Annotated in this window: 44 protein-coding genes, 3 pseudogenes and 1 other annotated feature (2 of these 48 running past the window's edge); of the genes and pseudogenes, 3 read left to right on the top strand and 44 right to left on the bottom strand. The window is 27.1% G+C overall.

The features are described from left to right. Window positions 1-1,450 carry the 5' portion of a glutamate--tRNA ligase gene (gltX, locus tag E5347_RS08530; RefSeq protein ID WP_136006383.1) on the bottom strand. 212 nt of this gene lie to the left of the window's left edge, so 1,450 of the gene's 1,662 nt are visible here — the first part of the coding sequence; its start codon is at window positions 1,448-1,450; its stop codon lies beyond the left edge, outside the window. Window positions 1,451-1,659: 209 nt separating this feature from the next. Beyond that, window positions 1,660-1,989: a binding site (T-box leader), on the bottom strand. Between the two features lie 156 nt (window positions 1,990-2,145). On the opposite strand from gltX, the gene E5347_RS08525 reads away from it, so the two are divergent. Then, a complete protein-coding gene (locus E5347_RS08525) occupies window positions 2,146-3,327 on the top strand; it encodes a glycoside hydrolase family 3 protein (protein WP_136006381.1) in 1,182 nt (393 codons plus the stop codon). A gap of 201 nt (window positions 3,328-3,528) precedes the next feature. Here the strand turns inward: E5347_RS08525 and E5347_RS08520 are convergent, their stop codons facing one another. From E5347_RS08520 to E5347_RS08485, 8 genes are all read right to left on the bottom strand, one after another. After that, window positions 3,529-3,903, bottom strand: a complete 375-nt coding sequence (locus E5347_RS08520) for a hypothetical protein (RefSeq protein ID WP_136006379.1) — start codon at window positions 3,901-3,903, stop codon at window positions 3,529-3,531. 281 nt (window positions 3,904-4,184) lie between these two features. After that, entirely contained in the window at window positions 4,185-6,035 is a 1,851-nt protein-coding gene (locus E5347_RS08515) for a DUF4153 domain-containing protein (protein ID WP_136006376.1), read from the bottom strand. A gap of 12 nt (window positions 6,036-6,047) precedes the next feature. Then, on the bottom strand, window positions 6,048-6,254 hold the full coding sequence (locus E5347_RS08510) for a helix-turn-helix domain-containing protein (protein WP_136006374.1): 207 nt from the start codon (window positions 6,252-6,254) through the stop codon (window positions 6,048-6,050). 13 nt (window positions 6,255-6,267) lie between these two features. Beyond that, entirely contained in the window at window positions 6,268-6,762 is a 495-nt protein-coding gene (locus E5347_RS08505) for a DUF2975 domain-containing protein (protein ID WP_136006372.1), read from the bottom strand. Window positions 6,763-7,076: 314 nt separating this feature from the next. Then, window positions 7,077-7,853 (bottom strand): ABC transporter ATP-binding protein, encoded by a 777-nt coding sequence (locus E5347_RS08500; protein WP_136006369.1) that lies wholly within the window; start codon window positions 7,851-7,853, stop codon window positions 7,077-7,079. 11 nt (window positions 7,854-7,864) lie between these two features. Next, window positions 7,865-9,403, bottom strand: coding sequence for a glycine betaine ABC transporter substrate-binding protein (locus tag E5347_RS08495; RefSeq protein WP_136006367.1), 1,539 nt, complete (start codon window positions 9,401-9,403; stop codon window positions 7,865-7,867). 635 nt (window positions 9,404-10,038) lie between these two features. Beyond that, complete coding sequence (locus tag E5347_RS08490; RefSeq protein ID WP_136006365.1) at window positions 10,039-11,223, bottom strand: pentapeptide repeat-containing protein; 1,185 nt, start codon at window positions 11,221-11,223, stop codon at window positions 10,039-10,041. Between the two features lie 51 nt (window positions 11,224-11,274). Beyond that, window positions 11,275-12,669: a PLP-dependent aminotransferase family protein gene (locus E5347_RS08485; protein WP_136006362.1), complete on the bottom strand. Its 1,395-nt coding sequence runs from the start codon at window positions 12,667-12,669 to the stop codon at window positions 11,275-11,277. Window positions 12,670-12,789: 120 nt separating this feature from the next. On the opposite strand from E5347_RS08485, the gene alr reads away from it, so the two are divergent. Beyond that, entirely contained in the window at window positions 12,790-13,947 is a 1,158-nt protein-coding gene (gene alr / locus E5347_RS08480; RefSeq protein ID WP_136006360.1) for an alanine racemase, read from the top strand. Here alr and E5347_RS08475 read toward each other — a convergent pair. From E5347_RS08475 to E5347_RS08390, 19 genes and pseudogenes are all read right to left on the bottom strand, one after another. Continuing rightward, a complete protein-coding gene (locus tag E5347_RS08475) occupies window positions 13,935-14,456 on the bottom strand; it encodes a ClbS/DfsB family four-helix bundle protein (RefSeq protein WP_136006358.1) in 522 nt (173 codons plus the stop codon). The two genes, alr and E5347_RS08475, sit on opposite strands and share 13 nt — an antisense overlap. Window positions 14,457-14,645: 189 nt before the next feature. Next, window positions 14,646-15,500 carry a magnesium transporter CorA family protein gene (locus E5347_RS08470; protein ID WP_136006356.1) on the bottom strand — a complete coding sequence of 285 codons (855 nt, stop codon included), beginning with the start codon at window positions 15,498-15,500 and terminating at the stop codon, window positions 14,646-14,648. Between the two features lie 197 nt (window positions 15,501-15,697). Next, on the bottom strand, window positions 15,698-17,536 hold the full coding sequence (gene asnB, locus E5347_RS08465; protein WP_136006354.1) for an asparagine synthase (glutamine-hydrolyzing): 1,839 nt from the start codon (window positions 17,534-17,536) through the stop codon (window positions 15,698-15,700). 221 nt (window positions 17,537-17,757) lie between these two features. Then, on the bottom strand, window positions 17,758-18,570 hold the full coding sequence (gene yidA, locus E5347_RS08460; RefSeq protein WP_136006352.1) for a sugar-phosphatase: 813 nt from the start codon (window positions 18,568-18,570) through the stop codon (window positions 17,758-17,760). 66 nt (window positions 18,571-18,636) lie between these two features. Then, window positions 18,637-18,906: an ATP cone domain-containing protein gene (locus E5347_RS08455; protein ID WP_136006350.1), complete on the bottom strand. Its 270-nt coding sequence runs from the start codon at window positions 18,904-18,906 to the stop codon at window positions 18,637-18,639. A gap of 102 nt (window positions 18,907-19,008) precedes the next feature. Continuing rightward, window positions 19,009-20,454: a DEAD/DEAH box helicase gene (locus E5347_RS08450; RefSeq protein WP_136006348.1), complete on the bottom strand. Its 1,446-nt coding sequence runs from the start codon at window positions 20,452-20,454 to the stop codon at window positions 19,009-19,011. 238 nt (window positions 20,455-20,692) lie between these two features. Then, a complete protein-coding gene (locus tag E5347_RS08445; protein ID WP_136006347.1) occupies window positions 20,693-21,298 on the bottom strand; it encodes an HAD family hydrolase in 606 nt (201 codons plus the stop codon). A 299-nt stretch (window positions 21,299-21,597) separates the two neighbouring features. Further along, the gene (locus tag E5347_RS08440; protein ID WP_136006345.1) at window positions 21,598-23,220 is read right to left on the bottom strand and encodes a multicopper oxidase family protein; all 1,623 of its coding nucleotides are present in this window, start codon (window positions 23,218-23,220) and stop codon (window positions 21,598-21,600) included. A gap of 268 nt (window positions 23,221-23,488) precedes the next feature. After that, window positions 23,489-23,989: a DedA family protein gene (locus E5347_RS08435; RefSeq protein WP_136006343.1), complete on the bottom strand. Its 501-nt coding sequence runs from the start codon at window positions 23,987-23,989 to the stop codon at window positions 23,489-23,491. 159 nt (window positions 23,990-24,148) lie between these two features. Next, window positions 24,149-24,406 (bottom strand): annotated as a pseudogene (locus E5347_RS08430) (M42 family metallopeptidase); the annotation flags it as partial. 121 nt (window positions 24,407-24,527) lie between these two features. After that, window positions 24,528-24,866, bottom strand: a complete 339-nt coding sequence (locus E5347_RS17085) for a hypothetical protein (protein WP_243109760.1) — start codon at window positions 24,864-24,866, stop codon at window positions 24,528-24,530. A gap of 10 nt (window positions 24,867-24,876) precedes the next feature. Continuing rightward, window positions 24,877-25,158, bottom strand: coding sequence for a hypothetical protein (locus E5347_RS17080; protein WP_243109759.1), 282 nt, complete (start codon window positions 25,156-25,158; stop codon window positions 24,877-24,879). A gap of 321 nt (window positions 25,159-25,479) precedes the next feature. Beyond that, entirely contained in the window at window positions 25,480-28,071 is a 2,592-nt protein-coding gene (locus E5347_RS08420; RefSeq protein ID WP_136006341.1) for a S8 family peptidase, read from the bottom strand. Window positions 28,072-28,088: 17 nt separating this feature from the next. After that, a complete protein-coding gene (locus E5347_RS08415; RefSeq protein ID WP_136006339.1) occupies window positions 28,089-29,090 on the bottom strand; it encodes an AAA family ATPase in 1,002 nt (333 codons plus the stop codon). 387 nt (window positions 29,091-29,477) lie between these two features. Then, window positions 29,478-30,518: a M42 family metallopeptidase gene (locus E5347_RS08410; RefSeq protein ID WP_136006337.1), complete on the bottom strand. Its 1,041-nt coding sequence runs from the start codon at window positions 30,516-30,518 to the stop codon at window positions 29,478-29,480. A 29-nt stretch (window positions 30,519-30,547) separates the two neighbouring features. Further along, window positions 30,548-32,299 carry a Swt1 family HEPN domain-containing protein gene (locus E5347_RS08405; protein WP_136006414.1) on the bottom strand — a complete coding sequence of 584 codons (1,752 nt, stop codon included), beginning with the start codon at window positions 32,297-32,299 and terminating at the stop codon, window positions 30,548-30,550. Window positions 32,300-32,434: 135 nt separating this feature from the next. Then, a complete protein-coding gene (locus E5347_RS08400; protein ID WP_136006334.1) occupies window positions 32,435-33,721 on the bottom strand; it encodes a hypothetical protein in 1,287 nt (428 codons plus the stop codon). 324 nt (window positions 33,722-34,045) lie between these two features. Further along, window positions 34,046-34,739 (bottom strand): annotated as a pseudogene (locus E5347_RS08395) (arsenic resistance protein); the annotation flags it as partial. A gap of 30 nt (window positions 34,740-34,769) precedes the next feature. Continuing rightward, complete coding sequence (locus tag E5347_RS08390) at window positions 34,770-36,392, bottom strand: ATP-binding protein (RefSeq protein ID WP_136006332.1); 1,623 nt, start codon at window positions 36,390-36,392, stop codon at window positions 34,770-34,772. A 106-nt stretch (window positions 36,393-36,498) separates the two neighbouring features. Between E5347_RS08390 and E5347_RS08385 the strand changes: the two genes are divergently transcribed. After that, window positions 36,499-36,759 carry a helix-turn-helix domain-containing protein gene (locus tag E5347_RS08385; RefSeq protein ID WP_136006331.1) on the top strand — a complete coding sequence of 87 codons (261 nt, stop codon included), beginning with the start codon at window positions 36,499-36,501 and terminating at the stop codon, window positions 36,757-36,759. Between the two features lie 33 nt (window positions 36,760-36,792). Here E5347_RS08385 and E5347_RS08380 read toward each other — a convergent pair whose 3' ends face one another. The 16 genes and pseudogenes from E5347_RS08380 to E5347_RS08305 form a co-directional block, all read right to left on the bottom strand. Beyond that, entirely contained in the window at window positions 36,793-37,572 is a 780-nt protein-coding gene (locus tag E5347_RS08380) for a hypothetical protein (protein WP_136006329.1), read from the bottom strand. 2 nt (window positions 37,573-37,574) lie between these two features. Then, window positions 37,575-39,239 carry a site-specific integrase gene (locus E5347_RS08375; protein ID WP_136006327.1) on the bottom strand — a complete coding sequence of 555 codons (1,665 nt, stop codon included), beginning with the start codon at window positions 39,237-39,239 and terminating at the stop codon, window positions 37,575-37,577. Window positions 39,240-39,245: 6 nt separating this feature from the next. Further along, the gene (locus E5347_RS08370; protein WP_136006326.1) at window positions 39,246-42,020 is read right to left on the bottom strand and encodes a hypothetical protein; all 2,775 of its coding nucleotides are present in this window, start codon (window positions 42,018-42,020) and stop codon (window positions 39,246-39,248) included. 18 nt (window positions 42,021-42,038) lie between these two features. Next, window positions 42,039-43,364 (bottom strand): site-specific integrase, encoded by a 1,326-nt coding sequence (locus E5347_RS08365; RefSeq protein ID WP_136006324.1) that lies wholly within the window; start codon window positions 43,362-43,364, stop codon window positions 42,039-42,041. A gap of 175 nt (window positions 43,365-43,539) precedes the next feature. Further along, window positions 43,540-44,316, bottom strand: a pseudogene (locus E5347_RS08360) (M42 family metallopeptidase); the annotation flags it as partial. 317 nt (window positions 44,317-44,633) lie between these two features. After that, window positions 44,634-46,940 carry a bifunctional glutamate--cysteine ligase GshA/glutathione synthetase GshB gene (gene gshAB / locus E5347_RS08355; protein ID WP_136006322.1) on the bottom strand — a complete coding sequence of 769 codons (2,307 nt, stop codon included), beginning with the start codon at window positions 46,938-46,940 and terminating at the stop codon, window positions 44,634-44,636. Beyond that, window positions 46,909-48,252 carry an MATE family efflux transporter gene (locus E5347_RS08350; RefSeq protein ID WP_136006321.1) on the bottom strand — a complete coding sequence of 448 codons (1,344 nt, stop codon included), beginning with the start codon at window positions 48,250-48,252 and terminating at the stop codon, window positions 46,909-46,911. The genes gshAB and E5347_RS08350 overlap by 32 nt, the downstream gene beginning before the upstream one ends. Window positions 48,253-48,271: 19 nt before the next feature. Continuing rightward, a complete protein-coding gene (locus tag E5347_RS08345) occupies window positions 48,272-48,550 on the bottom strand; it encodes an ArsR/SmtB family transcription factor (RefSeq protein WP_136006320.1) in 279 nt (92 codons plus the stop codon). A gap of 260 nt (window positions 48,551-48,810) precedes the next feature. Next, window positions 48,811-49,992 carry an SAM-dependent methyltransferase gene (locus tag E5347_RS08340; RefSeq protein ID WP_136006318.1) on the bottom strand — a complete coding sequence of 394 codons (1,182 nt, stop codon included), beginning with the start codon at window positions 49,990-49,992 and terminating at the stop codon, window positions 48,811-48,813. Window positions 49,993-50,273: 281 nt separating this feature from the next. Beyond that, a complete protein-coding gene (locus E5347_RS08335) occupies window positions 50,274-50,621 on the bottom strand; it encodes a hypothetical protein (RefSeq protein WP_136006317.1) in 348 nt (115 codons plus the stop codon). Window positions 50,622-50,785: 164 nt separating this feature from the next. Continuing rightward, window positions 50,786-51,373, bottom strand: a complete 588-nt coding sequence (locus tag E5347_RS08330) for a hypothetical protein (RefSeq protein WP_136006315.1) — start codon at window positions 51,371-51,373, stop codon at window positions 50,786-50,788. 205 nt (window positions 51,374-51,578) lie between these two features. Beyond that, window positions 51,579-52,391 carry a RelA/SpoT domain-containing protein gene (locus E5347_RS08325; protein ID WP_136006314.1) on the bottom strand — a complete coding sequence of 271 codons (813 nt, stop codon included), beginning with the start codon at window positions 52,389-52,391 and terminating at the stop codon, window positions 51,579-51,581. A 46-nt stretch (window positions 52,392-52,437) separates the two neighbouring features. Then, window positions 52,438-54,474 (bottom strand): YgiQ family radical SAM protein, encoded by a 2,037-nt coding sequence (locus tag E5347_RS08320; RefSeq protein ID WP_136006312.1) that lies wholly within the window; start codon window positions 54,472-54,474, stop codon window positions 52,438-52,440. A 472-nt stretch (window positions 54,475-54,946) separates the two neighbouring features. Continuing rightward, a complete protein-coding gene (locus E5347_RS08315) occupies window positions 54,947-55,765 on the bottom strand; it encodes an ABC transporter permease (RefSeq protein WP_136006310.1) in 819 nt (272 codons plus the stop codon). A gap of 1 nt (window position 55,766) precedes the next feature. Further along, entirely contained in the window at window positions 55,767-56,639 is an 873-nt protein-coding gene (locus E5347_RS08310; protein WP_136006309.1) for an ATP-binding cassette domain-containing protein, read from the bottom strand. A 109-nt stretch (window positions 56,640-56,748) separates the two neighbouring features. Next, window positions 56,749-57,671, bottom strand: the 3' portion of a protein-coding gene (locus tag E5347_RS08305) for a HAMP domain-containing sensor histidine kinase (protein WP_136006307.1). It continues 634 nt past the right edge of the window; the window shows 923 of its 1,557 coding nt (coding positions 635-1,557); the start codon falls outside the window, past its right edge; the stop codon is at window positions 56,749-56,751.

Here is a 57,671-nt window from a genome sequence, read left to right as displayed (position 1 = left end):
AATCTTCAAACCAATTTTCTTGGCTTCCTGCATTAAAGTTAAATTTATCTTTATATACTTTTATTACTTCTTTTGCATTTTCTAAAGTTAAAGTCTTTGGAAGCTCAACATTTTCTGATGTTTCTTTATTAAATAATTCATCAAAGAAATAATCAACCTTTCCTCTTACTTCATCCCATTTAGCAAAATCTTTTCTTGGCTTTGGACCTTCTTTATCTATGTTGAAGATTTCCTTAGACATTTTTTCATTTGAAGTTACTAAGTCATACATTTCCTTATCAAATTCCTTAGCCCAAGCTGTATAATAATCATAAACTACATCAGCCTTCATCTTACAAATAACTTCTTTACTTACATCATTTAATTTAACTATATCAAATAATGCTCCTGACTTACTCATTTTATCTAAAGCTACTTGGAATTCATGATAATCTGTAGTTGGATTTTCAGCTCTCCAATCTTCAAAAGTAGAATTTATTATATTTAATAAGTATTCAATTACTGATACCATTGGGTATCCAACTTCTTTATAATATGAAACTGCTGCTTCTGCATCTTTTCTCTTAGATAATTTTCTCTTAGAACCATTATCATTTTTCATTATAGTTGGAATATGAGCATAGTTTGGTCTTTCTAAACCTAATACATCAAATAATTGAACGTGTATTGGTAATGAAGATAACCATTCCTCTCCTCTTATAACGTGCGTAGTTCTCATTAAAGCATCATCTATAGCATGAGCAAAGTGATAAGTTGGAAGTCCATCCCCCTTTATTATAACTATATCTTGATTGTTTTCTGGGAAGCTTATATCTCCCTTTATTAGATCATGGAACTCTACTCTATTTTCTATATTCCCTGGTGACTTAAATCTAATTATGTAGGCATCTCCATTATTTATCTTTTCCATAGCCTCTTCTGGAGTTAAATTTCTATCCTTAGCATATTCTCCATAATATCCTGGAGTTATTTTAGCTGCAGTTTGTCTTTCTCTAAGTTCTGAAAGCTCTTCTGGTGTATCAAAAGCTGGATAAGCTAATCCCTTTAAAATTAAATCCTTAGCAAAAGCTCTGTATATATCAGCTCTTTCACTTTGTCTATATGGACCATACTCACCCTTTGAAGAGTCATTTCCAGTCATACCTTCATTAAAGTCCATACCAAAGTTATGCATAGTTTGAATAGTATCTTCTATAGCACCTTCAACTTCTCTTTTTTGGTCAGTATCTTCTATTCTTAAATAGAAAACTCCTTCTGTTTGACTAGCAATTCTCTCATTTATTAATGCAGCAAAAACTCCTCCTATATGTTGGAATCCTGTTGGTGATGGAGCATATCTAGATACTACTGCACCTTCCTTTAAATCTCTCTTTGGATACATCTTAATGTAATCTTCTGGAGTCTTATCTACATTTGGAAATATTAAATTAGCTAATTTTTCTAAACTCATTCTTTTCTATCCTTTCTTAACTAAATATTTATCCGATCGCTACCATTGCTAACACTCCCATCTTCTATAAGTGGGAGCTAAGCACTGCTACGCGCCTGGATTAGTTCTTCTAACCTTCAGATGGAGCACAAGTATTCCTCTTAAGAAAACTCCACCTGAAGATAAGAATCACTTTATTTACAAAATAAAAAAGTCTTCAATCCTAAAACCCTTAGGACGAAAGACAAGTTTTCCGCGTTACCACCTAAGTTGACTAATAAAAATTAATCCACTCTTTCTTTATAAGGGAAGAATCCCACGTGCCGTTAGACAATTAACGATTAACAATTAAGAATTAACAATTATTGATGTAATTCTTTTGAAATTACTTACAAATTGTTTTAAACTTCTAAGGAAGTCTTCTCATTATTAATATTACATTGCGCGACAGCATCATAGCTCCGGAGCTTCTTTCTATAGGTTTAATTTCTAGGATTTCACCATCCCTAGATCTCTTTTAAATTAAATTACTATATACTCTTCTCTTTCAACGCCTTTATATTCAACTATCATCAGTAACATTATAACTTTACATTTCCCCTTTGTAAATAATTTATACTCTATTAAATACTAATTTCATATCATAGCATTATAATGTAATTATAATAGTCATTATGGATAGAATTATAATACTAATATTTCATATGGAGGCAATTATGAAAAAATTTATATTAGCAATACTTCTTATAATTATATCTCTTACCTCAGGCTTTTTAATGAGGAAGATTATAAATAAATATAAAACCAATAATACTCAAGCAAATCCTACATCCAATAATGTTAATAAAGAGACCAACACTCCTACTGATAAAGATAATTCTTCAAATAAAAATTTACAAAAGAGAGCTAATGAAATTCTTTCTTCTATGTCCATAGAAGAAAAAGTTGGTCAAATGTTTTTAATAAGATGTAATAAATACACTGCCCTTGAAGATTTAAATAAATATAAGGTTGGTGGCTTTATCTTATTTGATGACAATATAAATGGTGAAACAAAGGAAAGTCTTTCTTCTACCATAGATACTTATCAAAATAACTCTCCTATTAATCTTATTATAGCCATAGATGAAGAAGGAGGAACTGTTAATAGATTAAGTTGGTATCCTGAATTTAGAGCAGTTCCATTCTACTCACCACAGGAACTATATAATGAGGGTGGATATCCCCTAATTATTGATGATACTAAAGAAAAAGCTACTCTTTTAAAATCCCTTGGAATCAATATGAATTTAGCTCCAGTTGCTGATATTTCTACTAATCCAAATGATTATATCTATCCTAGAACCTTTGGAAGAGATGCAGAAGAAACAGCTAATTATGTGAAAACTGTAGTTGAAACTATGAAAGAAAATAAAATAGGTTCTACTTTAAAACATTTTCCTGGATATGGAGGTAACTTAAATACTCATGACGAAATGTCTGAAGATAATAGAAGCTATGAAAGCTTTTTAAATAATGATTTTATTCCTTTTAAAGCTGGTATAGATGGAGGTGCTGATAGCATTTTAGTATCCCATAACATTATAAATTCCATAGATGAGAATTTCCCAGCTTCCTTATCTAAAAAGTCCCATGATGTTATCAGAAATGAATTAAATTTTCAGGGAGTAATTATGACAGATGATTTACAAATGAGTGCTATTAAAAATTATTACGGAGAAAGTAAATCTGCAACTTTAGCAGTAGAATCAGGAAATGATTTAATAATTTCCTCAGACTATCAAATTCAAATTCCCACTGTAATTGAAGCCATTAAAAATGGGGAAATAAAAGAAGAAGTTATAGATAAAGCAGTTTTAAGAGTATTAATATTAAAATTAAAGTTAGAAATAATATAAATTAATTATATCTAAACTAGCTCATACAAATATTATTAATATAAAATAATTTAAGATTATATAAAGCTCTTTTTAAAACTAATCTTGTTATGTAGAATAAAAATAGGAAGGTGGCTAAATCAATTTATCCCCTTTCCTATTTAGTATATTTAATTTTATTTTTTTCATTAACTATTTTAATCAAAGAAACTTTAAAAATTCTTAATTATAATCTATTTTATAAATTTCATCCTTCTGTTCATCTCCTGATAAAATAATTTCGACATAATCATTGAACCATTTGATTTTAATGTTACTTTCGCTTGCTCTTCCTCCATCGTTGCTGATATCGCCATGAATGATTGTTACTTTTTTCTTTTTGTTATCAAATAGCGTTATTTTAACTTCCTCTGATCCAAATAAAAAAGGTTCTCCAACAGATTGAAACAGAATAGTATAACTATTATTGGGGTTAGTGTATTGTGAAATATTTGTAACTTTAAATTCAGTAGTATATTTAAACCAAAATATGAAAATACCTAGTATAATAAAAATTACAAATATACTAATAAGAACATTATTTTTTACCCTTTTCATACCACCCTCCTCTTTAATGTGGACCAATATACAGTTATTCATTATTCTATATTTTAATTACACATGATTTTCAAGTTATAGTTCTAGTATTGTATAATAAGTAGATTTTATATAAATTTGAAATTCAGCTCGCCTGAATTTTTTCCTTTAGTAGGCCTACATCTACAATTTTAAATTTTACAGGGAGTTTTTAACATATTGTGCGTAAGCTGACTTGGAGCATGCGACGGAGGCCGAGCATAATATGTTAAAAACTCCTGTTCAATTTATTTTTCTCTGTTTTATTTCAATATATTATTGTTGAAATAGTTATACTCATACCAGCGCTCAGTTGCTACCCTCTTATTTGCCCAGTAATTATAGTATTCACTACTTACTAATCCCTTTTCTCGTCCTTCATCTATTGCTTCTTTTGCATCTAAGGATAAGGTTGATAAATACCATAAATCAATTTCAGCTCTTGTATTTATAAGCTTTAAATTTTCTTTAGCTATAAAATTATCTAAATTAACAAAGTTTAATACTAAATATATTGCTACTGCTGATACGACAATAGGTTTAAATAAAAGTTTTTCTCTCCATATAAAAGCTAGGAGTAATAATAAAGCTATGCATAAAAATAAAGTAAATGCTTGAACTAATATTCTTAGTCTAGTATATCCAAATTCTCCAATATAAAGGTTCATCTTATATATTGCAGCTACCCCCATATTAATAGTTAATAAAGTAATAATACTATATAAAACATTTAAAATATTATTAGATTTAGAATGTTTTACATCTGTTTTAATTTTTATAGATATTATCATAATTAAATTTACTACTACTAAAAATACTAGTTGAAAGAATCCCTTCCTTGCATACTCAGAGAAGCTAACTCCAGATGGTAGTGCTTTATTTAAATATAAATGAGTAACTTGTACTTGCGTAAATACTAAATAAATTAATATTATTGATACTAAGATTGTAATTATAGTTGTTGAATTTAATGTTCTATTAAAGGTTTTATTATTTACATTTTCAACTTTAACTGATCCTAAAGAGTAATATAATCCATAAGTTAAGAACATAATAATGGTAGCTATAAATACTCTTGATATAAAATCATAAATATTTTTTATATTTATATAATCCCATATATTAGATAGGTAATAACTAAATACCTCATCAGCTCCTGAAAGGATCATTAGTAAAACTATTACTAGTGGAATAGAAATAAGAATTCCATTAATTATATGTTTCGTATTCCTACTTTTCTTTTCTCCATCAGCTTTACTAAATTTTTCTCTAAACTCAAAGGTAAGTTTCCCAGTATTCTCAAAGGATTTCCCTACTATAATTTCTAAAAATGCTGTAATAAAAGCAACAAATTTAAAAGGTAGTTTTTCATAAGTTAATAATAAAAATCCTGAAAACAAATTAATAGGTATAACTATTAAATTTAAAACTCTAAATACTTCATTAGTAAATATTCCATAGGTTATTGATAGTGCTATACTGGATAAAACTAAAAATAATCCTAAATAGCTTTTATTCCTTACACCTATAACACTAAAGAATATTACAGTCATTAATACAGTGACAATTGCTATTGATATTCCAAAATAGTTAAATAAGAATATAGATAAAATGGCTCCTAATATTAAAGTTAAAGGAATTAAATTAATAGCCTTATTGCTTTTCATCCTTCCTTTTTCTAGTTCTATTAAAGGCTTTCTAATCCTATAATTATTTCTTATATTATAAACTCTTTCTAATATTTCAATGGAATAAGTTCTATAGTTAATTGAGTTACACTTCATAACTACAGCTCTTAAAAGTTCTTCTTCAAACCTATTTATATTACTTACGTCAAAGGAATCTAATATTAAATCTTCATTAGATATATTTACATCTGAGTTAGAAGCATCTATAAAAATCAAATTAATATTATATCCTTCAATATTAAAGGTTTTATCTACTCTTATCAATTTTGAAGTTCCTACTGTGATATTATCTTTTGCCCATCTCTCTAAGGATTTTTCTGGTGTTTCATCATCCTTCATTACTATAATTGGTATTCTATTTTTTTCTCTCTTAAGTAATAAAATTTTATCATTTTTCATTAAAACTAAAGACACAGCATTAATCATATTACACCTCCATTATTCTTTTCTATACTCTAATATATCTCCTGGCTGACAGTTTAATTCCCTACAAATTGCTTCTAGAGTTGAGAATCTAACTGCCTTAGCCTTATTAGTTTTTAAAACTGAAAGATTAGCATTAGTTATTCCAACTTTTTCAGCTAAATCATTCAATGATATTTTTCTCTTTGCCATCATAACATCTAAGTTCACTATAATTCCCATACCCATCTCCTCATCATATCGTTAAATCATTATCTTCTTTAAAAGATACTGCCTTATCAAAAACTTTAGCTAGGATATAAATAAAAGCTGAAGCAAATAAAAATATAAATACTTCCATATCAGTATGAATACCCATATTATCCACATAAATAAGTTTAAATTTCCTTAAATCAGAATTTAGTAGCAAATTAAATAAATAGCAAATTGCTATTAATAAGGATGATAATGATATCTTTTTAAAAGCATTTGCATTAGCTCTAACAAAAGGATCACCTTTAATAAGTGTTTTAATTATTCCTTTTAATTTAAAAACTATATAAAACAAGTTACTAATTCCTACCACTAATAATATTACTACTATCACCTTGTTTATTAATATATTTTGAATTTCTCTATTTATAAAAGTATCGTAAATTAATATTGCTGTAAGTAATCCTCCAAATATAATGCTAAAGTTAAGTATAATATTTAATATTTTTGATAAATTTTTTTCATTTCCGATTTCCATATTAATCCTCCTATTTTTTCTATAATATCATTGTTATTAATCTTTTTCAAGATATTTTTATCGAAAAACAATACTTTATTCCTTTTATTTACTTTTAACAATTTTATGCTCATGCTTTTTATTAGTAATTTAAATAAAAAAGATATTCTAATGAAAATAACTTTTTGCAATATAAAAAGAGGATGCCTATATACATCCTCTATTTTCTAACTTTTTAATAATTTTTTTCATTACAAATAAATTTTATATTATATAAACCCTCAAACTATATTATTTATTGAAACATATATAATATCAAGCTTACTAATCAACCACTAATATATTGATTTTTGTTCATTATCATCAGTAATATTATAGAAATGTCTTTCTCTTGATACTAATGCCTTTACAAAATCAGTTGCTGGATTTTTTAATACTTCTTTCGGTTCTGAATATTGTTCTATTTTCCCTTCATTCATTACAAGAACTTTTGTCCCAAGCTTAATAGCTTCTGAAATATCGTGTGTAACAAATATAATTGTGATCCCAGTCTTATTATGAATATTTAAGATTTCCTCCTGTAATTGTCCTCTAGTAATTTCATCTACTGCTCCAAAGGGTTCATCCATCAAAAGAATATCTGGTGATGCAGCCAAAGACCTGGCTATCCCTACTCTTTGTTGCTGTCCACCTGAAAGTTCATCAGGATATCTATTAAGCATATCTTCTTCTAAGCCAACTATATCCATCCACTTCTTAACTGCTGACTTAGTCTTTTCTTTATCTTTTTTATTTAATAAATTAGGAACATAAGCAATATTTTCTTCCACTGTCATATGAGGAAATAACACGCTTCCCTGAATTGCATAACCTATATTCCTACGGAGATCTATTATATTTTCTTCTTCAATATTTTTATTTTTTATAAAAACATTACCTGATTCAGGTTTAATTAATCCATTAATCATCTTTAATATTGTAGTTTTCCCTGAGCCCGAGCTTCCTATTATGGTTAAAAACTCTCCTTTTTCAATCAGAAGATTAAACTCTTCTACAATTGTTTTATTTCCATAGCTTTTCTTAATATTATTAAATCTAATTATCTCTTCCATTCTATAACCTCCTATTCTATAATTCCTTTTTCTAACATAAACTCTTTAGCAACATCTTCTGGAGATTTACCACCTGATTCAACTTGATAATTAAGATCTGACATTGTTTTATCATCTAAAATTTCTTCTAAACTATCTAGTACTTCATTTAATTCTGGATAAGCATCTAATATTTCACCTCTTACGACCATAACTGCCATAGCTGAAGAGAAGAACTGTTTATCATCTTCTAAAACTACAACATCTGAAACAGAAAGTTGTCCATCTGTTGTGAAAATATTCATAACATCTACCTTACCTTCATTAATTGCAGAATATTTTAATCCAATATCTAAATCCACTGTACTTTTAAAGTTAAATCCATAAGTTTCAGCAAAACTATTATATCCATCTGGTCTTTCATAAAAATCATATTCAGCACCAAATATTAACTTATCAGATACTTTTGCAAGGTCAGAATATGTTTTTAAATTATACTTTTCAGCTATATCTTTCTTAACAGCCAGACCATAAGAGTCATTAAATCCAAAGTTACCTGTCCAAATATAATTATACTTTTCTAGGTACTCTTTTTTTAATTCTTCATACATAGATTCATCATATACTCCATCATGTTTTAGAACCATATTCCATCCAGTTGAAGTATATTCTGGATACATATCAAATTCTTTATTTTCCATACCAGGCATAATATTGGATGTTCCACCACCTACACCTTGAATTATATTTACATTTAAATCTGTTTTATCCTCAATAGTTTCTTTTAATATTGATCCAATTATATATTGTTCTGTCATAGGTTTTGTTGCAATATTAATAGTTTTAATATCTGCTTTTTTACCTATGCCTCTTCCTACTAATGAAGCAACTAAAACAATTATCACAACTAATGCTACCCATTTTATTTTTTTATTTTTTCTAATATTCTTCTTAGAAAATCTAGTAATTAAACTTAATAGCATGTCCACTACTATAGCTAAAATAGCAATAAGTAAACTTCCTGCTATCGTTAAGGCTGCATTATTAGTTGTTATTCCTCTATAAATAGCAACTCCAAGTCCTCCTGCTCCTATAAAGGATGCAATACCTGCTAATGCAATAGTCATAGTTGCCATACTACGTAATCCTGTTATTATAACTGGCATAGCTAAAGGAAGTTTTATTTTATATAAAATTTGAAAATTAGTACTCCCCATCCCCTTTGCAGCCTCTAATACTTTATTATCAATATTAGTTATACCAGTATGAGTATTACGCACCATTGGTAATAAAGCATAAATAGTTAAAGCTATAATTGCAGTAGTATTCCCTATCCCTGATAGTGGAATTAAAAATCCTAAAAGTGAAATTGATGGAATAGTGTAAATAAAATTAATTATTCCAAGAACTAATTTTGAGCTTTTCTCATACTCACTAATTAAAATTCCTAAAATTAATCCAATTATAGTTGCTATAACTATAGATATTATAGATATCTCTAAATGCTCTAATAAAAGATTTAGGAAAAATTCTTTCTTTTCAATTAACTGAAAAATAACCTCTTTAATCATTAATCCTTATACTCCTAACCTCAGCCATATCAATAGCTGTAATTTTTATATTCCCTAACTCTCTAGGAATATTTTTATATTTATTAATATTCATCATTGTACCTCGTTTCTTAACTTGAAAATCTTTTTTAATTTTATGCAATTAATTATACTATATATTACACCTAATGCTAAATTTTGTTAAGTAAGCACTTTTCTGTATCATAGTTTCATAAAGTATACTAATGTAATAAAATGCTTCGCATTTTATTAATTAAGGAATGAAAGAATTAAAAAATGAAAAAATGAAAGAATGCATATAAAAAAATCCTTACATTTTTTATAAGAATATCTTTAAAACAAAAGAGGTTTTGCAGTGCAAAACCTCTTCCTTAATTCTTTCATTTTAAATATTAAATTACTATCAAATATCATTATTTAATGTAGTTATAAGATGAAGTAATATTTTAATTTGACATGCACACTCCTCAATAATTCTTGAAATTCAGCTTGCCTGAATTTCTTCCTTTGGTCAGCTGCATCCACAAGTTTAAATTATTCAAGGAGTTTTTAACATATTGTGCGTAAGCCGACTTGGAGTTTACGACGTAGGCCGAGCATAATATGTTAAAAACTCCTGCTCAATTTAAAACATCTTATCTTACTATTTTTTTAACTAAAGCCCCTATTCCTAGTCCCATCATTAAAATACCTATTAGCATTTCAATATTGCTAAGCATATAGGATGCTGGCGATGGTTGCGCTTCAGTTAATCCAACTCCAGCAAACATTCCAACACTTAGGTTTAATGATTCATTATATAAAGTTAAAAGTTCTTTAAAGCTAATTTTGTATAAATCATAAAAGTTAACTATCTCACCATTAAGTACTACTCCAAATAATAAATATAAAACTGAAAATATTAAAATAATTCCTAGAGAAAAATATACTGCATATATGGGTCTTTCTCCATAACCACTACTTAAAAGTCCAACAGTTGAAAAAATTTTAGGCATAGGCTTAAGCACATTTCTTTGAACCTTCCTACATAAAAAATAGTATTCTCCAAAGTTGTTGGTTAAGTTATTCTCTTTAAACTTATTTGCAATATTCTCATATATAGTATAGACACCTTCATATTCATCTCTATCTTTTTTTCTTAGTTCAATCTTATCAAAGAAGGTTTTCTCATCTAGTTTACTTTTATCTTTATCTTTAAATTCTAAATCCTGAATGTATGTATCTAATAATTTAAACCCTGATAAATTTGAATCTGTAATAAACATCTTATTAATATTAGAATTTATTACTATAGCACTACTAACATCGCATAAATCAAATTTAGTTTCTTTAATCTCACAATTGTCAAAAATAATAAATTCTAAACTAGATAAAAAGAATTTTGCATATATATTACAATTAATAAACTCACAAGATAAATTATCATCTACATTTAAATTGGGCTTATCTTCACTTTCCTTCTTTACAAAAGAACAGTCTTCAAATAGTGCTCCACCACCTATAAAGTCGCAGTCATTAAAAACACATCCAATAAATTTACATCTTAAAAACTTCACATTTGAAAATATGCATTTATTAAAAGTTGCACATGCAATATCTAAGTCTGCAATTTCTTCTAAATCCTCTTCCCACTTGGGATGGCCACCACCAAAAACAATTTCATTATGATTCTTATAGCTATATTTCTCATTTGGTGAATATAACTTCGATATTGTTTTACTAGTTGAGATACTATTAATAAGTTTTCTATTATTCTCTCTTCTTTTATATAGTTGATCTATTGCTACATCTTTTTCTTCTTTAAAATTAATATAAGCCATAATAAATACTTCCTTTTTTAATACTCTGCTTATATTATTTCCTAAATATTTTTATAAATTCCATGCTTTTTTTAGTAATATTACCGCTTCTTCCATTTCCTCATTACTTAAGCTAGCATAACCTAAAAATACAGTACTAGTTTCCATATTTGAATCAATATATGAGTTTGATAAACCTAATATCCTTATTTTCTTTTCTTCTGCTTTTTTAATTAATTCCCTTTCAGTCATCCCATTATTAACTTTTAATAATAAATGAAGCCCTGAATTAGTGCCTATAATTTCAGTGTTAGAAAAATGCTTATTTATGAGATTTATTAAAAACTCTCTCTTTTTCTTATATAAATTTCTCATTTTATTTAAGTGTCTTTCAAAGTATCCTTCTTTTATAAACTTAAATAAAGCTTGTTGTGTAATTCTAGAAACTGTACATGCTAAAAAGCTAAAGTCTCTTCTATATATTTTTATAAGTTCATCAGGCAACACCATATAAGCAATTCTTATAGATGGTGAAAAACATTTTGAAAAGGTTCCTAAGTAAATAACCCTTCCATTAGAATCTAAACTTTGAAGAGCTGGTATTGGTCTTCCTTCAAATCTAAACTCACTATCATAGTCATCCTCAATAATATATCTATCATCATCTTTATTTGCCCAAGATAATAATTGCATTCTTCTATTTATAGGCATTATTATTCCTGATGGAAATTGATGAGATGGAGTAATATGAAGGACTTGAACCTTTAAACTTTCAAGCTCCCTTATACTAATACCTTGATTATCTAAACTTATTCCCTTTGGATAAATTCCATTAATATTTAAAATCTTCCTTACTTTATAATAGCCTGGTTCTTCTACTCCATAAAATTTATTTCTACCTAGTAAGTTAATTAATAACTGAATTAAATATTCACTACCGGCACCTACTACAATATTATCTGCAGTGGACTTTACTCCTCTTGAAAATCTTAAGTAATTAGAAATTGTTTCTCTTAAATTTTTATCACCTTGAGAGTGACCAATTTGAAGTAAACCTTTATTTTCTTCACTAATTATTTCTTTATTTATTCTCTTCCATATAGCATGTGGAAAACTGCCTAAATCTACTCTACTTGAGAAGAATTCATACTTATATTCATTTTTATTCTTTTTTATAATAGTTTCCTCTTCAATTATTTCCTCTCCCTTAAAAACTTCTTCAAGTTCACAAACAAAGTATCCTTTCTTAGGCAGAGAAATAATATATCCCTCTATAATTAATTGTTCATAAGCAGCTTCAATAGTATTTTGACTTATTTGTAAATGCTTAGATAACTTCCTTTTTGAAGGTAATTTACTATTAGCTTTTAAGTTGCCTACTTCAATTTCCTTTTTAAAATAATTATAAAGCTGAATATATAATGGAATGTTACTATTGTTTTCAAAAGATATTGTTATAAAATCCATAAATCCTCCAAACTGATACCATTAACTTTCTTAAAACTGACACTTATCAAAGTTTCAGTTTATGTATATAATAATATCAATAGTGTTATTACATAGTCAATTATAGTTAGGAGAATATTTATGGATTTATTACACCCTATTTGGGCAGAAATTAATATAGATAATTTAATAAATAATATAGATGAAATTAAGAAGCAAACTATAGGAAGTGAAGTAATCGGAGTTGTAAAAGCCAATGCATATGGTCATGGTGCTGTAGAAGTTTCTAAAACTCTTTTAGAAAGAGAAATTAAGAAACTAGCAGTAGCTAATATTATTGAAGCTATAGAGCTTAGAGATAATTATATTAAGTCTCCAATTATGCTTCTTGGAATTAGCGAAAACTATGCTATTGACTCAATAATTAAATATGATGTGGAACCTACTATATCTACACTAAGCTTTGCTAAAGAACTTAATAACAAGGCTATAACCTTTAATAAAATGATTAATGTTCATATAGCAATTGATTCAGGTATGGGTAGAATTGGTTTCAAAAACACTGAAAATGATATTAATGATATAATTGAAATTTCAAAACTAAGTAATTTAAATATAGAAAGTATTTTTTCTCATTTCTCTACTGCTGACTCAATTGATAAATCTTATTCTGATTATCAAATAGAAGTATATAATAATATACTATCAGTTTTAGAAGAAAGAGGATTAAAAATAAATAAGAAAAACTTATCTAATAGTGCAGCAATTATAGATTTACCCAAAAGCCACTGTGACTATGTTAGACCTGGTATTATTCAATATGGCTATTATCCTTCAAGTGAAGTTAATATGAATAACTTAAATATCAAACCAGTATTAACATGGAAAACTAGAATAATTCATTTAAAAGAAGTAGAAGAAAATGAATTTATAGGCTATGGTAAAACTTTTAAGACTACTAGAAAAACCAAGATAGCAACTCTTCCAGTAGGTTATGCTGATGGATATTCAAGAGCCCTATCTAATAAAGGTAAAGTTATTATTAATGGACAGCTTGCTCCTATTATCGGAAATGTCTGCATGGATCAATTTATGGTAGATGTTACTGATATTAAAGATGTTAAGGCCTTCGATGAAGTAATTCTTCTTGGTGAATCAGGAAATGTTAAATTCAATGCTGAAGACATGGCAGAAATAATAGGAACAATAAGCTATGAAGTTCTTTGTCTAATTGGAAGAAGAGCTCCTAGAGTATATATAAAGAATAACGAAATAGAAAAAATTAGCTACCTTATGTAGGCAGCTAATTTTTTCCATTTTCGTATCTTGCTTCTAAAAGATTTAAAAGGTGCTACTGTATTTATATGTATCCACTTCCATATAGACCAGTTAGAAGGAGTTGAAGAAGCCCATTTTCTACTTCCTGCTATAAATAACTCTTCCTCTGAAAAATTATCTACCCATTTTATAATCTCATTTACTTCTTCCTTAAATTTTTCTTTCAATTCATCTAAAGTATATTCTCTATGTCTATCATAAAAGCTTTTATATAGTTCACCAAGTTTATTCCACTTATATCCTGGAGCTGGTGTAATAACTATTTTGCCTTCTTTCTCATCCTTATCCCAGGTTCTTATTAAATCTAGCCAGCCTAATTGATAAGCAATCATCTCTAATGGTGTTCTGTCTACACCTTCTATCATTTTTTCTTTATCCTCTTCTAAAACTTCATCAAACTCTTTAATAAATAGTTGTGAGGTTTTTTCAATTTCCTTTATCAGATCATTTTTGCTTGCGTATTCTTGCATCCTCTCTTCCCCCTTTTATATACCATTGTATAAAATTAAATGCTATGGAATCATTTCTTTGTAAATATAAACTCACTTATTTATATGATATATGACTTATATATCATAATTTAAAACATATTGCTTAATTTATATATTATTTAATCCATATATTCTCTATTAATTTCTTATATTAAAATTATAAGTTTCTTAAAAATACTTATTTCTCTTAAAGTACATAATTTCAAATACTATAAGTCCTAAAGTTAAAATAATAGTTAATGTAAATCCATAACTATCTTTTAGTAAAGGCATACTTTGAAAGTTCATTCCAAATATACCTGAAACTATAGTTAATGGCAGAGATAAAACTGTTATTATAGTTAATAGTTGCATTGTTTTATTCATTTTATTTGATAACTCTGAATTATAAACATCTATACATGAAAAAATCGATGATTCAATATTTTCAACCAAACTTAAAGTATTATCTAGAACTAATAAAGCCTTACTATATGAATCTATATTACTAAATTCATCGTCTAAGTAAGTTATCATTGATTTATAATAAGTAGTAAATCTCTTTATAAGGGAAACAGATTTTTTAATTTCTAATATCTCTTTATTATCTATTTCTCCATTATAAACTGCACCTTGAAATAGATCGTCCACTATTTCTTCAATTGAAAGTAACTCTTCATTATATACATAAGAAAAATACTGAAATATAAAAAGACATAAATTATATTTATTAATTTTTTTATGTAATGATATCTTCTCTTCTAGAAATTCAAGTAACATTTCATTTTCATAGTTAATAATAAATTTTTCATGATCTATTACTCCATTAATTACTCGTTTTTCTCCATTATCTAATATAGGTATCCTTAAAAATATCATATCTTTATTTTTTATAATTATATCTTTATGAATATTATTAAACTGTTTATCATTCACCATTTCAATATTCTTAGTGTTGTATAAATAACCAACTACACCTTCTAAATTTTCATTTATATTTTCATCAGTAATTATATTTCCCTTTTCTAAAATTACAGTTGCCATCTTCTTATTCCTTAAATTAATTTAGTTAATATTAAATTACAATTTATTACACAGAAATATTATACTTTTAAAAGTAATATTTGGCAATTTACAACCTAAAGGTATTATTAAAAACTAATATAAAAATCATTTATCTACTATAAAATTAGTTTTAATATAAAAAAGAAACTCTGAAATCAGAGCTCCTTCTATTATTTTTATTTAATTTCTACTTTATAATACTTTAGCCAATTATTAATTTGAATTAAATAAGCTATCATTTGAGGTCCAGTCATAAGCTGTCCATACCAAGTTGTCTTATAAGCTTCTCCTCTAGTATCTAATATATTTTTTACTACATTTTTATCTATTATATCTAATATAGGAGACGAAGTATCACTTAATATGCTATTCATCTTATTACATACCATATCAGTGTATATAGGATTATGAGTCTTAGGATATGGGCTCTTTTTCCTATAAATTATTTCTTCTGGAAGTATTCCTTCTAAAGCCTTTCTTAATAACCCTTTTTCTCTTCCATTAAGAAGTTTAATATTATTAGGAATATTAAAGGCATATTCAACTATTTTATAATCAGCAAAAGGCACTCTTACTTCTAAGCTATTTGCCATACTCATTCTATCTTTTCTATTTAATAAATTAAGCATAAACCATCTTAAGTTTAAGTAAAATAATTCTCTCATTCTATATTCTATAGGACTCTCATTATCTAAGTGAGGAACTTCACTTAAAGTATTTCTATATGCGCTATCTGCTGCCTCTTCTATTTTTAAGCCCTTAAGTTCTGGGCTTAATATAGCCTTTCTTTCTTTTATAAATCTTGACCATGGGAAGGTATTGCTCCATATCATATCATCATTAGTAAACCATGGATATCCTGCAAATAATTCATCTGCACATTCTCCTGATAATGATACTACAAAGTCTTTTTTTACTTCCTTACAAAATAGGTATAAAGAAGAATCCACATCTGCCATACCTGGACAATCTCTCCCAATTAAAGCTTCATCTAATGCATTAACTAAATCTTCATGATTTAAAATTACATTTCTATGATTACTACCAATAAACTTACTCATAACTTCAGCATAATACTTATCTGAAGTTGGTTGGTATAAGGATGATTTAAAGTATTTTTCATTATCTTCATATTCAATAGAAAATGTAGTAAGCTGTTTATTCTTCTTTTTGAATTCTGAAGCTGCAATAGCTGAAATTGCTGATGAATCTAATCCTCCTGACAAGAAGGTACATACAGGGACATCTCCAACTAATTGTCTTTTTATAGCATCTATAAGTAATTCTCTTACATGTTCCACTGCCTCTTCTTCACTTTCATTAAAATCCTTTGCTTCAAGCCTCCAATAAATTTCTTTTTTTACACCATCATTATTTAAAACTAAATATTCACCAGGCTTAACCTCTTCAATATCTTTAAAATAAGTTTTTCCTGGAGTTATTGCTGGTCCTAGTGCAAATAATTCAGTTAATCCATCCTTATCTACTACAGCCTTAACTAATGGGTGCTTAAGTAATGCCTTAATTTCTGAACCGAAGATTAATGTATTATTCTTAATGCTATAAAATAAAGGTTTTACTCCCATTGCATCTCTAGCTAAAACTACTTGGTTCTTTTCCTTATCATATATAGCAAAGGCAAATATACCATTGAACTTTTCTATAGCACCTATTCCCCATCGAATATAGGAGAGTAATAAAACTTCTGTATCTGAATACCCTTCAAACTTAAATCCATCATTAATTAATTCTTTTCTTAAATCCTCTGTATTATATAATTCTCCGTTATATACTAATACATATTCCCTATTATCAATACTCCTTTTCATAGGCTGAATTCCACCTTCAGGATCTACTACTATTAGTCTTCTATGACCAAACATAACATTATTAGATAGGTAGTTCCCTTCAGAATTAGGCCCTCTTAAACTTAAAGTATCAGTCATTGCTTTTAAAGTTCCAAGCTCATCTTTTATATTCTTTTTAAAATTAACAAAGCCTGTTATTCCGCACATTTTTATCCTTCTTTCTGACTTTCTATATTTATAAATATATGTATAACTTTTCCCAAGAGTGATAAATTTATAATCAGTAATTCATAGTTGATAATTTATAATTAAGAAAAAACTCAAGGCATTTGCCTTGAGTTTCTTTAAATAATCCTTTTTATAAACTCCATTAAGAGTCTTTTCATTAATTTTATATCATTCATTTTTCATTTTGCATTACATAAATATTAATTATTTTCTAAAATAAACTTCTCAATTACTTTTGCAACTCCATCATTATCATTGCTATCAGTAATATAATTTGCTGCAGCTTTAACCTCATCGAAGGCATTTCCCATAGCTACGCCTAGTCCTGCATATTCTATCATATGAAGATCATTACCTGCATCTCCTAAAGTAATAACTTCTTCTCTCTTAACCCCTAAATGTTTAGCTAAAAGTTCTACACCAATTCCTTTATTAGCTTCCTTGTGTAAAAATTCTAAGAAATGAGGTGAACTTCTCACTACTGTATATTTATCATATAATTCCTTAGGTAATTTCTCTATAGCTTCAGTTAAGACATCCTCTTCATCTATCATCATTATCTTTACTATTACTTCATCATCTTTTATAACAGATATATCCATTTCATTTATATCAATCTTATTAATATTTGCTTCTAATTCAGTATAAGTGCTATTTTTCGGAGTTACTAATCCATATTTTTCTGAAAAAGCATGAATATTTACTCCAAGATCATCACTAATACTTCTTAAATAGTGAAAGTCTTCACCCTTTAATGCAATTTTAGCTATTACATCTTTAGTTGAAGTTTTTTGAACAAAAGCACCATTATAACTTAATACATAGTCCTTATCAGTGTACATATCTAATTCTTCTAAATACCTTGAAACACCTTCAATTGGTCTTCCCGTAGCTAATACAACAGTTACTCCCTTATCTCTAGCATCATTTATGGCTTTTTTTGTTCTGTCAGATATAGTTTTATCTGATCTTAACAAAGTACCATCCATATCAATAGCAACTAACTTATACATATAATCCTCCATTTGTAAATACGAATTTCCCTTTCAATTATATCACATAAAAGGATAGTATCTAGTTTATTTACCAAACTCTACATAAGATTTTAGTACACTGTTAAATCCATTTCTTTTTAAAATTTCAAAAATAACACCAATAACTTCATAACTTGAAGTTATTAAAGTATCTTTTCTAATCTTTAACAAAGTATTTTCAATATCAGAGGTAATTATCTTTAAGTCTGATTCATTTAGCATACTTTCACTATCTCTAGCTGCGTTTTCAATGCTTGTTTTAATTTTTTTTATGTTAAACTCTTCTATTCTTCCATCTTTTTTAATTATTTTCACTTAATACCCTTCTTTCTATAATTATTTTTATTATATAAATTTAAATAATTTCATTTTAATTCACCTAAATTTATTATTATAAGTTTTCTTGAAATTTATAACTTAATTTTTAGCTCTACTTATCTTGGCTATTTTACCTTTTACTTTTATTTCCTTATACTTTTTTAATACTATATTTCCTTTTCCATTTAAAATATCTACATAAGAAAATCCATCTTGAACATCAATTATACCTATATCTTCTCCAGTAATACCATCTAAGTTGCTTAAAGCTCCAAGAATATCAATATTTCTAATCTTCTTTTTCTTACCAGCACCTATATAAAGCTTAGTGACCTCACTATGTATGGATTTTTTCTTATTATTACTATTTCCATAATTAGTTTTTTGATCTTCAAGAAATCTTTTTCTACCTTCTATAACTTTTTCATATTCAGGAATAGTTATTACTTCAATTTTATATCCTATATACTCTTCTATGTCATCTAAAAATCTTTTTTCTCCTGTAGAAGTTAAAGTGATTGCTAAACCATTCTTATCTCCTCTACCACTTCTTCCTATTCTGTGGACATAACTTTCCTTTTCCATAGGTACTTCGTAATTAAATACATTGGTTATATGGTTAATATGAATTCCTCTAGCAGCAATATCTGTAGCTACTAGCACTTTAAATTCTTTACCTTTAAAGCTATCCATTACTTTTAATCTTTCCTTTTGATCCATATCTCCATGTAGCTCATTTGCTTTAATATTTTCTTTTCTAAGTAAAGAACTAAGATTTCTTACTGATTCTTTAGTATTACAAAATACTATTGCTGAATCATCTGTATAGTTATAAAGAAGCTTTAATAATGTTTTAAACTTATCTTCTCTATTTGAAATTATATACTTCTCACTAATTTTTTCTCTATTAAAGACCTTAGATTTTATATTTAGAACCTTTGGTTCTTTCATATATTTTTCATACAAGCCTTCAATTTCACTAGGTATTGTAGCTGAGAAAAGTGCAGTACTTTTATTTTCTGGCAAATCATTTAATACTTCTGCTATTTGATCAATAAATCCCATATTAAGCATTTTATCTGCTTCATCTATAACTACATATTCTATTTTACTTGTATCTAAGTTTCCCCTTTTAATATGGTCTATTACTCTTCCTGGGGTTCCACATACAATATGTACCCTTTGTTTTAACTCTCTTATTTGCTCATTAAAGGGTTGTTTTCCAAATATAGCTGCTGCTCTAATTTTCTTTAGTCTCCCGATATTTGAAATATCCTCTTTAACTTGCATTGCAAGCTCTCTAGTAGGGACTAATATTAATGCCTTCACTATATTTTCTTCTTCATTTATTAATTCACAAAGTGGTATCCCAAAACTTGCAGTCTTACCACTACCTGTTTGTGATTTTACCACTATATCATTTTTATTTAACATTTCTGGAATAACTTCTTTTTGAACTTCAGATGGATGCTCAAATCCTAAGTTATCTAGAGCTTTTAAAATTTCATTATTTAAGCTCATATCTCTAAATTTATCTATCTTCATAAGACTCCCTCTTTTTTTAACTTTTAAATATCTTTTTTATCCTATGGCTACCATTGCCAAGATTCACTTTATTTTAACTCACTACTATTCTATATACAAGTAAAATAGGTAAGTTAATAAATAAAAAAGTGGCTATACCAGTTTATTATTTACTTCCCTTACTTCAAGTAATCACAAACTTAAATATGTCCACTATAAAACTAAGTATTTTTATTTTCTTTCTCTATGGTATAATATCTTAATCTATGTCTATACTTAACTTCTTAAGTTCTTCTCTTAATGTACCAGGTTCCTCTAAGAAAATTGTTTTAATTCCTATTTTATTAGCACCTTCTACATTTGCTTTAGTATCATCAATAAATATTGTTTCACTAGGATTTAATTTATATTGTTCTAATACAAGCTTATATATAGCTTCATCTGGCTTGATAAGCTTTTCAGCATAAGATACAACCCCACCATCAAAAGCCTCGAAAAATTTATTCTTTTTTACTACTTCTTCGAAAGCTAACTGATGGAAGTTAGATAGATAATAGACTTTATATCCTTTTTCCTTTAACTCTTCTAATATATTAATTGTCTCTTCAATTGGACTTAATATATCATACCAATTTTCAAAAGCCAAATTAATATCGTCTTTATAGTCTAAATTTCTTTCAATTATATTAGATATAGCTTCTTTTTCAGTAATTGTCCCTCTATCTAACATAATCCATTCTTCACTTTGGAATACTGCTTTAAATACAGTTTCAATATTCTCTTCTTTTATCTTACTCTTTAAATACTCCATTGGAGTAAAACTTAAAAGAACGTTTCCTAAGTCAAAAATTATATTCTTATACATAAATCCCCCTTAGTGCACTATAGCGCAATTAACAGTTAACAATTAATAACTCTAAATTGTTAACTTTAAATTATTAATTGGGCTGTTTATATAACAGCCCCTCTAATTTATATTAAATAGTAAAAAAGTTCTATACTAACTTTTAATCATATAATTAATTTCATCATATAATAATTTCTAATCTAAAAATATTTTATTATAGTTTTCAAATAATAATTTAGATCTATAGAATTATATCAGTATACCTTTAAAATAACTCTATATTAAATTATCTAAATTGAAAGCATCAATCTTTTACTCTACTTACAGCAATCTAATACTCTTAAAGGTCTCATCATTTCATTATCTTCATGCTCTAAGAAATGACAATGCCAAACGTAGTCTCCTGAATATCCTTTAAACTGCATTATTAATCTAGTAACCTTTCCTGGTTCTGCATCTACAGTATCTTTAAAGCCCATTTCATAATCTTTAGGCGGTTCTTCTGCCCCTGTAAATATTACTTTACCTGTATTATTGTAATTTTCTACATCGAAAGGTCTTCTCCATAATATTTTAAACTGTACTAAATGAATATGGATAGGATGTCCACCAAACATAGGATTAATTAAATTCCATATCTCAACTGAATCAAACTTAGGATTTTCTGTTGAAGGATCAGTCCATAACATCTCATCTATTTTGAATTGTGGCCTTCCATAATGGTCAGTTTGTACACCAAAAGATACTCTTCTCTTTTTCCTTACAGCATTAATATTAGGTCCATGATCAACTCTTAATGTTTCAGGGATAACACTATCATCCTTACCTTTAAGCTTTTTTGATACTTTAAATTTTAGAATCAGCTCTGTTCCAGGATTAGGTGCCGCTACATCATCATTCATTAATATAATTTCTTCACCTTTATACTTTGAAAAATCTATAATTAAATCTATTCTTTCTGCTGGCATAACCTTAAAATTAGAAAGATTCATAGGCATTTCTATTAACCCACCATCTGTTCCAATTTGAACAAATCCAGCTCCATTAGATAATCTTAAAATATATTCTCTTCTATTAGATGCATTTAATATTCTAAATCTATATTTTCTAGGTTCAACATCCAAATATGGCCATACCTTACCATTTACCACTATTGTATTACCGAAAAATCCTGGAACTATTGATGGATTAGTCCCTACTGGGAAAGGAGGCCTTTCTGGATAAAATAGCTCACCATTCTCTTTAAAAGATTTATCTTGAATCATTATTGGAATTTCGTATTGACCTTTTGGTAAGTTTAATCTTTCTTCTAATTCATCTCTTAATATATAAAAGCCTGCAAGACCTGCATAAACATTTAATCTAGTTTGTCCCATAGCATGATCATGGTACCATAATGTTGTTCCTGACTGATAATTATCATATTTATATACTTTTCTTTTAAAAGTAGGTCCTACAACATTAAAATCTCTTGTAAACCATGCTTCTGGATGACCATCACTACTACTTTCTACCTTAGCTCCATGTAAGTGAACTACTGTCTTATTTTCCGGATCATCTACTGTTCCATGTAAAGTTCTATCATAAGGTAAAAAATGCTTTTTAGGTAATTGATTTTCCCACAAAACATAGGTTGGTATATTCTTAAAGGCTTCAATTGTAGGTCCTGGATAAAGTCCATTATATCCCCATACCTTTGTAGGCGGAAAATAAGAAGAAAAGTAATGCTTGCTTTCCTTCATTGTTATTCTGTACATTGATCTTTCTTCACCATATTCATCTACTTCAGGATTAGTTTTCTCTACATATGGTAAAGGTAGCTTATCCACAAATTTAGGAACTGTATTTGGATCAGATGGATTCACAGGAATGCACTTTTTTTCTTTAGATTCTTCAATTAAACTCTCTGATGAATCTGCTACTATTTCATTATTACTCATATTATTCACCCCTTGAGATATCATAATATAATATATTCAAGGATTAATAATATGACATATGTAAAATAAAATATTATATATAGTTTTCAATCAATAATCTACATCTATAGTTTTATATCATTATAAATTAAAAATAATTCTTTAGTAAATTATCTAAATTGAAAGAATCGATCTTTTAATTTAGATCTAAGTTGTTTAGATAACTTCATATATTAATTGTTTTCAACACGAAATAAAACTTCATAGAATGTAAAAACTTAATTACAACTTATATAAAATAATATCCAAATGCATATCCTGCATACATAAATACAGAATTCCAAATTGCTATTCCTAAAGTTGAATATATAGAAAACTTTACTACGTTCATTCTAAACATTCCTGCTACAAATGGAATTAAAGTTCTTACAGCAGGAAGAAGTCTAATAATTAAAACCCCTTTATCACCATAATTTTCTATATACTGACATACTTTATCTATAGAATTCCTTGTCTTTGGAAACTTATTATAAACCCATGTCAGTATAGGTTGACCAAACCAATAAGAAATTCCATATAGTACATAGCTAGCCAAGGAACCAGCTATAACTGATATACAAAGGACAACTATAAAGTTCATATTAGCCTTTGCAACTGCAATACCTAAAGCAGGCATTATAATAGCTGCTCCTAGCCCTGGAAAATTTAAATACTCTAAAAATATAATTATAAAAACAAATATCAATCCATATCTAGCAAAATACTCTAACACTATTTGTATGCTGTCCATAATCTCCACACTCCAAGTCATCTTTTAATGACTCTTAGTTTACCCCATCTTTCTTAATATAAACTTAACAAAAAATATTAATTTTCTTAAATATAACTTAATAAAGTGTAAAATATTTATTTAAACTTATCTATCTTAATAAAATGCAAAGTATTTATTTTAACTTATATATGCTAATAAAAGCTTAATTGTATTTTCTAATCCTTCATAATGAGTTCTTTCCATACCATGAGAAGCATGTACTCCTGGACCTATAAGTGCTCCCCTGATATCATTTCCCCCTCTTAAGGCAGCTCCTACATCAGAACCATACATTGGATATATATCTACTGCATACTTAATATTGTTATCCTTTGCTAAATTTATTAGTGAAGTTACCATATTATAATCATAAGGCCCACCTGAATCCTTAGCACAAGTTTTTGTGTATATCATTCTAAACTTATAACCTAATAAAAAAATATGCAAAACTACGCATAACTTTACTATAAATTTTTAATATTATATTATAAAAAAATGTCCAATTAGTAGTTTTAATTTATTTATCATCAAATAATTTATTAATTAGACCCTCTATATCATTTCCATTATAGAAATCTATAAAACTTTTTTGCGTGAATGCTTTAAACTTTATGGCGCTATTCCCTATACAATTCCTCAATAAATTTAAATTCTTTTCAGTTCTCTTTGGATCATAATCTTTATAATAATGAATTACTAAAAATATATACTCTATATCTTCCTTTTCTTCATTTTTAATTAATTGATTTAACAAGAAATATTGTCCAACTAATAACTTAGCCACATTACCTGAATCGATCTCTGTTAGAACTTTCCTCTTATTATAAGAAATTGAATTATCTACAGAAATGTTCACATCTTCTCTTTTACCCAAAAATATTTTTTGTTCTAATATACCCTTTCCATATTTTTTCAAATTCAGTTATAAAAATTTTTTCATTTTTACCTGCATAAACAGCATCTATATATTTAGGATTAATATATACTTTTTCACGACCATAATCTTCTTCAACCCTTCTTCTAAGTCCTTTACTTACAATTTTAGTAAATGTATTAATATCAAAATCTTCACTAAAAATAATATAGTCTCTACCTGATAAATTAGAAAATAGAACATTTTTAGGATAAGTTAATTCTCTTGTACTCACTATGCCTTTCATGTTGTTAATTTTCTTACATAAATTACATAACTCTTTAACTGAATACTCGACTCTTAATTTTTTCTTATCATTACTTAAATACTCCAATATTGCTATAATAATCTATCAACATCAGCATTCCAATTATTCTCTTCCATAATTCTAGTTACCTTATTAAGTCACTCATTTTTTACTCCTCATATAATACCATATACTCAAAAAACATTCATTATATGGAGAAAATGAATGTTAATTAATACGTCAAGTTATTATTTAAATAATTATATGATTGTTATTTAATATATAATTACTTATCATAATTTATATTGATTAAATCCTAATATGCTCTCTAATTGTTACTCGTTCTCTAATTACATTATACAAATCTATATTTTCTTCTGTTTCTAATCCTACTACTAATGCATACTCTTGTGGAGAGTCATCCCACTTTTTTTTACAACTTACAACTACAAAAATATCTTCTTCATTAAAATTGGTAGCCCTTTTAAATTCATATATTCCTTTTTGTAATGTCCCCTTGCTTCTTAATGATGATGACGGATTAGTTTCACATTCTCCATCTATACTAACTTGATTTTCACCATTTAATCTAGTAAACATTTGATAAATCTCTTCTTGTGATTTACCCTTTATTATCTTAAAATCCATATTAACTCCAAGATAATCTAACCTCGTATTCCTTACTTTTGGATTAAATGCTAAGGATACTTTTATTCTTTTCGTACCACTAGAATTAACAAATTCCTCTGTTATAGGTACTCTAAATATATGAACCTGATTTGGACTTATTTTATCTGATTCACTATTCATATCTGCCATCAATACTACCTTGTTATTTAATGAATCTAAACAATCTTCTATCATTGGGAAACCATATCCATAAGAATAGTGAAGTATTTTATTTTTATTATTAATCCATTCCCCCCTATAATTGTGTTGATATTCTCTTCGAATTTCAGATGCATCTTCTTTAACAGAGTTAACAAGACTCTCTACAGCAGGTGTATATCTAGCCGAATTCGCTAATAAACACCTAATCATGTTATTCGAAATATTAGGATATTTCCCAACTATTTTTGCTGCTATATGAGATACGTATGGTGCTGCATAACTTGTCCCAATATCAAACAAAAATATATTATCTAAATCATTCCCAAATACTAATTTACTAGTTCCCTGATTATTAACCTTAATTCTTCGTTCAAGAATATTCTGCTTTATTGCATAGTCTCCACCATAACCTACAAAATCAGGTTTTATTGAATTATTTACCCCAGGTCCAACCCTAGAAAAAGTCGATAAATAATCTGTTTTAGTTATCGACTCAACATTATTACTTAATGTATTACCTCTCACCCTTATAGTTTCATCGCTTATTGCCATAGATCCAACTGTTATTGAACTTACTGAGTTAGAAGGCTCTATTATTTTACACTCATTATTCTTAAAAAAATACTCAGGATAATTGCATACAACGTCATCTATCTCTGAATCACTATATATATAGTTCCCCGCTGAAATAACAAATAAAATATCATTTTTATTTTGTAATTCATCTAATACACATGCCCATGCCTTTGGTTTATCCCCTAAATATGTTGCATTAGAGTCACCTTGAGACAAGTTAAAAACTCTACAACCATATTGTCCATTAAAATATTCGACAATATCTTTCATTTGGTTAGGTATTAATCTTTCATACATACTTATGTACTTTGAATATATCATTCTTACGAAGGCCCTTTGATTCTCTGGAAAACAAGATGAAAATTCTATTATATCAATTTCTTTATCACATAATAAAAGATATGAATCTAATATATTTCCAACTAAAGCACCTAATTTATCCTCTAATTCAACCTTAAATACTGTAAGTGGATCTGTATATTCTCCGTTATGTATTTTAGCATTAAATAAATAAATTGTTGGCACAAACTCTTCATCATATGCAAAATTTCCATATTCACATATAGAGGCTACTTTTGTTCCATGTCCACTATAATCACTTGAATCATCTTCCACTTCAGTATTATCTATAAAAAATGTTTTTGAATCTCCAATTACTCCTCGCAAAAGTGGATGTTGTTGGAATATTCCACTATCAATCACACAAATTCCTGATGCTGTATCAGGATTCAAACTTGAAGTATCAAAATTTAAATCTGAAATTGATATATTCTGAATATTACTAACATCCTCGCTAATCACGTTTACAGTTTGTATATTTTCAACACGATATACTAATGGATGATTTAATAATACATCAATATCACTTGCATCTTCAATTCTAACCCTGCAAATAACAACTGAATAACCTATATACTTATCTGTGACAGATATATTGTGCGATCTTAAATCATCAATAAATTCACTCATTTTATCTTTTGATTCTTGAATTGTGTCAAAAACCCATAAATATATATCCAAATATAGGTTATTACAACTTTCATCGAAACATTTTCTATCCAATTCTGACCAAGGTAATACTGATTTTATTTTCCCAAATAAGTCTTCATTAACTACTTTCTTCTTAGCCAAAACTCCATCTTTATATTTATTTAAATCATCAATAAATGAAGTTAATTCTATATCTTCTGAAAAAGCAACTTGAATACTTCCATTTTCATCATCAATTAGTCTTAAGTTATATAAGTTTAGTTTTTCCTTTTCTTTATCTGTGAATTCAACATTATCCTCTAACTCAATCTTCATTACTAACCGAGGATTGAATGAAAATGTTCTACTATCTGTTTTTGCTTTAGTAATACTATCAGAAATATTTCTTTGTAAAGATAGTCCATGATCACCAAAAATTCTCCTCGGTATATCATACCTCGGATAACCACCTTTTCTTCTTTGAGCATCATCTATTTTTAACCTCTTTATCTCAATATGATCCATATGTCCTCCACCCTATACTATATATTATTCTCTATTAACTCTCTTCTCTTTATTTCATTATTTATTACTTTAGTTAAAATTGTATCAGTTAATCTATCAGAATTAGTTAAAACCATCTGTTTAATAGCCTCTCTACATGTTCTATCTATATCTGAGAACGCCATCCCACTAAATTTTAATACATATTTATTTAAGTCAATCCCTTTATAATTTATACTCTTGAACTTTTTTTCTAAAAGTCTTAAAATATCACTTTCAGTTGGTTTATCAAAAAAGATTATTTCATCAAATCTTCTCCATAAAGCCTTATCTATCATGGTCTCATAGTTAGTAGCCGAAATTATTATTGTATCAGAAGTAAAATTATCCATTAATTGCAAATAACTATTTACCACTCTTTTAAGTTCACTGTGTTCTGACGTGTATTCTCTACTTTTACCAATTGAATCAAATTCATCAAAAAATAAAACCCATTCACCATTTTTAGCAAAATCAAAAACCTTTCTCAAATTTGTAGACGTTTCGCCTAATAGTGATGATACTATACTGTCAAACCTAGTATACAATAATGGAATTTGTAATTCACTCGCTATTGCTTCCGCTGTAATTGTTTTTCCACATCCCGGAGGTCCACAAAATAATATTTTTGTTTTGGGTGATAATTTATAAGTTTTTAAGATATCTCTATTAAAATATTCATTTATTATATTATTAATTTTTTCTTGATTTTCATTAGATAATATTACATCATTTAGAGCCTTTTGTGTAAACTTAACATCTAACAACTCTATTCCTGTATCCCTATCTATTGGAATTTGCTTTTTATTATTAATAGTATTTTTTTTAGAATAATACTTATTTGACTCATCAAACATTATTTTATTTAATTTCATCGCTAGTAAATTATGATTTTTTCGTTTCTCTTCTTCTATGATATCAAATGCTATCTTAGAAAACTCTACATCATCATTATCCTTAAATGCCTTAAATAATTTTATTAATATTTCTCCTGAAGCCATTATTACACCTCCTTTTCAAATCTTATTATTATATACTAAAAATTAATTAATATCAATATATTTAGTATAGCAAACAGAACAATCTGTATCAATGAATCTTTTAATTATTTTGATTTTTGTAAAAACCGCTTAACTTACTTCATTTAATAACATCTTATATTCCTATTTATAATTATCAATCCCCTAATCAGATAGTGCATTACTAATAGATTATTATTATTATGATATCTAATTTATTAATTATTATGATATCTAATTTATTTTTGAAATATCCTCTTTATACCTATGACATTCTTTTTGAATCTATCCCCTTTTAATACAAAATAACACCATGCTATTAAAACACAGTGCTACCTTTAATTCTTAATTCGTTATTAAATCTAACTACTATATTAAATATGCTAATAATAACCTGATTGTATTTTCCAATGCTTTATAATGAGTTCTTTCCATCCCATGCGAGGCATGAACTCCTGGACCTATAAGAGCACCCCTTATATCATTTCCCGCTCTTAATGCAGCACTTACATCTGAACCATACATAGGATATATATCTACTGCATAATCAATATTATTATCTTTTGCTAAGTTGATTAATTCTGTTGTTATTCCAAAGTCATAAGGCCCACTTGAATCTTTAGGGCAAATACTTACCATATATTCTGTGCAAGACAAATCATCACCTATACATCCCATATCAACTGCTATTAATTCAGTAATATCACTTGGTATATATGATGAACCATGTCCAACTTCTTCGTAAACTGAAATTAATATTTTAGTTGTATATTTAGGTTTTATATTTTCTCTATGCATTAATTCTAATAACCCTATTAATGCTGCTACACTTCCTTTATCATCAATAAATCTTGACTTTATAAATCCACTTTCAGTAATTGTAGTTTTAGGATCAATAAATATAAAGTCTCCGTTAGCAATTCCTAATGCTAAAACGTCCTCTTTATTTTTTACCACTTCATCAATTCTAATTTCCATGTTTTTTTCATCTCTAGGTTTTGATTTACTATCTTCAAAAACATGTGCTGCTGGACTTGTGCTTAAAAATGTACCTGTATAAACTTTGCCATCTCTTGTTCTTATTTTACAATATTCACTATCTAATGTCGGTATTATAGGTCCTCCTAATATTGTAAACTTTAAAGTTCCTTCTTTAGTTATAGATCTAACCATCGCTCCTAAAGTATCTACATGAGCGCAAAGTCCAACTGTTTTCTTGTTACTATCTCCTTCAATAGTAATTATTCCACATCCCTTATTAGTTCTTTCAAACTTATATCCATAACCCTTTATCATTTCCTCTATCTTATTAATTATTTCAAAACAAAATCCTGTAGGACTATCAAACTCTAATATTTCTTTTGCTGTTTTTAATACTAATTCCTTATCTACATTAAAATTATTACTCATTTTTTCCTCCTAATGTTTATAATATCTTTTTAATAAATTATATTAGAAATTCTTTCATATATATCATTAATATTACTAGTTATTTTACATACATCATCTTCAATTTTAGTGTACAGTTTTTCCACATTAACTTCAAAATATTGCCCCTGAGTAGGCATATGATATCCATCTTCATGTTGCTCATAATCACCAAATGATATATCTATGCCCCCTCGTTCTAGTATTAGACTATTATTAGTATAATCGATATATATTTCACTCGCTTCCCCACGTCCAATACAAAACCAACCATTTATATTAACACTAAATAAATCATTATTTAATGTACGATAAGAAAATATATTCTTTCCATCTGAAAATTCATCACTCCATGATATAGAATCCATACACTCATCAATTTCATTAATCTTAGCATTTACTATATTCGATAAATAATTAGCAACTTCTTGTATTATATTATTTTTTTCAGTTGTATTAATTAATTCTGATATAATAATTTTATTCTCCTCATTAAAAATATCATTAATTAATAATAATTTCTCTTTAAATTCTAAAAATTTTTCTTCTTCATCGTACTCAAAATTAATCTCTTCTAATAAATCTCTTAACTCTTCGTAACTAATCTCTAATTTTCTTGCTTTCTCTTCAATAACACAATATAAATGACCAAGTTCACCATCACTAAATATTTTATCAATTACTTCATCATCATCCTCATAACTACTAAAGTCCACTTCTTCTAATATTAACTCTGAATACGCTTCTGCACGTTGTTGTTTTATTAATTTTTCTTCTTGCGACTTTATTAGTACATTAATATTTTCTCTACTTCTTTCAAGGCTAATACTTAGTTCATCAATTCTATCTACCATATCATGATAGAACTCCTTTGATATTACCTTGTTGTGTGCAATTATATTTCTCATATTGGAAAACTCTGTCCAAATTGATTCCATATTCTCACCTAAAATTTCCTTAAAATATTTATCCCACAAAGTTTCAATTTCTAATATATCTTTACTAATTATTTTATTTGCACTATCTTTTAATATATTTTTAATTAAATTAACTGGCTTTCCCACTTTACTTAATTCATCATTCTCATAACTTTCCTTTAACATACTAATTAAATCTCTTGTTTGTAAATTAAATAATTCTGATTTAATATGATTAAGAGTTTTATATTTTGTATTATACCATTCTCCATACTCTTTGCTCTTAGTATTAAACTCACTACTTATCTTACTTGCAAACCAATCCTCACCAAATTGTTTTAACATATATTCATTAATTAATCCTCTAAATTTATTTTCTAATTCATATACCTTAAGATATAGTTTTTGCGACATATATCCATTCTGATCATCATATATCCAATTAATAGAGTTTACATATTTAGATACTGCTTTACTAATTGCTACCTTTACTTCATACATAAAATTCTGTTGTTCTTCCGATATATTTTCATCCTCTCCTATTACACTATTCTTATAAACTATATTTACAAAAATGTTTACTTTATCATCTTTGTACGTTAATTTTTTTAAGTCTATTTTTATATTAAGATTATTTATATCAATGTTAGATTCAGCAAATAGGACATCATCTTCATATTTCTCATCTATATCACAACTTAACTCCTCATTTAAAGTCCTATAGTTATACCCTACCTCTATTTCATTATTAATATCACTAAGTCTAATCCTTATATTTTCACATATTTGAAAGACTAAATCATCTACTTCTCTCCTAATACCAGATCCAATAAATTTTATATTCACCAAACTCTTCCTCCCATTTTTTACTAACCCTAAAGTGCTAAATTCTCCACAATCAACAACATCTTCTTTTTTGAAAATAATATATTTATATCAATAGTCATTCTGCTTTTCTATTTCTAATTTAGAATAAGATTCTTATATTAATTTTTCACGAAACTTTAACTCATTAGGAATATTATCATTTACTAAACACTTATTCTCTAAGCAATGTAAGTATAATGCTAATTGTACTAATGCATAATGCTCAAAATCTCCCATAGCACCTTCAAAAGAAACATATCTCTCCAAAAACGGATATAATTCTCTCAACTTTATATACGCCCAACTTTTATTACTCTCTCCAGAATCATAATTTAAATATTCTATTTTTTCAAAATTATATGAATATTTTTTTCGTACATCACTTCCACTATTTAGGCTATATAACTCATTCAATAAAGATGTCTCATAATTGTCTTTTCGTTTAATTATTCCATTATTTTCGAACCCTATATAACTCATATTTTGCAAACTATTGTGTTCAAATTCAATCGCATATTTTAATGCATTTATATAAAGTTGCATTTTATTTTTATTCTTAGAATTTGATATATTTAATTCTAATAATCCTATAATATAATCAAATTTACTACAATATTCAGAACCATATCTTTCTTTTGCCTCTTTATCTAAATTTCTTAAATAATCTATATAATTTTCAAACTCATTTGTCATCTTTATATGTCTATTCCTAAATTTTACTATTATTTGATTATGATAATTCTCTATTGATTCTAGAATCTTTGAAACAAAATTTACTCTTGTTAATATATACTCAAATACCTGTGATATATATATTTTAATTCTTTTACTATACTCATTATCTTTACTTATATAAACTACTGCATAAAGATCGCAATCATCACTCCCCCATATTCTTCCATCATTCCATATTACATATGGACTACACTCAAAATCATTATCCTGGTATCTTTTATGACGACTTGTTTCTATAGGATGTACAGAACACAAAGAACGTAAATATTCAAAATACCTCTCATCTGATCCATTATTATCACTTCCAGGTTGATTAAAAATATTCTTTGATGTTCTGATCTTACTATCTTCAACATCAAAAATCTTTACTAACTCCTTTATACAATCAATTACAACAGCAGCATTATTCATGAAATCATAAAAATCAAATGCTGATCTGTTATATTTTCCTGTATTTAACTTAAGTTTATTTAAATAATCTACTGTATCATCAAGTCTATCCATAATTGCACATATTTTATCCCATGCACGATATACCTTGTACCTACCACTATTTTTATCAACTATTCGATGATATTCTTTGTTATATGATATATTCTGCTCCCTATTTATATTCTCTCGTAACTCTCTAAGAATTTCAGTATTAATATTAATTTGAAATATCATGTAGTTTCCCTCCCCCCTTTTATTTATTTCCAATATAATTTTAATTTTACCTCATTTTCATAATAATACAATTATTTTGAAATAAAACTAATTCACTTACTATTTTCCAATTTATTTGCCATAAGATTTTTAAATATAGACAAATTTAAGTTTCACTAACTTTTATTACCTAAAGCCACAGTTCCCCTTTTTATTTATATAAATAACTATTTTCCAAAAAATTTTTTTTCAATATACTCTATAAAATTATTTTAGTACAAGTCTATTTACGCATACAACTCTTTCTATAAAAAAAGATATAGATTTCTCTATATCTTTTAAAAACTATTCTTTAAAATACTTCCTTATGCTACTTAATATCTTAACTAAGGTTAGCATAACTATCACTTCTACTAGAACTCCAACTACAGTTGCCAATGTAGCCCCCGATCTCAAACCAAATAATGGGATAGAAACTGTAACTACTAACTCAAAAAATTACTTGCTCCTATCATTCCTGCTGGTGATGCTATTGAATGTGATATTTTCAAAAACTTTGAACATAAGTATGCTATTGCAAAAATTATAAATGTTTTTATTATTAAAGGAATTGCTATTAATATTATATGCAATGGATTTTCTAGTATTTTACCTCCTTAGAAATAAAAAAAATTACAAGTGTTAACAACAATTCTATAATAGTAAATAAATCAAACTTCTTTAAAAATATACCTTCAAAATATGCTAACTTTTTTCTTAATTTAATATTTCTTATTAAAAACCCTAATAAGAGTGGAATTACATCAAATAGTATTGTTGAAAGAATTAATGTTTCTAAAGGTATTTTTATATTGCCTATACCTAATAGAAATTCAACTATAGGTGCAAATGCTACTAAGATAATTAAATCATTTACTGCAACTTGAAGTAATGTATATGCTGCATCACCTTTAGTTAAATGGCTCAATACAAATATCATTGCCGTACAAGGTACTGCTCCTAAAAGAACTGATCCCGCTAAATATTCTTTCTCTAATTCATCATTAAATATAATTTACTTAGTAAAATTCTAATTTTCTCTATATTTTTCATTTATCAACTTTTTCAATTCTATAACCTTAATTTTTTTATTATTCTCTGTAACAATATAACTTTCCCTATCCTCACTTACTAAAATTGCTTTTATATTATTAACTTCATTTATTATATTCTTTTCTATATCAATTTTCCAACATACAACATAATCATATGTGTCTAAAGGGTGTTTATGTTTAAAAACATTGCTTAACTTATATTCTACCTCTATTAAACAAATCTCATTATTAACATCTTCACAAATCATATCTGTCGTCATTCTGCTTGAATATGAAATTATCTCATTTACATCCTTAATAAGACACTTAGTTTTTTCATTTGATAATATAGCAGTAAATAGTAATGCAACCTCATACTCACATTGTGGAATCTTCTTTATAGGTAAATCATATGCATACAAGTTATCTACTAAATCAATTTTTTTAATATACTTATTCATTCCATCTATCCTACATTCTGCCTCATATGATTCTTCTTCTTCTTTCCTTAATTTAAAGTAACCTTTTTCAGCAATAGGCTTTATATTATTTTTAAAAATATCTTCTATCTGTGAATATATCCACTTTACCGTAATACTCTCTTCATTGCTTAAACTATTTCTATCAGCAGTTAACTCAAAATTTTGAGAGTTAGCCAATAAATGATAGTGATAATATTGTTCATCTCCTAATAAAAAGTTTGCACGTTCAAACGGAATAAAATCTTTGCATAAATATAATCCGAACCTAGCCTTATTAGTCTCTGATTGCCTTAATTTACAAACCTTTTTCCTACAGTTTACTCCTGAAACAGTCCCATATAACTGAACTGTAACTAAGTTACCATTAATAGTTGTCTCCCTATTAAATGGTCCAAAATGTCTGCAATAATTTACGCTACATCTGTATTTCTTACTTGTTAAGTCAATCTTCGGACTTTCATTGGGTGGTGAAAATTGATGAACACCAGCCATCTGTGTTTGCTTATTTAATATTTGATCTACTATATGAATTTTAGGTGTTTTATTAATATCTTTAACTAATTTTTGAAGGGTTAAATTATTTGCAAATATATTTTTAAAATTTCCTCCTGCTGTAAACCATAATATATAGTCTTTTATACTATAAAAATTAAAATACTTCTCTGGATTATCAACTATATAACCTGTAATAGTTATTTCTGTGCCTATATCAACAGATTCATCTTCTTCAACTATATACGTAGGAATTTCATCATTAATAAGTTTATCCCACGGATTTTTCATAATTACAGCATACCCTTTATTATTAACTGCCTTTGTCCTGATTTTAATTTCTTTACTTTTAAAATATGTCTTTGTACCTAACCCCTTTTCTCCAATATTTTGAACTATCTTTTTTGAATCACCTAAGTTGAAAAATGAATGTATTTCGTTAATTTCCATTCCTTTCCCATCATCTTTAAAAATCAACTCATAATCAACAACATTACTACGTTTTACATTTATCCATATATTTGAGGAATCTGCATCATAACTATTACTTATCGCTTCCCTAATTATTTCATTTGGATTTTTAATATTTAATGCAACTTCTTTAAAAATTGCCACTTCTTGTACTTTTGGTTTGAAAATACACATTTTTTACTCCTTATTTTCATATATTACCTTTTTATGCACTAGATGCATAATATAGTCTTCTGCATTTCTGTAAAATATATTCATATAATTTGTGAGGTGATTACTTATGAGATTATGCAGAAATTTATTTGGCGATATAATAAAGAATAAACGAGTAATTTTAAACCTATCACAAGAAGATTTAGTTGCGAAACTCAATTTACTTGGTTTAGAAATTAATCAAAGTGATTTATCAAGAATAGAATCTTTTAAAAGACCAATCTATGATTATGAATTATATTGCTTATGCAAAGTTTTAAATATAAATATTGCACAATTTATGTCAGATAACATGGCAGATTTATTATCTGAAATTACTATGAAATAAGAAAAAGAAGAAATTTTCACTTTCTTCTTTTTCTTATTTCATAAAGTCTGGAATGTTTAATTTTTTTTCTTTTTTATTAAATGATATAACATTTTGTACACTACTACCAGATATTTTCTCTTTTTCATTTTCTTTGTCTTCATTATTCTTAAATTCGCTATTAATTATACTGTTCATATCTATAATATCATCTTTTGCCGAATATCCTAAGTTCTTCATAATCTCTATAATTTGCTCTTCACTTTTAATAATAAAATTAGTTTCATTAATCAAATCCTTAATAGTTAAATAAATCCATTTTTCTTTTTCTTTTCTTCTATTTCTATAATATCTTTCTTCATTTTCTTTAATTTGTAATCTTAATAATTTATTCTTTTCGGATAATTCTATTATACTATTCTCTTGTTCTCTAATTTTGTTTCGCATTTCTTTTATACTATTTATATTTTCATACAACTTATCAAAAGCCTTATCATATCCAATTTTAAATACTTTTAAAATTACTTTTAACTGCTTCTTGTCTTTAATATTTTTATCTACTACTTCATCAACATTAAACTCTAATTTCTCTAATTTATCATTATTCAATTTAGAGTACATAGTCATTTTCTTTTGCTTTTTATATTCATCAACGAACTTCTTAACTTGCACATTTCTACTAAAATCTTGATATGTTACCTCGTTATATCCTAACGATTGGCTATATTTTGCTAAATCTGAAAACTTCAAACTAACTATATAAGGATTATCTATTAAATATTGTTCAATAATTCTAAATAACTCTTTCTCTGATACTTTTCTTGGTCTAGCCATGTCTATTCCCCCCTAATTGATCTTTCATTCAATTTTGCTAATTTAGAGATATTATTTGCCAACCTACAAGATGTTGTTTTATATAATTCATTGAATTTGGATATACCCTCCATATCTTTTATTAGATCTATCAATACTTTCACAGTAGTATCTATATCTTTTTCTACTTTTTTAATTTCATCTTCTACAACTTCACTATTATCTTTAACGAAGAATTGACATAAGGTATGATTTCTTTCATATAAGAAACAATAATATTTATCATTATCAATATCCTGATACCGACAATATCCACCTTCTACTTTTTTAAGAATTACCTTTTTGCTATTAATAGCATTTAATATTCTATAATAATCATCGTTCCCTTTTCCTCTATTATTTTGTTTTCTGGCTTGATTTATAAACGTATTCATTTTTTTGTTAAGTGTATTATTAGATAGTGCTTTAGCATAGCCTAATGCATACCCTTTAGAGAATTCTCTTATATGATTGAAATATCCATATGCAGTATTGATATTCGTATGTCCCGATAAATACATTACTTCTAATACATCTGTACCCATTAGAATTAAATTGATTATAGCGATATGCCTAGCATCGTAAGGAGTTAGTTCACCAAGATACTTACTGCCTTCCTCTCTTTTTACATATTTAGATATAGGTTTTAACCCATATTCATTTGCTACTATAATGCTATAGAACCTTTTTACGTTATTATATAAGTCATATGATGAAATATTAGTAAGATTCTTTTTTCTATTATTGTAGTTATTACTAATATTTTTCAAAATTATATATGGAAATAATTCATCTTTAATTTCGTAATTGAATTCATTAATTAATATATCTCTATAGTTCTCAATTAAGATGAACAGTTCCTCATCGATATTAACTATATCTTCAAAATAATACTCATTAACATTAGATATATTACTAATCTTCTTACCTATTTTTCCTTTGCTTCTCCAAACTTTTAAATAGAATTCATTTCCTTCTTTATAAATACATTCAAACTTAGTTCTAACAAATTCAGAAGGTCTTAATGGTAGTATACTACAAATTTTCCACCACATAATAGTAATTAAGTAATCCTTATATTCTAGTATATTTTTATTATAAATAATATCATTAATTATATCAGAAAATAGAAATATTTCTTCAAACTCTGGTAAAGTTCTTTCACCTATTTCCTTAACCTCTATTTCATCAAACAATGTCTGAAATTCTATATATTTCTTTTCTGATACTTTTATATAATTAATAAATCTAACAATACTAGCCTTAACTAAAATATTTATACTGGATGAATCAAATTGTACTGTTAGTCTTTTCATTGCCAAATTAAAAGCCATCGTTGAATTTGGCAAATTTAAAGAAGATATAATAAAACTCCTATATGCTAATTCAAATTCACATATATTTTTACCAAATAAAACACTAAGTTCCTTCATTTTTATATCTGTTGGTAGAATGATAGAATTTTCTACACCACCAATATTAATAATCCATTGACTATCATAAAACGAACTGTTTTCTCTCAATATTCCTTTCTTACATATTTTTTTAAATTGTGTTAAATATTCATCTACCCTATCATAATTAAATTCAATACTTTCTTCTATTAAAACATTTGCATCTTCTAACTCCTTAAAAACAATATTACCCACAAATTCTTAACTCCTCTTTGCTAATTCTAAATATCTATTAACATTAATAACTTTACCAATATTATCACCTAAAACCAATGCTAAATCATTTAATACCGGCAAATATAACTCATTAATACTATCTATTGCTATTTCTTTATCAAGTTCAGTTTTAAAATGTTCTAAATCATATAAAATTTTATTAAACTTTTTTTCAAATTCATATATAAAATACCTAAGTGAAATCATATATTCACACCCAATACAACTTAATTTATTTAATGGACAATGATTATTATTTCCATTAATATTATCATAATTATAAGATTTAATTCGTGTTATACCTACATGGTTTTTTCGTGTTATTTTAATCAAGCACTTAGTTTTCTCTTCAATCCCATAAAAGTTTTGTCCATATAAAATATCTTGCAATAGCCCTTCCTTATAACCACCTTGTTTAAAAAAGTTATCTATTTCATCTTGTATTAATAGTATCTTCTTTGCGATAGTCTTAATATTTCTTTCAATTGTATATGGAGTCATATTAAGATTTTGTATTTCAATTATCTTTTCTTCATTACTCTTACTCTTAAATTTTGGATCAACTAATTCCAATAAAGTATGTGCTGTGCTCCCCATAGTACCAGTCGCAAATACCATTACAGATGCCTTAGAAATATCCTTTTTTAAATATATTTTAGTAGTTTCTGACAGAGTATTATTTTTTGATAAATGTCCTCTAGCAACTTGTGTATAATAATAGGAATATGCTATACCTAATTCTTCTGATTTTTCTTTTACTAAAGATAAAAACCCTTTATTCATTTTTATGTTATCAAATGCTCCTCCTAAAATTTCCTCTAAATCAATATCAAAATTATCTTTTAATAATATTTTCATTTTTTGATTTTCTAGGTATGCAGCATTAAATGCTCTATGCTCTAATCTAAAATTATTATTTTTAGAATAATGTATTTCCCTATTAGCCGCGTTAATGCACAGCAATAACGCAACTTCCTTAATAAGGTGACTAGAAATAATGCAATTTAAATATGCATTATTTTTCTTTGCTTTTAATCTTAATCTATATGTTTTCTCCTCAATGCTTTTACATATTTTATATGATCTATTTTCTGTTAATTCATTTCCATCCTCTAGCCATTTAATAAATGATTCTCCATCCGTAATACCTTCTATACTTCTTATACTAGGAATAGGTAACTGATCGACCAAATCCATTTTTCTCCATGCAACACAATAATGCATAAACAAATATAAAACACAACTTGATAGATTCCAATCTCTATATAACTTTTGCAAGTTATTTTTTTTGGCTACTATATCAATTAAATGAACCAATAAACTCAAGAATTGTTCTTCTCTATAAGGTTCCCTATTCCCCCTCTTTGAACAGTCTATAATTCTATCTATATCAAAACTCTTTATATTAATTAGATAGTTTATAAATTTAATCAGTATCCCTCTATCATTTTGACTTACATTAACTACTAGAGCGACTTTTTGAAATAGTTTATTGTTTTCCTCTTTATTGAAAGGGTATAAGTCAATATTTATATTATTTAATATGGCATTGTAAACATTATATATACGAGAAACATATATATAAGACTTTACTTTTGTATTAGTTAATTTAATAAATTCTACAAACAGACTTTTAAATTTAGGAAATCTGTATTCATTTTTATTAGGAAAATATTCTATTTTGGTCATAACCTTGTCATACATACTTTTTGCACTTGCAAACTGTTCATTATAATTATTAATATGAACATATCTATCTACATCTAACTTATTAATATAATAAATTGACTTATATTTCTTTAATATAATGCCATTATTTTTAGCAAGTAATGGTTTTATCGAAACATTATACTGTTGTAAATACTCATTACCAACATAATTATTTTTAAAGTCAGAAAATTCTAAAAATTCTTTTTTAGAAACAATTTTTTTACCTCTATGTATCCATATTACTTTTACATTTGTGTCCCTAAAGGTTCTTTTTATTCTTACAAAATTACCAATATTATTCTGGTATTGTACTAACCTATTAAACATTTCCATATCTAACTCAATATAGTTTTCATTGAATTCTTCATCTGATAATGATAAATACTCTGAAAATGATATATTAATTAGTTTAACTTTTTTCTCCCTAACATATTTCCTTAGATTTTCCTTTACCTTATCAACAGTAGATTTTGGATACATATTTCCTTTTGAAATAAAATTTCCTACATGATTTGTAGGAAAATATAGAAGATTATTATCCAATATATATTTAAATATATTTTTCTCATTGTTATCAAATTGTACACCTTTAAATAAATTATTTACTTCTTTTAATAATTGTTGAGTATTAATACTTTGACATTGAATTATTAACTCTATCCCACTTAAAATAGAGTTAAAATCTTCTTTAGTAATAAATGTTATATCCATTGAAAAAAGTGGAATTAAATAATTATCTACTTTAGTATATAGCCTTCCTTTAACGCTAGCATCATAAAATTTATTATCTTTTATAACCTTAATTATCTTTCTAATTACAGTTGGTCTATCTATACTATTTTTATATAGTTCTACCTGATTAAAGAAATAGTTTTCTTTTATATATATAAATTTATTATTTAATATTATATTATCTCCAACAATGCAATTCTCAGCAATTTTTATTAATCTATTAATAAAAAACTGTTTTTTAACTTTAATAACACTATTTTCATTTAAATACTCAATACATTCATTTATATTCATGTATTCATCACTTACTTTACTCATTTTCATCACACTACCAATTTATTTATATCCCTCTCTAGCATATATACCTTTTATCGGCATATATAACTTGTTTTGGCATTCTCTTATAACTTCTTTACTAGATACTCCAAATGCATAACTATCCTGACTATTAAAACTCTTATGAGCCAAATAATATTGTATAATACGCTTATTAGGTTCTACAGATTGTATCAATTGCTTAAAATAATGCCTTAGAGAATGAGGAGTTATTTTATTATTAGATAAAATTTCTTCTTCTTGAATAGCATCTATATTCCCAAACAAAACTTCTTCCTTAATTGATTTATCTAATAAATCGTTTAATTTTCCAAATCTTCTTAAATATGTTTGTGAAGTCATAGCAAATCCATTATTATTTAAAAATAATGCTCCATATTTATTAGGATATAACCCCTTTGCTTTCAAAAATTCTATATGCATTTGGTAATATACATAAATTGCCTTTGTACAACCAGGATAGATAGGTACTGTTCTCTTTGTTTTAATACCACTTGTTCTAATATTATCAGAGCGTAAAATAATATCCTGAGATAATTCTAAATAAGCACCAAAGCACCTATTCTTAGATAAGCCTTTTATCCTCTCTTCACTTAATTGTGTTATATCCCCTACCCTTAATCCAGCATACGCTCCCAATACTATACCTAAAGTAAGCATATTATCATTTTCTAAAGATAACTCTATTAACTTCGATATACTATATTCACTTAACGTAACTACTTTTTCTCGTGTATTTATCTTAGTTGACATATTAGGTACAACAATATTAATTAAACTTTTTATCTCTTTAGAAGAATAACCATTTTTTGAATGTCTCATGACCTTCTCAAACAAAAAATTTTCTTCTTTAATATACTTTAAATTAAATAATTTTCCATTAGTTTTTCTATCTTTTTTCCACCATAACCAATATACAAAATGACTTAATGCATAAGTAGCACGTTCTACCGATTCTCTTGATCTCCACTCTCCAATAAAATCTTGTGGCAACTCTCCTTGTGAGAACTTATCTAAGAATTCCTCTATTATTTTTATAGTTAAGTCTCTAATATCTCCTATAGGTGTTTCACTATCATTATATATGAAATTTAGAAATCTTATTATATAAGTTAAATGAAAATTCTTTATAGTATTTAATGATTTATTTTTTAAGGTGAAATTCCCCATTCTATCTTTTAAATATTGAGTGAAAGGATGTGCTTCATCTTTTCTATCATCAAAAATACATATATGAAACCTCAACTCATTATTTATTGGCACATTTATAACCGTATAAAAGAAATTTACTCTTTCTTTTCTATATTCATTTATTATAGTATTCACACCCTTTTATTTATTCTGCATATTTGTAATATAAATACAATTATACCATATATTTATTTCGTTTAAAAGTATTGTAAAATAGTAAAAACTAATAAACACTTATATACTCACATATTATACATATGATTATATAATTATTTATTAGTTCATAGTTTTGTTTATTATATGTTATTCACATTGATACATCATATTCTGTACAAGATAAGTCATCCCCAATACATCCCATATCTACAGCAATCATTTCAGTTATATCTTGTGGTATATATGAAGCTCCATGACCAACTTCTTCATAAACTGAAATAAATAATTTTATTGTATATTTCGGTGTGATTTTTTCTCTATTTAAAAGCTCTAGAAGCCCCATTAAAGCAGCTACACTACCCTTATCATCTATAAATCTAGATTTAATAAATCCACTTTCAGTAATAGTAGTCTTAGTATCTAAGAATATAAAATCACCTGGACATATTCCTAAATCTTCAACGTCCTTCTTTGATAGAACTTTCTCATCTATTCTAACTTCCATATTTTCAGGATCACGCTTTTTATCCTTACTATCTGGATAAACGTGAACTGCAGGGCTTGTGCTTAAAAAAGTACCAGTATAAATCTTTCCATCCCTAGTTCTAATCTTACAGTATTCACTATCCATAGTAGCTGGGATAGGCCCTCCAAGTAAGGTAAACTTTAATGTTCCACTACTAGTTATTGACCTAACCATAGCACCTAATGTGTCTACATGAGCAGCTAGCCCTATAACTCTTTCATTACTTTCACCTTTAACAGTTATAACTCCACAGCCTTTTCTAGTAGTACTAAATTCATATCCAAAGCCAGTAGCAATCTTTTTTATTTCTTCCATAATATCAAAGCAAAATCCAGTTGGACTATCAAACTCTAATATCCTTTTTGCAGTATTTAAAACATAATCTTTATTTACTCTATAATTCATCTAACCACTCCTTTATAATAATATTCTTAATATTATATTTATTATTACATTATTCATTCTTAATTTTTCATTGTGCGACAGCACCTATTATCTATAATATTATACCACCTACGATTAAAAATATATATTATGTAACTATAATAAGTTTTACTTTATCTAAAATAATTTTCTAAATTTATTCATAAAAAATGAGCTGTCGCACAAGGACAGCTCATTTAATAATTATTTATATTATTCCATAAGAATTACTAAAGATAACTCTTAATCTTTTATTTTTACTCTTAATAGTTCAACTCACTTTATTTATGATTTATATCTTATTTAATGAAATTAAGTTCTTCTAATATATCTTTTGCTATTTCTCTTTCTTTTCCTTTATAAGGATAAGAGTGAATATGAATAGCTGGGTTAAAGTTTAGTTCTATTATAGAATAATTAATTTCTTCTCTATTATAATCCTCTATCATCATATCTACACCACAAATTCTAGCTCCCACAGCCTGTGCTGATTCTACAGCAATCTTTTTATAAGCATCTGGAATTTCATCTGTATAATCTACACTATCTCCACCTGTACTAATATTGGAGTTTTCCCTTAGATATACTATTTCATCCTTCTTAGGAATATAGTTAAAATCTAATCCATCTTGCTTTAAGAACAGTGCAACATGATCATCTAAGTTGATTTTTTCTAAAGGAGTTTTATATCCCTTACCCCTTAGTGGATTTTTATTCTTTTCTTCTACTAATTCCTTTATACTTCTTTCACCATCACCTATAACATTAGCTGGCACTCTATGAAGTATTCCTGAAACCTTATCTCCAACTACTAAAAATCTATATTCTTTTCCTTTTATAAACTCTTCAACTAAAACTGTATTATCATACTTAAATGCTATATTCATAGCTTCTTTAATATCATCTTCCGATGCTCCATCTTTAAATATAGATATTCCAAGTCCAAAGTTAGTTGATTTTGGCTTAATTACTATAGGCTTATTCACATATCTACAGGCACTTTCTAGAGCATCCTCTAAGCTGAAGAATTCGCTTCCTCTAGGAACTCTTATTCCTTTATCATCTAAAATTTTCTTAGTTACAACCTTATTTTCCATCATTAGAACAGTTATATAACTATCCTTTGATGTCTTAGTTGCTTGCTTAACATATTCAATATGATCATCTTTTTTAAGGGAAATAAAGTTTTCACTTCTATCTAAAACTTCTACCTTTATTCCTCTTTTAATAGCATCCTTCATTAATATTTGAGTTGATAATTCTAAGTCTTCATAGCCATAAAGCTTAAATCTATTTTTATATGCTTCGTCCATATATTTTCTTGATAACTCTAAGTGGCTTTTAATAAATCCTTTTTCCTTAACCATTTCTGATACTCTATAGGCATAAGTTAATTTATTATCTACTATCTTTTCAATCATACCTCTAATTATATCTTCTTTTCCAAGGCTTAACTTGTTATTCATATCTAACATTTCATTTAAGATTGATAATGCCCATGATTCCTTAGATATAGTTTTACCATCCTTATATAAGACTACATCCATTTGTCCATATATAGAAATAATATTTTGATTGTTTTGTGCCTCTTCTTGCCAAGATTTATAATTACTTTCTTCTTTAGTAAGAAGATATAAAGTAAATAAATTAATAAAGTTTAAATCCTCTAATGAAATTCCTACTTTATTAAAAGGATTAATATCTATACTTCTAATTTCTAAATAATTAATACCATCCTTAAGTAGAGATTCTAAGAACTTATTATTATCATAAGCCTTAAGTCTTATTTGAGTATAAAGTTCCTTATGACTATCTATCATCTTATCATCTATAAACTTATATACACTTTCAACATAGCCTTTAACAGACTCATAGTTTGGATATAAATCAATTGGATTCTTATAACCACATTCACTATTTCTATATGAAACAGCCCCATTATTACTAAAACCATCTTTAGCTATCTTATCTAAGTCAACTACACATTTTTCACCAAAGGTTTCATGCATAGTTGTAGTTCCACCTAGAAGGTAAATTAAAATCCATCTATATCTTAAATAATTTCTTACTACCTTTAAATAAAGGTCATCTCTAAAATCTCTATAGCTTTCATTTTTGCCTAGCTTTTTATATAAATCCTCAATTAAATCTTCTCTAAAAGAAAAATTATAGTGAATACCTGAAATTAATTGCTTCTTTCCACCATACTTCTTTAATAACTTTTTTCTATAGTCACTAGCTACTGATCCACTACTACACTTCCCATAATCTGCAATAGGAATCAAATCATCTTCTGGAATATCACATGGCATTGATTGTGGCCATAAGTATTCATCCTTAAGCTCTAAAGCAGTTATATCGTAAATAGAATTTAAAAAACTATATACCTCTTCTAATGTATGTAAGGTTGGAGTAATAAGCTCTATTTGACTTTCAGAAAAATCTGTTGTTATATAGGGGTGAGTTATTTTACATTCAAATACTTCTGGATGCTTTGTTAATGCCAATTTCCCATCTTCATTAACTCTTAATGTTTCACGCTCTATTCCAAAATTACCTCTTAACAACTTTTCTTTATAATTCAGTGACTGAATCACATCTAACATTTTTATACACCTTCCATATTTTCAATTTATAAATTAAATACGCAGTTATTCCTTTTAATACGCTTGATATTGATATAGCAAACCAAACGCCATTTATCCCCAATTTCCCTATTAATACTAAGGCTATTGGTATTCTTAATATAGTAAAAACTATACTTATAATAGCTGGTATCTTAGGATATCCAAGACCAGTAAAAACACCATTTGATATCATTTCTATTGTAGCAAAAACTTGAGAATATCCAATAATCATCAAATATTCACTTGCTATTTTAATTGTTGCCTCTTCTCTTACAAAAAGTTTAACTAAAATATCTGGTGTGAAAATAAATACTATACTTACTAATAAAGCATAAATAATACCTATTCCAACTGCTGTATTATATCCCTTGTTTATTCTATCATATTTTTTTGCTCCAAAGTTTTGTCCTACAAAACCTGATATAGCTCCATTTAGCCCTCCGACTACCATATAAACTACTGACTCAATTTGAAGTCCTATTTTCTGAGCAGCAATAGCATCAGCTCCAAAGCTTCCTATTATTCTTGCTAAAAGAATATTTACAAAAGTAAATAATACTCTTTGAAAGGACATAGGTAGTCCAAGTAGTGCTATTTCTTTTATCTTACTAAAATTAATTCCTAATGAAAAATCCACCTTAAATAAGGATTTTGATTTTCTTATAAATAATAAAAACATAATTCCATTAGCAATTAATGTTGCAAAAGCTGCTCCAGATACTCCTAATTTAAAGGTATATATCATTAATGGATCTAAAACAATATTTATTATAAGACCTGTAGCACTTATAGTTAATGCAGATTTAGTATTCCCAAAACTATTAAAAATTCTTATATATAAAGTATTATAAAAAGAAAAAAATAACATTGGTGCACTTATTGCTAAATATATATATGCATTTTTTTCAACTACTGCATTACCTATATTCAAGAATCCTATAAAACTTTTACCTAAGAAAATAAGTGCTAAACTATATAATCCTCCGACTATAGCATTTAAAATTACTCCATTTAATATGTATTCATCTACGGCCTTATTATCCCTTCTTCCAAAGGAGTGAGCAACTTTTATTCCTGTACCTATAATTACTAATGCATTTATTGAGTATCCAAGCCCCACGTAAAAACTTGAAGAACCTATACTAGCAACAGCATCACTACCTAAGCCTCCTACCCATAGCATGTCTATTAAATTATAAGTAAATTGAAGAAAGGAACTTCCCATTATAGGCAAGGATAAAGCTAAAAGCACATTTAAAACTTTTCCTTTAGTTAAATCAACCTTATTCATAATCTCTCCTAAATTATAATTATTCCTTTAATATTTCATTTAAAAAATCTAAAACTTCATCACATAATTCTTTATCTAATCTATAATGTATCCAAGTTCCTTCTTTTCTGCATTTTACAATTCCAGAATCCATAAGAACCTTCATATGATGAGATAATGTTGGCTGAGTAAACTTAAAGCTCTCGAGTATTATACATGCACATTTTTCCCCAGATGAAAGCATATCCACAATCTTAAGCCTATTCACTTCACTTAATGCTTTTAATATTTTAATATTTTTTTCGTATTTTTTAGTCATAACCATCACCTTTATATATTTTATATAGACAACCATCTATATATGACCCTTATATAAATATAGATAATTATCTATGTTTAGTCAATAGAAATTTTTTAGCCTCCCTTCAGTTTAGCAAATTGATTATAAGTTTATTATTTCAACTTTAAACTATATTTAGTCAATAGAAAATTTTGCAAAGCAAAATAATGAATAATTAATGAAAAAATCCTTAATTATTCATTATCAATTTTAAATTTTGTATCACAAAATTTAAAATATTATTTATATAAATAATCTCTAGTCATTTCTAGTGTGTTATTATTCCCTTTTGAAAATACTATCTGATGTAAATCAATCATTCCATTATTGAATGATGCAGCGCAAGCAGATAAATACAATCCCCACATTCTAACAAATCTTTCATCGAACATTTCTGAAATCTTATCTATATTGTTTTTATAATTATCATACCAGCAAAGTAATGTTTTATGATAATGTCTTCTTAAACTTTCTACATCTAATGTATAATAATCAAATTCACTACCTAAATTTATGATTTCTCTCAAACTAGGGATAACTCCACCTGGAAATATATATTTTTTAATCCATGGATCTCCTGCATGCTCTTTTCTTCCACTAATATAGTGTAACAAAAATAATCCTTGATCTTTTAACACTGAATCCACATTCTTAAAGAAAAGATTGTAATTATCTCTTCCAACATGTTCAAGCATTCCTACACTTACAACTCTATCAAATTTTAAATTACTCTTTTCTAAATCTCTATAATCCATTAATTCAACTGTTAAATATTCTTCTAAATTCTCTTCCTTAATTCTTTCCTTGAATTTTAAATACTGTTGTTCACTTAAAGTAATTCCGACTCCATGAACTTTATATTTCTTAGCAGCTTCAATAAGTAAGTAACCCCATCCACATCCTATATCTAGTAAGCTCATACCTTCTTGAAGTTGCATTTTTTTTAATATATGATTAATTTTATTTTTTTGTGCTTTATATAAAGTATCATCTTCATTTTTAAAGTATGCACAGGAATAGCTCATAGTTTCGTCTAACCAAAGGCTATAAAAATCATTTCCTATATCATAATGCGAAGTTACTTCTTTCTTTTGATTCTGTTTAGATGTTGATGTAAATATTAATTTACTCAATGTACTCTCGTTAACATCAAAATCATCTAACTTCCCTAATACAATATCTAGCGCATCATATAAGTCCCCAGACTCCATATCTAGCTTTTTGTCCATATAAGCTTCACCTAAGGCTAATGATGTACTAGTAAGTAGTAATTTTTTATCGATATCTCCATTTACTTTAATTACAAATTCAGGATCTCCATTCCCCATATTCAGTACTTTTCCATCTTTAAATATGACTTTAAATGGCGCTTGACCTTCTTTCTTAAAATATTTTTTAAGAATCATACTTTCTAATGACATACTTAACACTCCTTCTTCCCATGTTATAAAATTAATAATATTATATTTTATCCCTTTGCAACTAAAATATTCTTTTATATTAAAATCTTGAGATTTTTTTATCAATCTCAATTGAAATACATTTTACAAATTAGTGTAATATCAATAAAACATTGTTTAATGAGAGCATTTTAGGTAATTGATCCTATAAAAAAATTGCAAAGCTAAGATTTCATAGATATCATTAACTTACCCAAAATAAAAAAGGTAATAGATATTAATCTATCACCTTTTACTATAATCTAGTTTCTTAAACTTTCTTCTAATTCTATTTTTTTATTCTGCAATAATTCTAATTCTGCTTCTTTATCTTTTATAACCTTTGTATTATCTTCTATTTGCATATTTATTTCATCAACTGTAGATGTAGAAACCTTGCCTATTCCACCAATTGAATTCCCAATTAAAATTCCAATAAATATTACTATAATTTCTTTGTAGAATCTTCTAAAAAAGTTAGGCTTCTTTACAACTGCATTACCTTCAAAGTCAGGCTCTTTTACTTCTATATTAACTTCATATTGATCTGCTGTATTATCAAAATTACTTTCCTTATCATTATTACTATATATTTGTTTTTGATATCCCAAAGTTCATTACCTCCATATATCTTAACATCTTATCTATTAATACTAACTCATTCACTTTTAACACCAATGGAAAAAAATAACTCTATAATTAATTAAAAGGTTTATCCTTATATTTTCCCTATATTAATTTATTTTCTAAAACTAAATCTCGTACTAATCACACTCTAATAACATTTTGAACAGGCTTCAAATCCTTGTGACCTTGCACTTTCAAGAGTCACTTGCCTAGCCTTTGAAGGATTCATTCTTCCACAATTATTTCTTGAATGATATTTTTCACCAGTTGCTGATAACCATACCATTGTCCCAATTGGTGCTTCTTCTTGGACACTTCCTCCATTACTTCCACTTGAAACATAATAATTCGAATTTTGCTCTGCTTGAGCAAATCTTTCAGCTTCTTCTCTTGCTAATCTATCTGCCTCTTCTTTTGCAAGCCTTTCTGCTTCTGCCTTAGCCTCTGCTTCTGCTTTTGCTTTAGCTTCTTCTTTAGCCTTTCTTTCTGCTTCTGCCTTAGCTATTCTTTCTGCTTCATCTTTCTTTGCCTGAAGTTCATCAACTTTGCTTTTATTTTCCTCTAACTGCTTATCTAATGCTATTATTTTATCATCTAATTGCTCCTTTTGAACAACTAAATTATTATAATCAGCTTGTGGCATATTACTAGCTCCACCAGCGATTCCAAAACCTAAAGCAACAACTAAACAAATAGCAATTCTCTTATTCTTTAAAATAAGATTTTTAATATTCATTATTATTCCTCCTTAACCATTATTTTAATCTTGTCCCCTTGCTAATTTTATCATAATTATCCTCATTTTGAATAGAATATGCTTTTTAAAATTACTGATATTACACTTCTAAATTTTTAATATTCATAGTATCTAAAGTTTTTCTATTATAAAAATAAAAAAGACTCAACTCCTCAATGATTTAAGGAGTTGAGCTTTCTCTTATTTAATTATTTTTTGTATTCAGAGATTTTTTTAGAAGTTCAATTTCTTCTTTCTGTTCTTCAATTATTTTTAAAAGCTCTTCTTCTTTACTAACCCATTCTTTACTAAGGTCATTAATTAAAGAAGCCATTTCATCTGCACTTCCTACAATTCTATTAAATAAAAGAAGATTTGATTTTAAGATTTCTGGGATTTCTATATGGGAATATCTAAGTCTATGATCTATTTCACCATAACCTTCTTCAAATATTGTTCTTACTTGAATTTCAGCTATTACTTTTTCATTAGTTGGATAAAACTCAACTAAGTAGTGAACTGATCTATATCCTGATATTCTTGACCTAACTTCTATATTAAGTTCTTCAAACTTCTTAGTATTATCCCCTTCTCTTACATTTGCAGTAACTTCTATAACCTTCCAAGTCTTAGTTATAAATTCATGAATATCCTGCCATTGATCCTTAAATATATGTATAACTCTAATTCCGATTAAATCATTAATTTCATTTTTATAATTATTTAAGCTAAATTGAAAGTCATCACCATATTTTAATCTTCTATCTTCAGTTTTTCTTATAATTTTTTCTATTAATCTATCTGGTTCTTTTATTCTAGATTTTACTGAATGAATCATTGGCTGAGAACGTAATATATTAGCTATAAACCCTGCTTGATTTTCATAAGATACTTTATAATCTACAAAGTCGTTATAAATATCCTTTAAAACCTCAGTATCTATATTCTTTTCTTCAATTATTTGCTCTACATGCGGATATTTCAATAAAAATTCATCTATCTTAAAACTCTTCTTCATTTATGTTTCCCCTTTGGATATAGACTTAACTTAATTATATTATGACTTATCTTCCTTGTCTTCTACTGCCACCCTTATTACTTTTTGGCTTAGAAGTCTTACCTTTAAAATCTCCAAATTTTCCTTTTGATGAAGTTTTACTATTTGAAGGCTTTGAATTTGATTTACTACTCACTTTTCCAGATGGTTTTGAAGAAGATTTTGACTTAGAGCCTTGTTTTCCTCTATTTGAACTTCCTCTTGCTATTGCTTCTTCTCTTTTCATCTTAGCCATATATCTATCAGCCTTTGATTTGATTAAGCACTTTGGACCATTTCCTATTAAATCTTCTCTTCCAGCCTTAACTAAAGCATCATGAACTAAGTTATAGTTCTTAGGATTTTTAAATTGAAGAAGGGCTCTTTGCATAGCTTTTTCTTCTCTAGTCTTTGGAATATATACTTCTTCACCTGTTATTGGGTTAATTCCTGTATAGAACATAGCTGTTGATAATGTTCCTGGAGTTGGATAGAAGTCTTGAACTTGTTCTGGTTGATACTTAGTATCTCTTAAATACTCAGCAAGTTCTATTGCTTCATTTAATCCACTACCTGGATGGCTCGACATTAAGTATGGAATTAAATATTGTTCCTTACCTAATTGCTTATTTATCTTAAAGAACTTTTCTCTAAACTTATCATAAGTATCACCTGCTGGCTTACCCATATATTTTAAAGTATTTGCTGCAACGTGTTCTGGAGCAACTTTTAATTGTCCACTTACATGATGCTCAACAAGTTCTCTAAAGAAAGTATCATTTTTATCAGCCATTATATAATCGTATCTTAAACCTGAACGCACAAAGGCCTTCTTTACCTTAGGTAACTTTCTTATTTTTCTAAGTAATCCTAAGTATTCACTATGATCTACTATTAAGTTCTTACATGGTTTTGGAGTTAAGCATTGTTTAGATTTACATGCCCCTATAGTAAGCTGAGTCTTACAAGCAGGCTTTCTAAAGTTTGCTGTTGGGCCTCCAACATCATGAATATATCCCTTAAAGTCTTTAAGGTTAGTTATTTCAACTGCTTCATCTAAGATAGAAGCTTCACTTCTACTTTGTACTGCTCTCCCTTGGTGGAAAGTTATAGCACAAAATGAACAGTTACCAAAACACCCTCTTGAACTAACTATACTAAACTTTACTTCTTCTAAAGCTGCAATTCCACCAAATTCATCATATATGGGATGGCTTTCCTTAGTATATGGAAGTGCATATACCCTATCAAGCTCTTCTCTAGTTAGAGGCATTTCTGGTGTATTACTTACTACATATTTATCACCATGCTTTTGAACTAACATCTTACCTCTTACTGGATCTTGTTCTTCATATTGAATTTTAAAGGCTTCAGCATATTTCATCTTATCCTTTGTTACTTCATTCTTTGATGGTAATAGCTTATAATCACCATATATTTCATCTAATGAATCTATAGTATATGTAGTACCATTAACGTGTCTAATATATTTAGCGTCAAAGCCATCATTTAAAGCATTAGCAACTTCAACAATTTGCTTTTCACTCATTCCATATATTAAAAGATCTGCTCCACTATCTATTAATATAGAATTTCTTACATTATCTCCCCAGTAATCATAGTGAGCCATTCTTCTTAAGCTTGCCTCAACTCCCCCTATAACTACATTAATATTTTTATATGCTTCTCTTATTTTATTACAGTAAACTATTGTTGCCCTATCTGGTCTTGCTCCCATTTTACCACCTGGAGTATAAAGATCCTTTTCTCTAGGTCTTTTGCTTACAGTATAATGGTTAACCATAGAATCCATGTTTCCTCCATTAACTAAGAAAGCAAGCCTTGGTCTTCCAAGCTTCATAAAGTCATCTAAACTATGCCAATCTGGTTGTGGAATAATACCAACCTTATATCCTGCATCCTCTAATACTCTAGAAATAATTGCTGTTCCAAAACTGTGGTGGTCTATATAGGCATCCCCTGTAACTATGATAAAGTCACATTGATCCCATCCACGTTCATTCATATCCTCTTTACTTATTGGTAGAAATCTATTATTTGACATTTAAACACCTACTTTATAATTTTATAGGAATTTATAAAATTATAAACTCCTTCTTCAGTTATTGAGTACACATATGTAAGTTTGTAATGACTTGTAGCAAAACGACCTAATAAGCAAACTTACATATGCATACTTTCTATTTCGCTAATTGATTATAACATTATAAATGAATTTTATCATTGATTTTTTTCAATTAACATAATGTTACAAAAGAAAAGGATTGAAAATCAAATCCATTCATGAATACTCAATATCAAAATAGCTCCTGATATTTTTGATATTTAAACTATTAAGGAACTAAAGATATACTTATAATCATTAATGAGGCTGTCGCAGAAATATCCTAAATTAAAAATGAAGAATTGCTAAAATTAATTACTCTCTAAAACTCCTACAGGAGTTTTCTCATTAATTTTTCATTCTTCATTCTTAATTCTTAATTCTTAATTTTTCATTGTATAGCAGCACCAGCCTATTTATTAACTGAAACTTTATTACCTTTATTTACAGATACTTTAGCACTATGGCTAAGTCTAGAATCTTTATTTATAGCTATTATTAAAATAATTAATGCTACTGCTAAGAATAATAATAAGGATTGAATATACGGCATAAAGTTATAGCTACCTTTTTGCCAGAAATCAACGAAGTCTCCTGCCACATAAGTTGTTGGGAATAAATACGCTACCTTCATTAAAGGTTCTGGGAAATCTTTTGCTTGAACTCCAAACATACCACTTAAAATCATTATTCCAAAGTATAAAATCATAGTAATTGCATAAGTTGGTCCAAACTTCTTTATAATTAAAGAAATACCATGAGATAAAATAAAGAATATTATAGCAATTAAATATAATGATCCTATTAAAACTAAAGCTGAGCTTAGAGATGGAACTTGTATATCAAGTGCTATAAAAGATACTGTTGTATATATAGTTAATGCTATTGTCATAAAAATTAAATATGCAATTATTTTAGATGCTACTAAAGTCCTTTCTTTATATCCAAAAAGCCTAAATCTAAGAGGAATATTTTTTTCTAGCTCTTGAGAAAAAGTTGCTGAATATCCAATAAAAACTGTAGCTAGTGGAATCATCATGCTATTACTTATAAAAATATTAGTAACTACTGCTGTTCTCGCTTCTTCAGGAACCTTACCTCCAATTATTGCTCCTAAGAAAATTGACATAAATATTGGGAAAATAACTCCAAAAACTCCTGTAAATATATTACCTACTATATTTCTAAACTCATATTTAATTAAGCTACTTTTAAATAATTTCTCTTTCATTTTAAGCTACCTCCTCACTATTTGCCTTATTCTTTGCATTAATACTCATTATTTCTATATCTGAGTTACTTCTCTTAAAGCTTATATCATTTTCAATTAAAAGCTTAGATACTTCTAATTCCTCTTCAATACTCATGCAAGAAACTGCAATTAAGTGATCTGGAGATTTAATTTTTCTAAAGTTTTTAGTTATTTCTAGATTTTTATCATTATTAGCTAATATAATTATTGATTTACCACAGTACTTTCTAAATAATTCTTTCTTATCTCCAAAATCTACTACTCTTCCCTTTTCTAATATTAATATCTTATTAGTTAACTGCTCTAACTCCTCATAATAATGAGAAACTATACAAATAGTAGTATTTTTATTTCTATACCATTCTTCAATCTTGCTCATTAGCTGTTGTCTTGTTTCAAAATCAAGGCCTGAAGTAACTTCATCAAAGAAAGCTAAAGGCGCATCTTGAATTAACACTAAGATGATAGTAAGTCTTTGCTTTTGTCCTCCAGAAAGTGTGCTATACCTTTTATTTAAACAAGAATTAAAATCAAAAAAATTAATTAACTCTTGAAGCTCTTTATTATTTTTTATCTTTGTATCTAAAACTGCTTCAATAACATGCTTAACTGCCATTGTATCAACATAATTATTAAATTGCATATGTGCTGACATTTCTTCTGGTTTTACCTTTGTGTTTATTGAACCATTATACTTAATAAGTCCTAATATTGACTTTACTAAAGTCGTCTTCCCCGCTCCATTAGATCCTATTATCCCCACTCTATCTCCACTCTCAAACTTTATAGGGCTTTTAATTAATAAAGCTAATTCTTTTCCATACTTAACCTCTAAATTATTTATACTTATCATTATTATTCCTCCCTTTTACTATCTTCCATAGTTTAAGTATAGTTCCTTCCTATGAATTTCATATGAATATGCTATGCAAATTCTCTGTAGCTTTATTTCATATGTGTAGCTAGTTATTAAAGTAAACTATAGCCTTAACACCATTACTAATATTACTTATTTCAATCTTATACCCTAAAAGATTTGAATAATAATATGCTATATATAAACCTAAGCCCCTTCCCCTAGTTTCTGAATTACTTGATACAAAGGCATCAAAAATATTAGGTAAAAGTTCTTCATCTATATGAGCTCCATAGTTAATAATTTTCAGTTTATTTTCTGATAATGTAATTCTTATCTCATTATTTTTATTAGTATAACTAATTGCATTAATAATTAAATTATCTATTATCTTATAAATTAAGTGATAATCTGTCTCTAACAGAGTATCCTTACCTTCAAAGTTTACATTAATAAGTTTTTCCTTTATTCCTATTTCATGTTCAAATAATATCTCATCTATTAAAACCTTAATATTTATTATCTTCTTATTTACATCCTTATTATTAAGATTTAAAATTTCATCTATAATTTTTCTAATAGATATAATCTGCTCCTTAACCTTAGGCAAATACTCCTTTGTATTTTTAAACTTCCCTACTTCGTCTATCATACCTTCAACAAGAAGGAGAGCTGCTGCAACTGGTGTCTTTAATTGATGAGAAGATGCTCTTAAAAATATATCTTGTCTTTTATTCTCTGCTACTAAAAGCCTATTTTTCTCTTCTAATTTAATAAAACTTTCATTTAGCTTGCTATATAACTCATTTAAGGTATCTCCTAATAGAGCTATCTCATCTTCCCCCTTTATTTCAATAGGTAATGCTTCATTTATATTATTCTCTTTAATAAATTCTGCATGATTTGCAAGCTTCTTAATTGGAATTATTATTTTTCTAGAGAAAAAGTAAGTAAAGACTAATAATATTAAAATAAGAACAGCTATTATCATAGGTAAGCTTTGTAATACTATGTCTCTAATATCTTCAA

The sequence above is a fragment of the Clostridium sartagoforme genome (assembly GCF_004794105.1).
Taxonomy (GTDB): domain Bacteria; phylum Bacillota; class Clostridia; order Clostridiales; family Clostridiaceae; genus Clostridium; species Clostridium sartagoforme_B.
This window is presented reverse-complemented; position numbering and strand designations above follow the sequence as displayed.

Excerpts from the sequence above, each read along its gene's own strand:
- E5347_RS08525 (WP_136006381.1), top strand. The coding sequence starts at position 2,146 with ATGAAAAAATTTATATTAGCAATACTTCTTATAATTATATCTCTTACC.
- E5347_RS08520 (WP_136006379.1), bottom strand. The coding sequence starts at position 3,903 with ATGAAAAGGGTAAAAAATAATGTTCTTATTAGTATATTTGTAATTTTT.
- E5347_RS08515 (WP_136006376.1), bottom strand. The coding sequence starts at position 6,035 with ATGATTAATGCTGTGTCTTTAGTTTTAATGAAAAATGATAAAATTTTA.
- E5347_RS08510 (WP_136006374.1), bottom strand. The coding sequence starts at position 6,254 with ATGGGAATTATAGTGAACTTAGATGTTATGATGGCAAAGAGAAAAATA.
- E5347_RS08505 (WP_136006372.1), bottom strand. The coding sequence starts at position 6,762 with ATGGAAATCGGAAATGAAAAAAATTTATCAAAAATATTAAATATTATA.
- E5347_RS08500 (WP_136006369.1), bottom strand. The coding sequence starts at position 7,853 with ATGGAAGAGATAATTAGATTTAATAATATTAAGAAAAGCTATGGAAAT.
- E5347_RS08495 (WP_136006367.1), bottom strand. The coding sequence starts at position 9,403 with ATGATTAAAGAGGTTATTTTTCAGTTAATTGAAAAGAAAGAATTTTTC.
- E5347_RS08490 (WP_136006365.1), bottom strand. The coding sequence starts at position 11,223 with ATGGCTTATATTAATTTTAAAGAAGAAAAAGATGTAGCAATAGATCAA.
- E5347_RS08485 (WP_136006362.1), bottom strand. The coding sequence starts at position 12,669 with ATGGATTTTATAACAATATCTTTTGAAAACAATAGTAACATTCCATTA.
- alr (WP_136006360.1), top strand. The coding sequence starts at position 12,790 with ATGGATTTATTACACCCTATTTGGGCAGAAATTAATATAGATAATTTA.
- E5347_RS08475 (WP_136006358.1), bottom strand. The coding sequence starts at position 14,456 with ATGCAAGAATACGCAAGCAAAAATGATCTGATAAAGGAAATTGAAAAA.
- E5347_RS08470 (WP_136006356.1), bottom strand. The coding sequence starts at position 15,500 with ATGGCAACTGTAATTTTAGAAAAGGGAAATATAATTACTGATGAAAAT.
- asnB (WP_136006354.1), bottom strand. The coding sequence starts at position 17,536 with ATGTGCGGAATAACAGGCTTTGTTAATTTTAAAAAGAATATAAAAGAT.
- yidA (WP_136006352.1), bottom strand. The coding sequence starts at position 18,570 with ATGTATAAGTTAGTTGCTATTGATATGGATGGTACTTTGTTAAGATCA.
- E5347_RS08450 (WP_136006348.1), bottom strand. The coding sequence starts at position 20,454 with ATGAAGATAGATAAATTTAGAGATATGAGCTTAAATAATGAAATTTTA.
- E5347_RS08445 (WP_136006347.1), bottom strand. The coding sequence starts at position 21,298 with ATGTATAAGAATATAATTTTTGACTTAGGAAACGTTCTTTTAAGTTTT.
- E5347_RS08440 (WP_136006345.1), bottom strand. The coding sequence starts at position 23,220 with ATGAGTAATAATGAAATAGTAGCAGATTCATCAGAGAGTTTAATTGAA.
- E5347_RS08435 (WP_136006343.1), bottom strand. The coding sequence starts at position 23,989 with ATGGACAGCATACAAATAGTGTTAGAGTATTTTGCTAGATATGGATTG.
- E5347_RS08420 (WP_136006341.1), bottom strand. The coding sequence starts at position 28,071 with ATGGATCATATTGAGATAAAGAGGTTAAAAATAGATGATGCTCAAAGA.
- E5347_RS08415 (WP_136006339.1), bottom strand. The coding sequence starts at position 29,090 with ATGGCTTCAGGAGAAATATTAATAAAATTATTTAAGGCATTTAAGGAT.
- E5347_RS08410 (WP_136006337.1), bottom strand. The coding sequence starts at position 30,518 with ATGAGTAATAATTTTAATGTAGATAAGGAATTAGTATTAAAAACAGCA.
- E5347_RS08400 (WP_136006334.1), bottom strand. The coding sequence starts at position 33,721 with ATGATATTTCAAATTAATATTAATACTGAAATTCTTAGAGAGTTACGA.
- E5347_RS08390 (WP_136006332.1), bottom strand. The coding sequence starts at position 36,392 with ATGTGTATTTTCAAACCAAAAGTACAAGAAGTGGCAATTTTTAAAGAA.
- E5347_RS08385 (WP_136006331.1), top strand. The coding sequence starts at position 36,499 with ATGAGATTATGCAGAAATTTATTTGGCGATATAATAAAGAATAAACGA.
- E5347_RS08380 (WP_136006329.1), bottom strand. The coding sequence starts at position 37,572 with ATGGCTAGACCAAGAAAAGTATCAGAGAAAGAGTTATTTAGAATTATT.
- E5347_RS08370 (WP_136006326.1), bottom strand. The coding sequence starts at position 42,020 with ATGAGTAAAGTAAGTGATGAATACATGAATATAAATGAATGTATTGAG.
- gshAB (WP_136006322.1), bottom strand. The coding sequence starts at position 46,940 with ATGTTAGATGTGATTCAGTCACTGAATTATAAAGAAAAGTTGTTAAGA.
- E5347_RS08350 (WP_136006321.1), bottom strand. The coding sequence starts at position 48,252 with ATGAATAAGGTTGATTTAACTAAAGGAAAAGTTTTAAATGTGCTTTTA.
- E5347_RS08345 (WP_136006320.1), bottom strand. The coding sequence starts at position 48,550 with ATGACTAAAAAATACGAAAAAAATATTAAAATATTAAAAGCATTAAGT.
- E5347_RS08340 (WP_136006318.1), bottom strand. The coding sequence starts at position 49,992 with ATGTCATTAGAAAGTATGATTCTTAAAAAATATTTTAAGAAAGAAGGT.
- E5347_RS08330 (WP_136006315.1), bottom strand. The coding sequence starts at position 51,373 with ATGAATATTAAAAATCTTATTTTAAAGAATAAGAGAATTGCTATTTGT.
- E5347_RS08325 (WP_136006314.1), bottom strand. The coding sequence starts at position 52,391 with ATGAAGAAGAGTTTTAAGATAGATGAATTTTTATTGAAATATCCGCAT.
- E5347_RS08320 (WP_136006312.1), bottom strand. The coding sequence starts at position 54,474 with ATGTCAAATAATAGATTTCTACCAATAAGTAAAGAGGATATGAATGAA.
- E5347_RS08315 (WP_136006310.1), bottom strand. The coding sequence starts at position 55,765 with ATGAAAGAGAAATTATTTAAAAGTAGCTTAATTAAATATGAGTTTAGA.
- E5347_RS08310 (WP_136006309.1), bottom strand. The coding sequence starts at position 56,639 with ATGATAAGTATAAATAATTTAGAGGTTAAGTATGGAAAAGAATTAGCT.